Annotated in this window: 51 protein-coding genes and 1 tRNA gene (2 of these 52 cut by a window edge); 34 read left to right on the top strand and 18 right to left on the bottom strand. The window is 40.7% G+C overall.

Annotated elements, in window-relative coordinates:
* Window positions 1-297, top strand: partial view of an elongation factor P-like protein YeiP gene (gene yeiP / locus H5180_RS12940; RefSeq protein ID WP_145240366.1) — the 3' portion only. 276 nt of this gene lie to the left of the window's left edge; 297 of the gene's 573 nt are visible here — the last part of the coding sequence; the start codon falls outside the window, past its left edge; it ends in the stop codon at window positions 295-297.
* Window positions 298-650: 353 nt separating this feature from the next.
* Here the strand turns inward: yeiP and H5180_RS12935 are convergent, their stop codons facing one another.
* Both H5180_RS12935 and H5180_RS12930 read right to left on the bottom strand, forming a co-directional pair.
* A complete protein-coding gene (locus H5180_RS12935) occupies window positions 651-2,783 on the bottom strand; it encodes a bifunctional diguanylate cyclase/phosphodiesterase (protein ID WP_257326390.1) in 2,133 nt (710 codons plus the stop codon).
* Window positions 2,784-2,940: 157 nt separating this feature from the next.
* Window positions 2,941-5,661: an insulinase family protein gene (locus H5180_RS12930; RefSeq protein ID WP_182758346.1), complete on the bottom strand. Its 2,721-nt coding sequence runs from the start codon at window positions 5,659-5,661 to the stop codon at window positions 2,941-2,943.
* Between the two features lie 180 nt (window positions 5,662-5,841).
* Here H5180_RS12930 and sixA point away from each other — a divergent pair, with 180 nt between their 5' ends.
* The 4 genes from sixA to H5180_RS12910 all read left to right on the top strand — a co-directional run bounded on the left by sixA (window position 5,842) and on the right by H5180_RS12910 (window position 8,991).
* On the top strand, window positions 5,842-6,318 hold the full coding sequence (gene sixA, locus H5180_RS12925; RefSeq protein WP_182731360.1) for a phosphohistidine phosphatase SixA: 477 nt from the start codon (window positions 5,842-5,844) through the stop codon (window positions 6,316-6,318).
* 232 nt (window positions 6,319-6,550) lie between these two features.
* Complete coding sequence (locus H5180_RS12920; RefSeq protein WP_149983028.1) at window positions 6,551-6,901, top strand: RidA family protein; 351 nt, start codon at window positions 6,551-6,553, stop codon at window positions 6,899-6,901.
* 267 nt (window positions 6,902-7,168) lie between these two features.
* Window positions 7,169-7,747 (top strand): hypothetical protein, encoded by a 579-nt coding sequence (locus H5180_RS12915; RefSeq protein ID WP_145240375.1) that lies wholly within the window; start codon window positions 7,169-7,171, stop codon window positions 7,745-7,747.
* A gap of 506 nt (window positions 7,748-8,253) precedes the next feature.
* Entirely contained in the window at window positions 8,254-8,991 is a 738-nt protein-coding gene (locus H5180_RS12910; protein WP_182758345.1) for an SDR family oxidoreductase, read from the top strand.
* A gap of 3 nt (window positions 8,992-8,994) precedes the next feature.
* Here the strand turns inward: H5180_RS12910 and H5180_RS12905 are convergent, their stop codons facing one another.
* Together H5180_RS12905 and smrB are read right to left on the bottom strand one after the other, a co-directional pair.
* Entirely contained in the window at window positions 8,995-9,918 is a 924-nt protein-coding gene (locus H5180_RS12905) for an AEC family transporter (protein WP_145240379.1), read from the bottom strand.
* A 36-nt stretch (window positions 9,919-9,954) separates the two neighbouring features.
* A complete protein-coding gene (smrB, locus tag H5180_RS12900; protein ID WP_145240381.1) occupies window positions 9,955-10,512 on the bottom strand; it encodes an endonuclease SmrB in 558 nt (185 codons plus the stop codon).
* A gap of 147 nt (window positions 10,513-10,659) precedes the next feature.
* Here smrB and prmB point away from each other — a divergent pair, with 147 nt between their 5' ends.
* Together prmB and aroC are read left to right on the top strand one after the other, a co-directional pair.
* Window positions 10,660-11,595 carry a 50S ribosomal protein L3 N(5)-glutamine methyltransferase gene (gene prmB, locus H5180_RS12895; protein WP_182758344.1) on the top strand — a complete coding sequence of 312 codons (936 nt, stop codon included), beginning with the start codon at window positions 10,660-10,662 and terminating at the stop codon, window positions 11,593-11,595.
* Window positions 11,596-11,661: 66 nt separating this feature from the next.
* Entirely contained in the window at window positions 11,662-12,759 is a 1,098-nt protein-coding gene (aroC, locus tag H5180_RS12890; RefSeq protein WP_145240385.1) for a chorismate synthase, read from the top strand.
* A gap of 81 nt (window positions 12,760-12,840) precedes the next feature.
* On the opposite strand, the gene H5180_RS12885 is transcribed toward aroC, so the two are convergent.
* A complete protein-coding gene (locus H5180_RS12885) occupies window positions 12,841-14,850 on the bottom strand; it encodes a fused MFS/spermidine synthase (protein ID WP_182758343.1) in 2,010 nt (669 codons plus the stop codon).
* Between the two features lie 128 nt (window positions 14,851-14,978).
* Here H5180_RS12885 and H5180_RS12880 point away from each other — a divergent pair, with 128 nt between their 5' ends.
* Window positions 14,979-16,979: a winged helix-turn-helix domain-containing protein gene (locus tag H5180_RS12880; RefSeq protein ID WP_145240389.1), complete on the top strand. Its 2,001-nt coding sequence runs from the start codon at window positions 14,979-14,981 to the stop codon at window positions 16,977-16,979.
* Window positions 16,980-16,996: 17 nt separating this feature from the next.
* On the opposite strand, the gene H5180_RS12875 is transcribed toward H5180_RS12880, so the two are convergent.
* Window positions 16,997-17,842, bottom strand: a complete 846-nt coding sequence (locus H5180_RS12875; RefSeq protein WP_145240391.1) for a LysR family transcriptional regulator — start codon at window positions 17,840-17,842, stop codon at window positions 16,997-16,999.
* Between the two features lie 109 nt (window positions 17,843-17,951).
* On the opposite strand from H5180_RS12875, the gene H5180_RS12870 reads away from it, so the two are divergent.
* Both H5180_RS12870 and H5180_RS12865 read left to right on the top strand, forming a co-directional pair.
* Window positions 17,952-18,602 carry a glutathione S-transferase family protein gene (locus tag H5180_RS12870; protein ID WP_145240393.1) on the top strand — a complete coding sequence of 217 codons (651 nt, stop codon included), beginning with the start codon at window positions 17,952-17,954 and terminating at the stop codon, window positions 18,600-18,602.
* Between the two features lie 34 nt (window positions 18,603-18,636).
* Window positions 18,637-18,990 (top strand): DUF4112 domain-containing protein, encoded by a 354-nt coding sequence (locus tag H5180_RS12865; protein WP_145240395.1) that lies wholly within the window; start codon window positions 18,637-18,639, stop codon window positions 18,988-18,990.
* Window positions 18,991-19,003: 13 nt separating this feature from the next.
* Here H5180_RS12865 and H5180_RS12860 read toward each other — a convergent pair whose 3' ends face one another.
* The gene (locus H5180_RS12860; protein WP_261375610.1) at window positions 19,004-19,603 is read right to left on the bottom strand and encodes a 2'-5' RNA ligase family protein; all 600 of its coding nucleotides are present in this window, start codon (window positions 19,601-19,603) and stop codon (window positions 19,004-19,006) included.
* Between the two features lie 365 nt (window positions 19,604-19,968).
* On the opposite strand from H5180_RS12860, the gene H5180_RS12855 reads away from it, so the two are divergent.
* The 5 genes from H5180_RS12855 to H5180_RS12835 all read left to right on the top strand — a co-directional run bounded on the left by H5180_RS12855 (window position 19,969) and on the right by H5180_RS12835 (window position 25,128).
* Entirely contained in the window at window positions 19,969-20,523 is a 555-nt protein-coding gene (locus H5180_RS12855; protein WP_145240399.1) for an elongation factor P hydroxylase, read from the top strand.
* On the top strand, window positions 20,513-21,628 hold the full coding sequence (locus H5180_RS12850; protein WP_149983017.1) for an ATP-NAD kinase family protein: 1,116 nt from the start codon (window positions 20,513-20,515) through the stop codon (window positions 21,626-21,628). Before H5180_RS12855 ends, H5180_RS12850 begins: the two co-directional genes overlap by 11 nt.
* Window positions 21,629-21,664: 36 nt before the next feature.
* Window positions 21,665-21,940: a YfcL family protein gene (locus tag H5180_RS12845; RefSeq protein ID WP_145240403.1), complete on the top strand. Its 276-nt coding sequence runs from the start codon at window positions 21,665-21,667 to the stop codon at window positions 21,938-21,940.
* 161 nt (window positions 21,941-22,101) lie between these two features.
* Complete coding sequence (locus tag H5180_RS12840; protein WP_182758342.1) at window positions 22,102-23,661, top strand: AbgT family transporter; 1,560 nt, start codon at window positions 22,102-22,104, stop codon at window positions 23,659-23,661.
* 153 nt (window positions 23,662-23,814) lie between these two features.
* On the top strand, window positions 23,815-25,128 hold the full coding sequence (locus H5180_RS12835; RefSeq protein ID WP_182758341.1) for an AarF/ABC1/UbiB kinase family protein: 1,314 nt from the start codon (window positions 23,815-23,817) through the stop codon (window positions 25,126-25,128).
* Window positions 25,129-25,287: 159 nt separating this feature from the next.
* Here H5180_RS12835 and H5180_RS12830 read toward each other — a convergent pair whose 3' ends face one another.
* From H5180_RS12830 to H5180_RS12815, 4 genes are all read right to left on the bottom strand, one after another.
* Window positions 25,288-27,135 carry a DEAD/DEAH box helicase gene (locus H5180_RS12830; RefSeq protein ID WP_145240410.1) on the bottom strand — a complete coding sequence of 616 codons (1,848 nt, stop codon included), beginning with the start codon at window positions 27,133-27,135 and terminating at the stop codon, window positions 25,288-25,290.
* 160 nt (window positions 27,136-27,295) lie between these two features.
* Entirely contained in the window at window positions 27,296-27,559 is a 264-nt protein-coding gene (locus tag H5180_RS12825) for a GrxA family glutaredoxin (protein WP_145240412.1), read from the bottom strand.
* Window positions 27,560-27,698: 139 nt separating this feature from the next.
* On the bottom strand, window positions 27,699-29,777 hold the full coding sequence (locus H5180_RS12820; protein WP_145240414.1) for a TonB-dependent siderophore receptor: 2,079 nt from the start codon (window positions 29,775-29,777) through the stop codon (window positions 27,699-27,701).
* Between the two features lie 113 nt (window positions 29,778-29,890).
* Window positions 29,891-30,388, bottom strand: coding sequence for a TlpA disulfide reductase family protein (locus H5180_RS12815; RefSeq protein WP_145240416.1), 498 nt, complete (start codon window positions 30,386-30,388; stop codon window positions 29,891-29,893).
* Window positions 30,389-30,675: 287 nt separating this feature from the next.
* On the opposite strand from H5180_RS12815, the gene H5180_RS12810 reads away from it, so the two are divergent.
* Window positions 30,676-31,122: an Hsp20 family protein gene (locus H5180_RS12810; RefSeq protein WP_145240418.1), complete on the top strand. Its 447-nt coding sequence runs from the start codon at window positions 30,676-30,678 to the stop codon at window positions 31,120-31,122.
* Between the two features lie 140 nt (window positions 31,123-31,262).
* Here the strand turns inward: H5180_RS12810 and H5180_RS12805 are convergent, their stop codons facing one another.
* The 4 genes from H5180_RS12805 to H5180_RS12790 all read right to left on the bottom strand — a co-directional run bounded on the left by H5180_RS12805 (window position 31,263) and on the right by H5180_RS12790 (window position 35,674).
* Complete coding sequence (locus tag H5180_RS12805; protein ID WP_145240420.1) at window positions 31,263-31,805, bottom strand: hypothetical protein; 543 nt, start codon at window positions 31,803-31,805, stop codon at window positions 31,263-31,265.
* Window positions 31,802-32,935 (bottom strand): peptidyl-prolyl cis-trans isomerase, encoded by a 1,134-nt coding sequence (locus tag H5180_RS12800; protein WP_259399571.1) that lies wholly within the window; start codon window positions 32,933-32,935, stop codon window positions 31,802-31,804. Before H5180_RS12800 ends, H5180_RS12805 begins: the two co-directional genes overlap by 4 nt.
* Window positions 32,936-32,991: 56 nt before the next feature.
* Window positions 32,992-34,005 (bottom strand): phospholipase, encoded by a 1,014-nt coding sequence (locus H5180_RS12795; RefSeq protein ID WP_145240424.1) that lies wholly within the window; start codon window positions 34,003-34,005, stop codon window positions 32,992-32,994.
* Between the two features lie 115 nt (window positions 34,006-34,120).
* Window positions 34,121-35,674 (bottom strand): cryptochrome/photolyase family protein, encoded by a 1,554-nt coding sequence (locus H5180_RS12790; RefSeq protein WP_182758339.1) that lies wholly within the window; start codon window positions 35,672-35,674, stop codon window positions 34,121-34,123.
* 111 nt (window positions 35,675-35,785) lie between these two features.
* On the opposite strand from H5180_RS12790, the gene H5180_RS12785 reads away from it, so the two are divergent.
* Window positions 35,786-36,598 (top strand): hypothetical protein, encoded by an 813-nt coding sequence (locus H5180_RS12785; RefSeq protein WP_182758338.1) that lies wholly within the window; start codon window positions 35,786-35,788, stop codon window positions 36,596-36,598.
* A 17-nt stretch (window positions 36,599-36,615) separates the two neighbouring features.
* On the opposite strand, the gene H5180_RS12780 is transcribed toward H5180_RS12785, so the two are convergent.
* Complete coding sequence (locus H5180_RS12780; RefSeq protein WP_145240430.1) at window positions 36,616-37,080, bottom strand: globin; 465 nt, start codon at window positions 37,078-37,080, stop codon at window positions 36,616-36,618.
* A gap of 603 nt (window positions 37,081-37,683) precedes the next feature.
* Here H5180_RS12780 and H5180_RS12775 point away from each other — a divergent pair.
* The 17 genes from H5180_RS12775 to H5180_RS12695 all read left to right on the top strand — a co-directional run bounded on the left by H5180_RS12775 (window position 37,684) and on the right by H5180_RS12695 (window position 56,051).
* Window positions 37,684-37,760: transfer RNA gene (locus H5180_RS12775), tRNA-Met, on the top strand.
* 319 nt (window positions 37,761-38,079) lie between these two features.
* The gene (gene rimP, locus H5180_RS12770; RefSeq protein WP_145240432.1) at window positions 38,080-38,535 is read left to right on the top strand and encodes a ribosome maturation factor RimP; all 456 of its coding nucleotides are present in this window, start codon (window positions 38,080-38,082) and stop codon (window positions 38,533-38,535) included.
* 38 nt (window positions 38,536-38,573) lie between these two features.
* A complete protein-coding gene (gene nusA, locus H5180_RS12765; protein ID WP_145240434.1) occupies window positions 38,574-40,073 on the top strand; it encodes a transcription termination factor NusA in 1,500 nt (499 codons plus the stop codon).
* Window positions 40,074-40,098: 25 nt separating this feature from the next.
* Window positions 40,099-42,750, top strand: coding sequence for a translation initiation factor IF-2 (gene infB, locus H5180_RS12760; protein WP_182758337.1), 2,652 nt, complete (start codon window positions 40,099-40,101; stop codon window positions 42,748-42,750).
* 111 nt (window positions 42,751-42,861) lie between these two features.
* A complete protein-coding gene (gene rbfA / locus H5180_RS12755) occupies window positions 42,862-43,320 on the top strand; it encodes a 30S ribosome-binding factor RbfA (RefSeq protein ID WP_145240438.1) in 459 nt (152 codons plus the stop codon).
* On the top strand, window positions 43,304-44,254 hold the full coding sequence (truB, locus tag H5180_RS12750; protein ID WP_182758336.1) for a tRNA pseudouridine(55) synthase TruB: 951 nt from the start codon (window positions 43,304-43,306) through the stop codon (window positions 44,252-44,254). Before rbfA ends, truB begins: the two co-directional genes overlap by 17 nt.
* A gap of 108 nt (window positions 44,255-44,362) precedes the next feature.
* The gene (gene rpsO / locus H5180_RS12745; RefSeq protein WP_016707659.1) at window positions 44,363-44,632 is read left to right on the top strand and encodes a 30S ribosomal protein S15; all 270 of its coding nucleotides are present in this window, start codon (window positions 44,363-44,365) and stop codon (window positions 44,630-44,632) included.
* 353 nt (window positions 44,633-44,985) lie between these two features.
* Entirely contained in the window at window positions 44,986-47,112 is a 2,127-nt protein-coding gene (pnp, locus tag H5180_RS12740) for a polyribonucleotide nucleotidyltransferase (RefSeq protein WP_145240442.1), read from the top strand.
* A 138-nt stretch (window positions 47,113-47,250) separates the two neighbouring features.
* The gene (gene nlpI / locus H5180_RS12735; protein WP_182731379.1) at window positions 47,251-48,129 is read left to right on the top strand and encodes a lipoprotein NlpI; all 879 of its coding nucleotides are present in this window, start codon (window positions 47,251-47,253) and stop codon (window positions 48,127-48,129) included.
* Entirely contained in the window at window positions 48,113-49,324 is a 1,212-nt protein-coding gene (locus H5180_RS12730) for a hypothetical protein (protein ID WP_182758335.1), read from the top strand. Before nlpI ends, H5180_RS12730 begins: the two co-directional genes overlap by 17 nt.
* Before the next feature lie 213 nt (window positions 49,325-49,537).
* Window positions 49,538-52,330, top strand: coding sequence for a monovalent cation/H+ antiporter subunit A (locus H5180_RS12725; RefSeq protein ID WP_145240448.1), 2,793 nt, complete (start codon window positions 49,538-49,540; stop codon window positions 52,328-52,330).
* Window positions 52,330-52,677 carry a Na+/H+ antiporter subunit C gene (locus tag H5180_RS12720; protein WP_145240450.1) on the top strand — a complete coding sequence of 116 codons (348 nt, stop codon included), beginning with the start codon at window positions 52,330-52,332 and terminating at the stop codon, window positions 52,675-52,677. The genes H5180_RS12725 and H5180_RS12720 overlap by 1 nt, the downstream gene beginning before the upstream one ends.
* The gene (locus H5180_RS12715; protein WP_182758334.1) at window positions 52,674-54,191 is read left to right on the top strand and encodes a monovalent cation/H+ antiporter subunit D; all 1,518 of its coding nucleotides are present in this window, start codon (window positions 52,674-52,676) and stop codon (window positions 54,189-54,191) included. Before H5180_RS12720 ends, H5180_RS12715 begins: the two co-directional genes overlap by 4 nt.
* Complete coding sequence (locus tag H5180_RS12710; protein WP_145240454.1) at window positions 54,191-54,727, top strand: Na+/H+ antiporter subunit E; 537 nt, start codon at window positions 54,191-54,193, stop codon at window positions 54,725-54,727. The genes H5180_RS12715 and H5180_RS12710 overlap by 1 nt, the downstream gene beginning before the upstream one ends.
* On the top strand, window positions 54,721-54,990 hold the full coding sequence (locus H5180_RS12705) for a K+/H+ antiporter subunit F (protein WP_016707651.1): 270 nt from the start codon (window positions 54,721-54,723) through the stop codon (window positions 54,988-54,990). Before H5180_RS12710 ends, H5180_RS12705 begins: the two co-directional genes overlap by 7 nt.
* A gap of 11 nt (window positions 54,991-55,001) precedes the next feature.
* Window positions 55,002-55,334, top strand: coding sequence for a Na+/H+ antiporter subunit G (locus H5180_RS12700; protein WP_145240456.1), 333 nt, complete (start codon window positions 55,002-55,004; stop codon window positions 55,332-55,334).
* Between the two features lie 132 nt (window positions 55,335-55,466).
* On the top strand, window positions 55,467-56,051 hold the full coding sequence (locus H5180_RS12695) for a hypothetical protein (RefSeq protein ID WP_145240458.1): 585 nt from the start codon (window positions 55,467-55,469) through the stop codon (window positions 56,049-56,051).
* 62 nt (window positions 56,052-56,113) lie between these two features.
* On the opposite strand, the gene H5180_RS12690 is transcribed toward H5180_RS12695, so the two are convergent.
* The gene (locus tag H5180_RS12690; protein WP_257326219.1) at window positions 56,114-57,184 is read right to left on the bottom strand and encodes an efflux RND transporter periplasmic adaptor subunit; all 1,071 of its coding nucleotides are present in this window, start codon (window positions 57,182-57,184) and stop codon (window positions 56,114-56,116) included.
* A gap of 17 nt (window positions 57,185-57,201) precedes the next feature.
* Window positions 57,202-57,671, bottom strand: partial view of an efflux RND transporter permease subunit gene (locus H5180_RS12685; RefSeq protein WP_182758333.1) — the final stretch only. Its footprint extends 2,641 nt past the window's final position; the window shows 470 of its 3,111 coding nt (coding positions 2,642-3,111); its start codon lies off the right edge, out of view; the stop codon is at window positions 57,202-57,204.

Below are 57,671 nucleotides of genomic sequence, written 5' to 3'. Positions count from 1 at the left end.
TATAATCTTAATAAAGAAGCGATCAGCGAAGAAATTTTATTCGTCAACGAAGAAACCCAAGGCGTGCATGTCATTGTAATTGATGGCGCACCAGTGGGATTAGATTTACCATCAAGTGTTGAACTTGTGGTTGAAGAAACAGACCCTTCAATTAAAGGTGCTTCAGCGAGCGCTCGCTCTAAACCTGCACGATTATCAACTGGTTTGATCATTCAAGTGCCGGAGCATATTTCTACAGGTGACCGCATCCGTATTAATACCGCAGAGCATAAATTTATGGGCCGTGCTGAAAAATAAGTACGCTGCCTGTATTGATAAAAACCGACATCTTTGTCGGTTTTTTTATATCATTATAATTTATGCTCATTATTTGCCCGCAGTACTTTAAATCAGTGCATGCTTTGGTTACACTGCGCGCTCATTTTTTAAACTGAAAGAACGAGGCTGCTTTTGTATTTTCTGCTCAGCGTAGTATCTATTGTCGTTATGTATTCACAGGCAATTAAAAAAGGTATGCCAGTTAAACGCTGGTTGGTGCTAGCAGGGTTGTTAGGCCCCGTTGCATGGTGCTTGTTTAACTTACATTATCGTCGTGCACTAGTGCGCTGTGTTGGTATACAAGCGTGCACATGGCGACCATAGGCTGTCATTTATGCCTGTTGTACTAAACTAAGTGCCGCTTGGTTTTGTTGTTTCTTCAAAAATTCTGTAAATTCAGCTCGCGATAAAGGTTTTGAATAATAGTAGCCTTGCATCGTTTCGCAATTAAGCTCTTTTAAGATTGCAATTTGCTCTGCTTGCTCAACCCCTTCAGCCACCACATGTAAGTCTAAGTTATGTGCAATGGTAACTATTGAGTCAACCATATTACGGCCTCGCTCTGTTTGCATATCATCAATAAACGCTTTATCAACTTTTAGGGTATTAAGTGGAAACTGCTTTAAATATGCAAGTGATGAGTAGCCAGTGCCAAAGTCATCCATGGCTAAATGAATACCACGGGCACTGAGAGAGCGCATGATCGAAATAGCATCTTGTGGGTCGTCCATTACCGTACCTTCCGTAATTTCAAGTTCTAAAAAGTACGATGGCAAGGCGTGATTTTGTAAAATCACATCAATACGAGTAGTTAGATCCGGTAAGCTAAATTGTTTAGCAGACAAGTTTACCGCAACCCGGCCATTAAATAAGCCAGCATCCAGCCAGGCTTTAACATCACGGCATGCTTTATGAAGTACCACTTCACCAATTTCGATGATTTGCCCGGTTTCTTCTGCGATGGGAATGAACACGCCAGGACTAATAATGCCTTTTTTCGGAGTAATAAAACGCACTAAGGCTTCCATTCCAGTGAATTTACCGGTGCGGATATTCATTTTTGGTTGGTAGTAAACTTCAAAATGATCTTCTTTTAAACCAAATCGCATTAAGTTTTCAATTTGCAGGCGTTTTACTGCTTGGCGGTTCATGGTGTCGTTAAAGAATAAGTAGCTATTACCTTTCTTTTTCGCATGGTACATCGCAGTATCGGCATTTTTAAGCAGTAGTTCTGGGGTATTGCCATCTTCTGGGAATAACACAATGCCGACACTTGAAGTAATCACTAATTCGTGACCTGCCATTTTAAATGGCGTGGCAATGGCGGCTAAAAACTGTTTTGCCATTCTGGTAATGGTATGAATATCGTTAGTGCCAGACATAACTAAGGCAAATTCATCGCCACCTAAGCGGTAAAACACATCTTTTTCACGGGTGAGTTTACTCAACCGCATTGCTAGTTTTGCCAGTAAACTGTCGCCTAGTTGATGCCCTAATGAGTCATTAATTTTTTTAAAGTTATCTAAATCGAATACTAGTAATGCATGGTGGCTGTCTTGTTTTGCCAGTTTTTTAAGATCGGTAAAAAATAAATTTCGGTTAGGTAAGCCAGTTGTACGATCGCGATTTGATAAGTTATGTAGTTGTGATTCGGCTTTTTTACGCTCGGTTAAATCTGAATATACAATGACATAGTTACAAATTTGATTATGTTCATTCTTAATTTCATCGATTGAGATTTCAATCGGTAGTAGTTTTCGCTCACTGTTGCGCAGTTTTACTTCTTGTTGCCAATGGTCGGTAAGACGAACAGTATTTTTAATATCATCAATATAACTTTGCTCGTAACCTGGCAAGGTAAATGGCTTGTTTAAATAGTTATCTCGGTTCCCACCAAATTGCGATAAAAAGCTGGGATTAAGATCAACCAGGTTAAAGTTTTTATCGTAAATGGCTAATGCATCAGTGAGTGATTCAACACATTTAGCGAATAAGTTAAGGCGTGCCTCGGTTGATTTTAATTGCGTGATATCGCGTACCGTGCCAGTCATTCTTAGCGGGTTTAAATTGGTGTCTTTTTCAATGATTTTGCCTCTGTCGAGTACCCAATGCCAGCGATCAAAGCTATCTTTAATGCGATAGCTGGCTTCAAAGAAAGCGGTTTGCTCCGCAAAGTGTTGCTTTAACAGTAATTCAACTTGCGCTATATCATTAGGGTGAATAAGGGCTTTATTAGGTGGAACATCAATGATGGTATTTCTATCCATCATGTATTTATCGTTAATGCGCAGTACTTCACCAGTTTTGATATTCCAATCCCAAAGTGTGTCACCACTGCCTTCAACCGTGCTTTTTAAACGCCGTTCAGAAATACATAATTGGCGTCGTGAGCGGCGTAATTTGTAGATTGTGAATAATAAGTAAGGCAGCACTAACGTAACAAATGCACTCGGTAAATAAAGCATTAAAGTTTGCTGATCGACTAATTGCTCGCTATAGCCCAATGGGCTAAAGCAGAGTAATAATGAGGCGAATATGAATGTGTTGAATATTATTTTTATTATTATCATAGGGCACTTCTGTATTTTGCACTTGATAATCTAATTGAAGCACGGTGTTGTGTCAAAGAGAATGAGAAGAAATCAGCTTTTTTGTCGTTTTGTTTATTTTAGGTACGCTTAGTAGCTCATATCTTGGTCTATGTTCTGCAAATGTCTCGCGAATATAAGTAACTATCTGTGCAAGACTAAGGTTTTCCAATGCTTCTAACAATTTTTGTTGCATATGAAAGTGATGATCTTGATTACCAATGGCAAGCCACAAGCGTTGTGAACGCAGCCGGAGGTTTTTATCTTTTTCGGCGATGTGGGTGGTTAAGCCATGTTTTTGTTGCTGCCATTGCTCTTCATTTAATTGCTCTAATGAAGCAAGGAATTGCTCAAGAAACGCATTATGACGCTCAAAAATCGCGGTTGCACTGTAGTTAGGTGACTGCACGTAGAAGGCGATGCCCGCACGAGTATTAAAGGGCGCATAACCTGCGCCCACTAGGTAGCCTAACTGTTGTTTGGTACGAAGTTCATTAAAGTAATCTTGATTAATGAGATGGTTTAGCGCCATCATTTTTACTTTTTCAACAACGTCATCGGTTTGTGCTTGGTAATAAATAACCATCGCATGATCGCTACAATTTAGGGTCAGTTGCGAGCGGGTTATTTTGTCTATTTCAAATAACGGACGGGTTAGATCTTCAATCGTTGCTGATTTAGCTAAGTGGTGAGCAATCTTTTTTTGAAACTCAATTGCATCACTTTCTCGCCAATTACCGTGCAAAAATGACTCTACATGCAAGGCATTAAAAAACTCGCGGCGAAAACAATTAAACTGATGAAAGCTGGTATCTTTAAGTGCCACAGCAAGCTGCTCTGGTTCTGGATTCCACGGCATTATTTTTGCACCCAGCACGCTAAATAATTCACCAACGGGTTTATTTTGATTGCTGTTACGCCAATGACGGACTAACTGTTTTTTATACTCGGCAAAACGTTTAGCGCAAATATCGACGTTAAATAACGCTTGGAGTAATTCATCAACTAATTCTAATTGGCTCGATGAGAGTCCCGCAGTGTGCAGGGTTAAACCACCTTGATGTGAGGTTAAGTGATAACTTAAACCAGCTAACTCTGCCGGGTAAAATTGTTCTGCAACACTATCCATAAATAAGTCTGCAAATAGACGAGTAAGTGCCATGTGTTTGATATCTTTAACAGCAAAGTCAGAATCCATCGCCAAATAAAAGTGCCCCTTGGCAACTCGAAAAGTGTTGTCTTGTTTAAACCAAAAATCAAAGCCAGGTTCTTTTACTAATAGTTGTGGCTTTGACTGCGGTTGCTCAACATCGTACAGCGACACTTCCTTAGTCAAATAAGGGTTGGCAGTAGGCAGCAGCATTTCAGGTAATGGGGTATTAATCTCACATAATGCTTCAAGCCAGCAGCTCGAAATACTTTCGATCCGATAGGGTGTGTGATACCACTGAGTGGTATGCTCAGGTTCAACATCAGGATGGATCAACACCAAGCGCATATTATGCGGCGTTAACCATTGCATTGCAGTTTCATGAGCCGTTTGATTAAAACCATCCATGAGATAGTCACCTTGCACATAATTGGCTTCATCGTAGTGTTGCATGTTGATGCTTAAATTACTGACCCAATCGATTAAGCGGGCTTTTTCTTGGTTATCAAAGGCGATTTGTAATAGATTTTTTTTATCTTGATATAAGCGCGGTAATTTATCGATGTTTTGATTAATTAAACAAATATATTCAAACACCATTTCAACGATGTCTTCATAGTATTCAATTCCTTCATCGGTCAGTGCCATGCTGATATTAAAATCTTTAAAGTTGCTACCGTTAATGCCACCTCCAGCAGAGAGGGCATTGATCCAACCTTGCGCTTTTAAAATAGAGTAAAGCGACCCTTGCCCTTCATACCCTAATAAATGCGCAATAAAACTAACGGTTTTATGGCGATAAAAATCATCAATATTAGGCATCGCAAAACTTACTATGAGTTTTTGCATATGCTTATGCGGTTCTATATGCAGTACTTTGCAAAGATCTTGCGCGCGATAAAGTGATGCCTCAATGACTGGTTTTTGTTGCTGCTGACCTTTAATATCATTAAATAATGTAGTTACCCATTGCACCATAGTGTCAATTTCTGCATCAGAGCAGACCACTAAGCTCATCCACTGGGCTTGATAATGGGTGTTAAAAAAATCTCGCAATTCTTTGCTTACACAGCCATTACGATCCGCTAAGGTTTGCTGATTACCCACTGAAAATTTAGCAAATGGATGAGCAGGATTAACGGTTTCTTTGTGTGCTTGATAGATGCGTCGGCCATCGTCTTTTATTTTTAATTTAAATTCTGCATCAATGGCATTACGTTCTTTTTCAGTTTCGCCAGGGTTGAGAGAAGGTGCAATAAAAAACCGGCTAAATTGGCTCAGTGCTTGTGCAAACTCTTGATTGTTAATATCGAAGAAATAACAAGTGTGCTCGGTGCCGGTCCATGCGTTGGTGTTGCCACCGGATTGGGAAACAAAATTACCAAACCCGCCGGATTCCGGAAATTGGTCTGTGCCTAAAAAAAGCATATGCTCTAAAAAGTGCGCGAGCCCTTGTCTATCAACAGGATCGTCAAAGTGACCAGCATTCACGGCCATCGATGCAGCGGCTTTAGTTGAATCTTTATCTTGCACTAACAGGACTTTTAGACCATTGTCCAGTGTGAGGGCACGGTATGTTCTGTTATCATTGCGGCTGATATTCAAATGATGCTCCTGAAACGTTAAGTTTACTCGTTAACAACAATGATAACTTCAGGGCTGCGATTAAATTGCTTGGCGATTTTTACCTGAATATCATAAGCGAAATGTGTGACGTTGTTTTAATATAGCGGACAAACAGGCAAACTGGCTACTGTTTTATATTCTTTAATCGGTTGATTTTTTATGAAAACAATCTTAATAATGCGCCACGGCGAAGCAACACCGATGCAAGCTGACGATGCAAGTAGAAATTTGACCTCGGTTGGCCAACAACAGGCCGAAAAAATGGGTTTATGGTTGCAAGCAACGCATACCCCAACGGCATTGTTAGTAAGCCCTTACATTCGTGCTCAGCAAACAGCTGAAGGAGTAAAAAAGCATAATGCTTTTTTATTCGAAGAAACTTGCAGCGATATAATCCCTGAAGGCAATCCACAAATTGCCGCCGATTATCTAGAAACTCTCATCGCGATGCATCCACAATGCGATACCTGGTTGGTCGTAGCTCACATGCCAATAGTTAGTTATTTAGTTGACCAATTGAGTGCTGGGAATATGCCGATATTTAACACTGGAGCGGTTGCCGTATTGAGTTACGATGAAAGTCGCCATAAAAGCCAATATTTAAGTATTCACGCTCCCAGCAATGTCGAAATTTAACCTCATACCCAAACCACCTCAAGATACAGAATTCAGCGTTTCACAGGGGGTTAATATCAAGGCGTTACTTTGCAACAATGGCAGTCCCTTTCAAGAAGTAACAACGATGAGAGTAAGTGCCAGTGAAATGCCCAACTGAAACTCGAATCTTGAGGTGACTTGGGTATGTAACCTTGTGTTCAGAACCAAATTTGCTAAATTAGCGACACACTAATTTAGCAAAGACAATTTTATGACAATTGAACGTATTCAAACCGCAACTCGCATGAGTCGTATCGTTAAGCACAATGGTACGGTGTACTTATGTGGCCAAGTATGTGCTGACGCAGAGCAGGGCATCACCGAACAAACGCAAACCATGCTTGATAAAGTTGAGTTACTTTTAAATGAGGCGGGAAGTTCAAAAGAGCATATGCTCAGCGCCACTATTTATGTAAAAAGCATGGATTACTTTGCCGATATGAATGCGGTTTGGGATGCGTGGGTACCAGCAGGTCATGCGCCTGCACGTGCCTGCGTAGAAGCTAAAATGGCCCGCGATGCTTTGTTAGTTGAGATTTCAGTTGTTGCTGCAATCAAGTAACCCCCAAGCATTTAAGGACTTAATATATCCAAATTAATGCGATGAATTTGCAGCCTTTGTATTAAAAGAGGTAAAGCTACTACCTCTTTTTTATTTTGCTTTGAGCATCATAATGAAGCAATACTAAAAAATGGTGATATAGCTATCTTCACCAATTGGCAAGGTCCGTCAGTGCATGTATTGTAAAGACATTGCTGATACTTTTCGATTGCATAATGGGGATGAGTAATTTAACTTAAAATTTACGCTTGCTTTGGGGATTAATTCATGGGGTTGTTTCTTTTAAATCGAAAGTGCTTATTACTTATTGTTTTAACGTTTTCTTTAGTCGCTTGTAGTGATAATTATAATGAAGAGTTTATTACATCAGCTTCTACGCTGAATAAGTCCAAAGCTTTAGCTCAACAGTTAGAAAATTTAAACTTGGTAACCTTAAGTTATCTTAAAGAAGAAATTTTCATCGTTAATAATATTATAATAAATGATAAGAAGAAAACGTATGGTATAGCTCCTGAAGGCGGGTTTTATGAAAGTTACTATATACAATCTGAAAAAAATGCATACGAAAATTGGGACACCATTACGAACAATTTCATCCCTTCTACTATAGTGAAAAGAGAAGATGTACTCGAATTATTATCGGCAATGAAAGCAATCGGCATTACGGATATTTATCATAATAGAACTAATGAAATTTTCACTTTGCAATGGGGAAGTTCTGTGATGAACGGTTATCAAGGTTTAATTTTTGGAGATAAAAGTAGATTAGGTGATGAATACAAAGCTAGTCGGTTTGACGATTTTAAAGAAGTAAATAAAGATACATTTTACTTTGCTGTCAGGTGAGTATTTCCACAGTCCATTTGAACCTTTTTGTTGAGTTGAATTACACTGGCAGTGTCTAAATTACTCCTTTGAATACCTCACGCTTGTTGTCAGTAATGTACGCGCGATGTTTACCTCAACTTAATACCATTTTGATTTAATACATGATCTATTTAAGCTAGAAGAGTTTCTTTCATAAATAACTTGAAACGATTCTATCTCGTTCTTGGGTGAAGCTAAGTCTTTGTTTATAAGAAGGTATATTTGAACACTAATTAAATAGTATTGGTGTGATGGCTATAAAGAATTTGCTCAATATATTCCCTGAAGCGGGGATCGCAACATAAAATATCTTTAACAGCGAGGCTATTAAGGCCGGTTGCGAGTTTGCTACAATTTTATAAAATGCTGGTGCGCCGATGAAAAATTTAAACGATTGTTTTGAAATAAAGATGACGTTAACCCTTAGCGTCTAAATTCATCACTTAGTGGCCAGTTTTTTAAATAAGCAAAAACAAGGACAGACAATGAACTCTAACCCAGTAGTACTTATAACCGGAGCAAGCCGAGGAATTGGTGCTGCAACCGCAATTTATTTTGCTAGTCACGGTTATGATGTTTGTATTAATTATAAAACGAATCAACACAGCGCAGAAAAAATAGCAGAGCAAGCACGCGGCTTTGGTGTAAAAGCCGAAATAGTGCAAGCCGATGTGTCTGATGAAACGCAAGTGCTGACCCTGTTTACAAAAGTAGATGAGTTATTTGGCAAATTAGATGTGCTTATAAATAATGCAGGTATTTTGAAACCGCAAATGCCATTACTTGAGATGGGAGCCTCGCGTATAAATGAAGTGCTAACCACCAATGTAACAAGCGCTTTTTTATGTGCCCGTGAAGCGATTAAGCGAATGCCCAGTGGCGGCAGTATAGTTAATGTATCATCGGCAGCGGCTAAAACCGGTTCACCAAATGAATATATTGATTATGCCGCATCTAAAGGAGCAATGGACACGTTAACCATTGGTTTAGCCAAAGAAGTAGCCAAGTTAGGTATTCGTGTTAACTCAGTGCGCCCAGGATTAATTTACACCGATATGCACCGCGATGGTGGTGAAGTAAATCGGGTGGAGCGTCTTAAAGACAAGCTGCCATTGGGTCGAGGTGGACAACCTGAGGAAGTTGCCGCTGCAATTTACTTTTTAGCCTCTGAGCAGGCATCGTTTACCACAGGTAGCTTTGTTGATGTAGCTGGCGGTTTGTAAAGGTTAAAGCAATACCGATAACCAAAAACTAAAGCTAATCACACTTAAAACCGTTGACAGTACAACTGCACCGGCTAATGTCACCTGATGTTGACCTATTTGACTGGCAATAAGGTAAGCATTTACACCAACAGGAGAAGCGCTTAATAGCACTAACACGTTCAAAATCTCTCTATCTAATTCAAATGCGTATGCACCGATTAAAAATACCCCAGCAGGAAGTAAAAAAATCTTCATTAACGAGGCGATTAATGCGGGTTGCCAGTTAGCTGCAATTTTGTAAAACGCTAAGTTGGCGCCTAATACAAATAACGCGCAGGCAATGGCGGGGGTCGCTAAAAGCTCTAAACTCTTTGCTAGATTATCAAACAAAACAATGCCGCTGACATTTAATATTAGCCCGCAGCCGATGCTCAATACAATCGGATTCAGTACCATGCTCTTAGCAAAACTTGACCATGAAAATGCGTGTTCGCTGCCCTTTGCGCCGATTAAATAGGTAAGTGCAAACAGCAATGTGCTATGAAAGGTAATGATCATAAAAGCGATGGCGATCATTTCTTTGCCAAGGGATGCGATGATGATAGGAATGCCCACCAACACCATGTTTGAGTAACTCGACGCTAAGCCAAATACACTGTGTTGTTGATAATTTTTTTGCTTAGCTAAATAAAAGCGGTCAACCAAAATACCTAAGGCAAATACGCTCAGTACAGGAATATAAAAACTCAGAAAGGCCGATAAACTAATACTTTGCTGTAAATCGATTTGCGACATATTTAAAAATAAAAATGCCGGCAGGCTAATGTAAAAAGTAAACTTACTTAGCCCTGCAATGTGTTGCTGTTCAAAAAACTTTAATTTACAACAACTAAAACCAAGCGCAACAATGAAAATCAGCGGAAAGATGATAGAGAAAATATGCACTGCACTGTTGCCTTGAAATAGGGATAACGTTAACGCTTAGCGTCTAAATTCATCACTTTGTGGTAAGTTTATTAAAATAAGTACCGCACCTTTACCACCGTATTCAAGTGGCGCTTGGTGTATTGCTATGACATCTGGATGCTGTACTAAATATTGCGGCACTTTGTGTCTGAGTATATGTCCACCAATACCATGTACTACACACGCACAGTAGTAATGCTTCTTTTTGCACTCATGGATCAGTCCTGCGAGTTCATCTTTTGCCAACTCCTTATTTAAACCATGTAAATCAAGGGTTAAATCAGGTACAAAGTCACCTCGGCGTAACTGCTTTGCTAAAAAACGATCTTGACCGTCTTGCACATAATTAACCGTTCCGTTGGTATCAATATCTGGCACATATTCATCAGAAAAGAAAAATTCTGCCTGATGTTGCTTTTTTTGCTGGGCAAACAGCTTAGCTTGTGAGATTTTAGGTTTGTTAGCAAAGCGATGCGTGTCTTGTTTAAATACACGGGCACCATTAATACTTTGACGAAACATATCGATGTCGTCAGGGCTAATATCTGCGTTTGAGAGAGGATCTTTTTTCATAGCGGCAGTCTAAACAAAAAAACGCTAGAAATCGAGTGAAAACAGAGTAAAAACTGTGTAAAAAAGCGTTACAATAGGGCAATCATGGGGCCTTAATTGCGCCTCGATTGAATTGATATTTTCTAAAGCAGCAGGTAGATAACGAATATGAACGAATTATTAATAGAAGAAGCAACCTTAGATGAAGCTGTAGCAGAACTGTCAACGTTACACGATTGGCTACGGTGGACCACGAGTCAATTTGCCAGCAGTGGTATTTTCTTTGGTCATGGAACTGATAACGCATGGGATGAAGCAGTCAACTTGTTACTGCCCGCGTTAAGCTTACCCATTGATGCACCAAAAGAATTAATGCATGCCCGGTTAACTAGCACCGAAAAAAACCGCCTTGCGGGATTAATTGCAGAACGTATAAATGATTTCACGCCAGTACCTTATCTGACTAATATTGCATGGTTTGCTAATATGCCATTTTATGTCGATGAGCGCGTATTGATCCCACGTTCACCTTTTGCAGAGTTAATACATAATCGCTTTTCACCTTGGCTAGCTGAGCCTGAATCGGTAAATCGTATTTTAGATTTATGTACCGGTTCTGGTTGTATCGCGATTGCATTAGCACAAACTTTTGCAGAAGCGCAGGTTGATGCCGTTGATATTTCTTATGAAGCACTCGAAGTTGCTGATATCAATATCACTGATTATCAGTTAAGTGACCGTGTATTACCTATTCAATCCGACGTATTCAGCGGTGTACCAGGGCAGAAATATGACCTGATCGTGGCAAACCCTCCGTATGTAGACGCCGAAGATATGGCTGATTTACCGCGTGAGTTCCACCATGAGCCAGAGCTTGGTTTAGCATCAGGCCATGATGGTCTTGATGTAACCCGTACTATTTTGAGTGAAGCGGCCGATCATCTAACTGATAACGGTTTGTTATTTGTCGAAGTTGGTAATTCTATGGTACACATGGATGCCCTTTATCCAAATGCGCCTTTTGAATGGGTTGAGTTTGAGCAAGGTGGATTTGGCGTATTTGTGATCAGCAAAAAACAACTCGTTGCATATTTCGCAGACTGATCACCACAAAATCAAAGCCGAGCCTCAGGCTCGGTACTTAGTAGTCATTAGGAATGAGGAAAGTTAATGGCAGGTAATAGCATAGGGCAGTTATTTAAAGTGTCCACCTTTGGCGAAAGCCACGGCGTCGCCTTAGGCGGTGTTGTGGATGGCACGCCAGCAGGCCTTGAAATCACTGAGGCAGATTTACAAATCGATTTAGATCGTCGTAAGCCAGGGCAAAGCCGTTACACTACGCAGCGCCGTGAGAGCGATCAAATTAAAATTTTAGCGGGTGTTTTTGAAGGTAAAACCACCGGAACCAGTATTGGTTTATTAATTGAAAATACCGACCAACGCTCACAAGATTATGGCAAAATTAAAGACGTATTTCGCCCAGGTCATGGTGACTACACGTACTGGCATAAATACGGCCTACGCGATTATCGCGGTGGTGGCCGTTCATCTGCTCGCGAAACCGCTATTCGTGTTGCCGCAGGCGCTATTGCTAAAAAGTATCTAAAGCAATTTCATGGTATTGAAGTACGTGCGTGTTTGAGTCAACTTGGGCCAATTAAAGCTGAAAATTACGATTGGGATGAAGTTGAAAATAATCTTTTCTTTTTCCCAGATGCAAGCAAGTTAGACGCGCTTGACGACTATATGCGCGACCTTAAAAAACAAGGTGACTCAGTCGGCGCGAAGGTAAAAGTAGTGGCTAAGAATGTACCTGTTGGTTTAGGTGAGCCGGTATTTGACCGCCTTGATGCAGAACTTGCCCACTCACTGATGAGTATTAACGCAGTAAAAGGCGTTGAAATTGGCGACGGCTTTGATGTGGTTGAGCAAAAAGGCTCTGAGCATCGTGATGAGTTAACCCCTGATGGCTTTACCTCAAATCATGCCGGTGGGGTGCTTGCAGGTATCTCTACAGGGCAAGATATAATCGCGTCAATTGCACTCAAACCGACATCAAGTATTACGATCCCCGGTAATAGTATTAACACGAGTAATGAATCGGTTGAGATGATCACCAAAGGCCGTCACGACCCATGTGTTGGCATTCGTGCAATCCCGATTGCCGAGGCGATGATGGCCATTACTTTAATGGATCATTTACTACGTCAACGTGGTCAAAACCCGCATGTTCATCATGAGCATGGGCCAATAAATGGCTCTGTTTAGGGTTTAGTTAAAAGCATTTAGAATTATTTAAAAGCGCGATGTTAATCGCGCTTTTTTGTTGTGGTTATTTTAAGATAGACATCAAAGTTTCAGGAGCGGGATCAGGCTGTGTTTTTGATCTGTCCATTGCGCCAAATGTACTGTTGAATAAGGTGTTATCGGTGATAAGTCTGTCATGGCTATCGAATTTAAAAATGCTTGGTTATTCGTCATTACGACCCATTGTGAGCCTAACTGCGTACCGCTATAGTTAAATTTGATCAGAGATTTATCGAAGCGCTTACTGTGAGCTTGGAGCACTGGCATCAAATCAATATGATTATTGGATATATGGATAATTAATAAGCCGCCTTTTGTTAGTCGCTGCCAATATAACTGAAAAGCTTCCTCAGTCAGTAAATGGGTAGGAATAACATCACTTGAAAAAGCATCAATAATTAACGCATTCATTAACGGTGCATTATTTTTTTGCTCTTCAGTTAAGGTGATTCTGCCATCGCCAATAGCCACATCAATGCGTGCAGGGCTATCTGTTAAATATGAAAAATAATTCATGGCCATGTTATAAACCGCAGGGTTAAGTTCATAAAAGCGGATTTTATCGAACTTATCGCCAAACTTTGCTAAAACTCCAGCACCTAAACCAATAATACCTATATTTAAATCTTGTTGCTTTTTTAATGCTGACAATGATTTAGCGATACCAGTATGGTGATGGTAATAGCTGTTTGTGAGTTCAGTTTGTTTATTAAGTGGCTGTGAGCCATGAATCGTTGTGCCATCGATTAGGCGTCGTTCAGCAAGATCAGACGTTGTAATGTCTTTGACAGTGACATAACCGTAAAAATTTCTCTCAGACGCTAAGTTGTATTGATTAAAATTAACAAAAAGATAGCTATATCCTGTGCCCCAAATAACCAGCGTAGCCAGTAAAGCTATTTTATAGCAAGAGGACGTTTTCGTCGTCTGGGTGAGTAGCGTGTATATAAATAATGAAAGCGCTACAGCTAACGCCACAATGAATTCTGTTATTTGTTCAAACAGTAGCGGTGCGACTAAGGCACTGAGTAAACTGCCGATCACTCCTCCTAAAGCGATATATAAATAAAATACAGTAAGCAGTGAGCCATCTGGCGCGAGTTTTCGAAGTTCACCATGACAGATCATACAAACAATGAATAAAATAAAGCTGTAGATCACCAGTTGAGCTAAAGCATTAAATTGGCTGCCAAGGAAAAACATCATCAGCCCTGCGAATGCGCTAAATATTAATAAGTACGTCCAATGGGCGCGATTATAGCTTTTTGCGGATGCAAACGCATAACTGAAGGTCAGCAAATATATTACCAATGGTAAAGCCCATATCAGAGGCATAGGCGGGATGTTGATGCTGATCATCTGAGTTGTCGCGATCAACATCATTGAACTGGTTGCTGAGAACGCAATCCACAGCCAATTAGGTTTGACGAGCAAAGTCGTTTTTGACTTAGTAATAGCTTTATCAGCGATACTGCCATTACTAAATAATACATAAATTAGGCACAATAACAGTATGCAGTATGCAAATAACCCCACTGTCCAATAGCTCTTTTGCTCATCGATTGAAAATAAAACTTCAAAAATAAATGGGTAACTCAGCAAAGCAAGTAGTGAACCCAGATTCGAAAGCGAATACCATTGATAAGGTACAGTCATAGCGGTCGATTCAATATACCAGCGCTGCAATAGTACGCTGGTGGCACTTAGTAACATAAAGACTAAGCCAACCTGTAAAAACAATTTAGCAATCACTGACCACGCTGGTGTTAGTGATAAAAATAGACTGACTTCAATTGTGTTAAAAGTAATGATGCTCGATAAAGCCACTAACAATGTGTGTATAAATAATTGTCGTTTGAGCTGATAACGGCTTAACAAATGAGCATATAAATAGCCGAGTAACAGCATGCTTTGATAAAAAAATAGGCTGGTTGACCAAACCGAAGCGCCACCGCCAAACTCGGGTAGTAGCTCTTTAGATAAGATAGGTTGAATTTGAAAGAGTAGAAACGCGCTCACAAAAATAATGAATGTCGATAATATCCGTTGCATCTTTTTTATTACTTAGTAAATGGTGCCTAACCATTAACTGAACTAATTAATGCGGCAATGTAATAACCCTTGAGTTTATCTTAAGAAAATCTTAATCTATGATTTGTATGAATTTATTGGAGTTGTAAGTGGGTAGGTTTCGAATCGGGAATTTTGACGTCGATGTTAGCCGTGGTAAAATTTCCTCAGCTGAAGGCGTACAAATTGTCGAACCTAAGGTTATGGATGTGCTCCAATTTTTGTACTCTCATAGGGGCAATGTGGTTAGCCAGGAAGAAATTTTTGCAGCTGTGTGGCCTAATTCAGTGTTTAGCCCAAGTAATGTGCAACGCAATATTGCACTGCTGAGGAAAGCATTAAATGAAGATTCTAAAAATCCACAATTCATCATTACCCACCCGAAACGGGGTTATTGCCTTGAGCTTAACGAACAAACACGTTCTCACTGTGTAAAGTGGCCGTTGTTGGCTTTTATCGCCGTGACAATTGTATGTTTGGTTGGTGGTTGGTTCGCATTTGCAACGCAGGTTGTTAAAACTGATTTCTCTGCGTTGGTGCCTGTAACATCAAATGAAGCCAATGAATCCTCTCAATCGCAATCTAATAACGGCAATTATTTAGCATTTGTTCGCGGTGACAATGATAATCAGCATATCTGGCTAAAAGAATTAATGACAGGTAAAGAGGTACAATTATCCCAGCACCCATCGACCTACTATAGTCTAGGCTGGAGTCCGGATAATCGCGCATTGGCTTTTATAGAAAAACAAAATGATGTTAGCCAATTAGCGTATTTTAATTTAGACATGGTAACTCTAACGAGTTTAAATTACGCCAACGTACTGGAATTTAAAGAATATTTAGTTACCAGCCAGCAATTACAATGGACTAATAACAATCAGGTTTATTTTATTGAGCGACGAAAACATAAAAATGATACGCAGCTTTCGACCGTCAATATAGAAACTAAACAAAAACAGGTAATCAAAGCCTCAATGGGTCAAGACTGGTTAAAGTTACATGCGTTGTCGCCAGATCAAACGCAACTAGCGCTTGGTTATGAAGCAGGACAAAATAACTACCGTATTGAAATACTGAATTTAACGGATAATAGTAGTAAAACAATTGCCGTTATTGAAGATGGTATTCAGGGGCTTAGTTGGCACCCAAGTGGTGAATACTTGCTGATAAGCAACACAAATAATCTATTACTTATTGATCGTCAGGGCAACTCAACTGATATCGAATTTAATAATTATCAAGTTATTCGAGATGCTGCATTCACGCCATCTGGTGAGGAGATATTGATGGAGCTTGTAAATATTGATGTTGATATTTTGCGTGCAACTAGTGCAACACCTCAGCAGTATGAAAAGCTCGTCGATACCTCGTCGGTTGATTTTTTGCCGGTATTCTCACCTGATTCAACTAAGTTTGTCTTTGAATCCCATCGTTTTGGTTTAAAACAGCTATTTTTATATGAGCAAGGTAAACAAACGCTGATTTTTGCAAACCCTAATAATGAAGAACTGTTTGGGGTTGTTTGGTCAAAAAATGGCGAAGAAGTGATCACCGCAAGCAAAGATAAACTGTTTCGAATTGATTTAAAAAGTGGCGATTATCAAGAAATAGCCCACCATCATCATTCGTTTTATCTCAGAGAGAAGTTTTATAATGAAGATGCGATCTTGGTTTCATATCGCGCTGACGATGGCGTTACATTTCACCCAGCAAAATTAGACATGCAAACATTAAGTTTATCGCCATTCACTGGCCAAGGAGAGCGGCTGGCTTGTTATGCAATGGCTTTAGACAAACACGATCAGATTTATTTTTCAAATAACAAACAGGTATTTCGACTCGATCAAGATGGCAATTTTGCTCAAGTATGGCACGCAGATGATAGTGATATTATTGGTCTGGCGGTCGATGAGCAAACGTTGAGTATTACCTTAGAGCAAGAAGATGGTTATGAGCTTAATATGCTTGATTTACAAAGCGCTCACTCAGAAATACGCCATATCGCGAACGAGAAAGGTAATATGTTAATTAATGCTTCACACGATAATACGCAACTTTTATATCTTACTGAGCCAAAGCGAAAACGCACCTTAGTAAGGCTGCGATAGTCTTTAAAACCCAAGATTCACAAGGTAAGTGCATAATCTGCTGCTATTAGCTTTACTAACTCTCGTTTTATCGGGTTATGAGCGTGGTTTGCGTGTAATAGTACGATATCAATAACGGGCAAGGGCGGCAGAGTTGAGTCAGTAACCGTCACCAGCTCCTGAGTGTTACTTACCTCAGCCATCACACCAACGGCTAGATTGGCTTTTACTAATGCTGTGAGCGCACTGAGCGAGCCGCAGCAAGCAACAATGTTAAATGGGCGTTCAGCCTTTAGTAACCCTTCAATAGCCGCTTGATGAAATTTACAATCTCGTTGAAATATTGCAACTGGCAGGGTCATAGCGGATTGATAGTTAAATTCGGCACTTTTAACCCACACACCTTTGCTTGATTCTAAAAAATAACCTTCTTCAGAGCTGGGCGAGCGCGTCGCAATCACCATGTCTAGCAAGCCTTGATCTAGCTGTGTTTTAAGCTGGTTGGTCGGCGCGCAACTGATTTGTAAATCAAGTTGCGGTATATGTTTATGTAATAAAGCCACAACTTTAGGTAATACTGTGCCTGCATAATCGTCAGGACATGCTAAGCGCACGCGAGTTTGCCCACCACCGGTTTTAAGTTGTTTATAGGCTTCATCATGCAGTGCTAATAATTGTTTTGCGTAGCTGGCTAAGTGAACGCCACTTGACGATAGTACAAGCTGCCTGCCTTGTTTGATAAATAATGGATTACCCAGCTCTTGTTCGAGCTTTTTCATTTGCATGCTCACTGCCGATTGGGTGCGGCATACTTGTTGAGCAGCGCGAGTAAAGCTGCCCGTTTCAACAAAAGCGCAAAAAGTACGTAGGGCGTCTAAATCCATATTTAACTCATCTATCAATTTTACTTATGTATTGTATAAAAACTATTGGTAAGTAATTAATTTACTACTGCTCTATATTAGGGATATTAAACACTACTAAGGAACGCAAATGCAATTATTTATCGGTAATAAAAACTATTCGACATGGTCGCTTAGAGCATGGTATTTAATGAGTAAATTCAATGTTATTTTTACTGAGAAACAACTCGTATTAGACACCCCTGAGTTTTATGAAACGCTTAAAAACAGTTTTGCAGTACAGAAAGTACCCGCCTTAGTCGATGGCGACTTGCAGGTATGGGATTCATTGGCAATTTGTGAATACATCAATGATGCTTATTTATCTAATACAGCTTGGCCTATTGATACTGCGCAGCGAGCGACAGCCCGCAGTTTAAGCGCTGAAATGCATACCGGCTTTATGGCGCTGCGTAATGAAATGCCAATGAATATTCGTGCAACTCGCCTAATTGAGTTATCTGCGGCGGCTAAAAAAGACATTAGCCGCATTGATGAAATATTCAGCCAGCAACAACGTAGTTACCCAAATGCGTGGTTGTTTGGTGAGTTTAGTATCGCAGATGCTATGTATGCGCCTGTAGTACTTAGGTTAAAAACCTACCAAATTTCACTTTCAGCTTTGGCGGAGCATTATTGTCAGCATGTTTTAAGTTGCCCTACATTACAACAGTGGATCACCGAAGCGCTAAAAGAAACAGATATTGTTGCTTGCGATGAAGCAGGGGTTGATGTTACTTAAAGTAACTTGCCAAGCGCTAAGGTTATGAGGATGTATGGAACAGATTAAGCTATCACACCAAGATACATTAAAGCGGCTAGAAAGGTTTAGTCGCTTTACCGACAGCAGTATTGGCATTCCTTTTACTCGGTTTAAGTTTGGCGTAGAGGCACTGATCGGTATTCTGCCTGGTATTGGAGATCTAGCTGGGCTAATTTTATCTAGCTATATTCTATTTGAAGCCCAGCGTCTAGGAGTTAGTAAGCGTATAAAATTACGTATCGTAATAAATATGTTGATTGATTTTTTTGGTGGCCTAATTCCGCTTGTCGGTGATATTTTTGACGCTTACTTTAAAGCAAATACCCGCAATACCCGTCTCCTGAAACGCTACTTAGTAAAACAATAACGATAAAAATAAGTTAGTTTTTATCGTTATTAAAAAAGTATTCAGCAATCACTTGTTTTTGTTGACCAAACGGGTCTGAAATGCCAATCCCAATGCCGATTATTTTACCCTGCGCTTTAGGCGGGTGGGCTTGCATTTGTTTATTTAAAATACCGAGTTTAGGGCTTTTTTCGTTCGCAAGTAATGTTAAATGTGGCTGAAAGTTTTGAAATACATTGGGGCTACCATAGCGCTCAAAGGCCGTTAATTTGTTGGGGTAACTTTTAACCCAGCTAGGTATGACTGCGTTTGTGTCACGTAATGGCTCAAGAGCCAGTGTTACTTCGTCCGATAGCCTTTGCAGCTTAGGCGAATACTGTAAGTTAATAAATGCCCAATTACTTTGCGTAACACTAAAACCTTGCGCTGTTATAGCAAACTCTTGATGTTGCTCGATGATACTTTTTACAGCACGTTTAATGTCTTCTTCTGAGCCTTCAACAAAGTCAGTTAAATACAAAGTAGCGTGCACTGGCTTACCTTTTTCATAAAAACTCATGATCCCTTCTTTTTTTAATGCATCACTAGTTTGCTCAACTAAGTTAATGATTGACTTGGAAGGGATTGCAAACACATTGATGCTGACACTTTTTGCAAATGAGGGCAGGGGGATAATTATCAGTGTAATTAAAGTAACAACTAAAAGCTTCGGTCGTTTTATAAAAAGTAATTTGAACATGGGTTTATAATTTTATTCTTAAATTCGGATAGTAAGTGTAAAGAGGATAAGGGTTATTACTTGAACAGTAAATAAAAGGAGCTAGATTGCAGCGAATACATATTTTTGGCTTAGCTAAATTTGCAAAGTAAAGGCAAGACAATAACGCATGGCTGCTTAGTCGTTATCAACTTTTACATTCTTGCTAAAAGCCCGTACAATTCGCCTCGATTTTAATGTGCATTTGTTGCATTTTACCGAGGCGAATTAATCAGACTTTTATGCATCAAATAGCCGATTTAACATCTATTTTTGAACGCACTTTTTACCACAGCCATAATACACGCTTGGTCAAAGGTGAGCATGAGCCTATTTATATTCCCGCTGATGTTAAAACGCCGTATCATCAAATTGTGTTTGCCCATGGTTTTTATGCCAGTGCACTGCACGAAATAGCCCATTGGCTGGTGGCGGGTGATAAACGTCGTTTACTCGAAGACTACGGTTATTGGTATTGCCCCGATGGCCGTGATAAAGCCCAGCAAGCAGAATTTGAAGCCGTTGAAGTAAAACCGCAAGCAATCGAGTGGGCGTTGAGTGTTGCTACAGGTTTTGAGTTTAATGTTTCGGTTGATAATTTAAATGGTGAGCAAACCTGTCGGTTTGATTTTCAGGCGCGAGTACACAAGCAACTTTTACAGTTACTAAAAATAGGCTTTAATCCTCGGACTACTGCACTTTTAAAAGCATTAAGCGAATTTTACAATACGCCATGGCCATTGAATGCCGGGCTGTTTGTATGGCAACATCCTCAGGAGTTAAGTAATGCAGTTTAAGTTAGGACTAATTGTAAACCCAGTTGCTGGTTTAGGTGGCAGTGTGGCGCTCAAAGGTAGTGATGGTGTTGCGGCAAAAGCTCTGGCGCTTGGCGCTGAGCCAAAAGCTAATTTACGCACTAAAGCAGCGCTTGAGGTGTTATTGCCTTATCAAGATAAAATAACAATTTATACTGTTAATCACTCAATGGGTGAAAGCACCGCTACAGATCTTGGTTTTAATACCGAAGTTGTGTATCAAAGCGAGCACCCCAGTAGTGCAGATGATACTGAGCGTGCAGCCAAGGTATTGCAACAGCTAGGTGTTGATTTAATTTTATTTGCTGGTGGCGATGGCACTGCGCGCAATATTTGTCATGCGGTTGAAGATAGCGTACCGGCACTTGGCATTCCTGCCGGCTGTAAAATTCATTCAGGGGTTTATGCAATCACGCCAAAGGCCGCAGGGCGGGTAGTCGAAATGCTGGTCAAAGGTGAACTAGTTACCTTAGGCGATGCCGATGTGATGGATATTGACGAAGATGCGTTTCGTCAAGGCACAGTTAAAGCAAAACGTTATGGTGAAATGCAAGTACCCAGTGAAGTACGTTATGTACAAGCCGTAAAAAATGGCGGTAAAGAAACCGACGAGCTGGTACTTGCTGATATCGCCGCCTATGTCGTCAGTGAAATGGATGAAGATACGTTATATGTAATGGGCAGTGGCTCAACAGTTGCAGCTATTATGCAAGAAATGGGACTTGAAAATACCTTATTAGGTGTTGATTTAGTTGCAGATCAAAGCTTAATTGCGCAAGATCTTACAGCTGAACAATTATTAGCGATGACCCATCAGCGCGACACTAAATTAGTGATCACGCTAATTGGTGGCCAAGGCCATATTTTTGGCCGTGGCAATCAACAGTTAAGCCCAGCACTTATTCGCGCGATAGGGCTGGATAATATTATTGTGGTGGCTACCAAAACTAAATTACAGGCTTTAAACGGCCGCCCGCTCATTTGCGATACAGGCGATAGTGAGCTGGATGATGAATTAAGCGGTTATATTCGTGTAACCTGCGGATTTAACGACCATATTATGTATGCAGTAGGCCATCAAGATTGATTGGTAGAAGACCCTGCAAAATCAGGAGAAGTAGAAGTGAGTTTAGTAAATTATATTGACGCAGCCCAACAGTATTTTGATGACTTAGTGATCAAAGCCACTGATGATGAGTTATTTGCCGGTGGTTATTTACGAGGCCATTTTGATTTAGCAGTAGGCTATGCGCAAGTTGAAGAGCTTAATCTTGAAATAGATGAGCTCAATGAAACCGTTGAAAAAAGTTTAGTGAAAGCGTATCGCAATGGTGAGCTTAACGAAGAAGATAAAGCCCTAGTAGTAAGATTATGGGAAGAAGTAAAAGCACTCGCTTAAAAGACTAAATAAAAAGTTATTTAAAAAAACGGCAACAATGCCGTTTTTTTGTGCATTGAGACTATTTAGTTCCTAAAAATGTATTTTCTGTTCACTTAAAATTTACCTCATTCCCTAGATACGCTAAAGTACCACTGATTAAATTCTAGGGAACAAGTGAAATGAATAATAATAATGATGCGGCAATGCCCTCGGGCATAGTTGCGCGATTTTTAAATTTTGTTGAGCGGGTAGGAAATAAACTGCCTGATCCGGCAATCATCTTTTTGTTTGCCATGTTACTAATTTGGCTACTGTCGTGGTGGTTCTCAGGTGTTACTTTTGACGCTATCGACCCTCGTACCGGTGAAGCTATTATTATTAATAATATGCTGGCGAGTGATTCGTTAGCGACCTTTTTATCATCAATGGTAAAAACTTTTACCGGTTTTGCACCGTTAGGTGTGGTGTTAGTGGCCATGCTGGGTGTAGGGGTTGCTGAACATTCTGGCTTTATTAATACTGGCCTTAAGTTAATGTTAAAGGTGACACCTAAAAAACTTTTAACACCGTCAATTATTTTAGTCGCCATCGTCAGCCATACAGCAACCGATGCAGGTTATGTGTTAGTCATTCCGTTAGCTGGTGTTATATTTTATGCAGCAGGGCGCCATCCATTGGCGGGTATTGCGGCGGCATTTGCGGGAGTCAGTGGTGGCTTTGGTGCAAACTTTATTCCGTCGGGGATTGATCCACTACTGCAAAGCTTTACCCAAAGTGCGGCGCAAATTATTAACCCCGCGATGTCGATTAACCCATTAAATAACTGGGCGTTTACCTCGGCTTCAAGTTTATTCATTATTTTATTAGGCTGGTACATCACCGATAAAATTATTGAACCACGTTTAAAAAATACCGAATTAGATGGTAATAAAGAAGACTTACCTGCATTTGAAGATGCCCGTAGCGACGAAAAACGCGCGTTTTTTATTGCAAGTACAGTGATGATTGCAGGTCTTGCTTTATTAGCCTATGTGTCAGCCCCTGCGGACTCTGCAATGCGAAGCGAAGATGGCTCTTTAACTAATTTTCGCTCGCCTTTAATGCAATCTATCGTACCGCTAATTTTCCTACTGTTTTGGATACCTGGTGCAGTGTATGGTTTTACCGTTGGCACCTTTAAAAGCTCTAAAGATATGATAGATGCCATGAGTAAAGCAATGGGCGGCATGGCGTATTATATTGTAATGGCGTTCTTTTGTGCCTTGTTTATTGCTGCATTTAGTAAATCAAACTTGGGAGCTCTGCTGGCAATTGAAGGCGCGCAGCTGTTAAAAGCCATGGAGTTACCAAGTGCGGTGACTGTTGTCGGTATCATCTTTTTAACTGGTTTTGTAAACTTGTTTGTTGGCTCAAGTTCAGCAAAGTGGGCGCTACTGGGCCCGGTGTTTGTGCCTATGTTAATGCAGTTAGGTATCTCGCCAGATTTAACTCAAGCGGCTTATCGCGTGGGCGATTCTAGTTCAAACATCATCACTCCTTTAATGCCGTATTTCCCATTAGTTGTGGTGTACTGCCAAAAATACGTCAAAGGCACGGGCATTGGCACGCTTATCGCGATGATGCTGCCATATTCAATCGCTTTTATGATTGGCTGGAGCTTATTTTTACTCGGTTACTGGGCACTGGGTATCCCGCTTGGATTAGACGCAAGTTACGTGTACCCAGCAGGCGCGCCTTAATAAAACACGGCTAAATATTTATGTGTAAAAACCTCGTCATTATAATGGCGAGGTTTTTTTGTGGTTAGTTTTATCCAGCCAGTTGTCAATTCGATCGTATACCCAGCTTGGTACGTATAAACCGGTAAATATATTCGTTAACTAGGTTTTAGTATGGCCAATGAACGCGCTGTTCCTACATCTCGATTTTCACGCTTTGCAAAGTTAGGCTCATTAGCAACCAGTGTCGCGAGTAATATGTTATTTGAGGGAGCCAAAAGTACTCTTTCAGGAAAGGGTTGGGATAATAAAAGCTTATTACTGCAGCCTAAAAACATAAAAAACCTAGCGACAGAACTATCACACTTACGCGGTGCGGCAATGAAATTAGGACAGCTACTGTCAATGGATGCTGGGGATCTACTCAGTCCAGAGCTTGCTGAATTACTTGCATTACTTCGATCAGACGCTAACCCCATGCCACACAAACAACTCATTACTGTATTAAAAGAGCAGTGGGGAGATGACTGGTTATCGCGCTTTTCACATATTGAGCTTAGGCCATTTGCTGCCGCTTCTATTGGTCAAGTGCATTTGGCCTACCATGAAAACGGCGAGCAATTAGCTGTAAAAATTCAATACCCGGGGATCGCAAAAAGTGTGGTCAGTGATGTTGATAATGTTATATCGCTGCTTACATTGTCTCGTTTATTACCTAAAGATCTTGATATTAAGCCACTCGTCGCAGAGGCTAAAATACAATTATTAGCGGAAGCTGATTATCATCGTGAAGCGCAGTATTTATTACGTTATAAAAATGCATTGGCAAATAACCGACACTTTATTGTTCCTAACGTCTATAAAGAGCACAGTACTAAACAAATATTAACGATGCAGTATATTGAGGCTCAGCCTATAGAGGGAATTACCGATCTACCCAAAGCAGAGCAAAGCTTTGTGGCACAGCAACTTATTGCGTTATTTTTTAAAGAAATGTTTGAATTTAGACTGATACAAACAGATCCAAACTTTGCTAATTTTCATTATCAACCAGCCACACAAAAAATCGTTTTATTTGATTTTGGGGCAACCCGCGAGATTTCGCCTCAGTTGAGCCAAGCTTATCTAGCTTTATTTAAAGCAGGCAGTGAGAATAATCGTGATGGGGTATTAAATGCGGCCACTCAGATTGGTTATTTTAAAGATACATTGCGTGACAGTTATAAAGATAATGTCATAGAGCTATTTTTAATGGCGTGTGAGCCACTGCGTCACGATGGTGATTTTGATTTTAAAAATAGCCAACTGGCATCAAATATTAAAGATGCTGGGTTGCAACTTAGTGCACAAGCACAGCAATGGCATACACCACCAGTGGATGCATTATTTATTCACCGTAAACTTGCTGGTTTATATTTGATTGCGGCTCGCTTAGAAGCAAAAATAGATGTTAGAGCGTTATTTATGCCAATTTTATTAAAAACATGATTATTTTAGCGAATTCAAATACTCATTCATTCAATGCAATTGCTATCAACGACTATTGTGACTTCACAAAATCTTCCCCTCACGAAGATTTACTTTATTCCAAACACAAAAAAACCTTGTCACTTTCGTGGCAAGGTTTTTTTATTAAAGAGTCGTTGCTTATTTAGCTGTGAAGCTTACTGGGCGACGTTCTTTACGAGGACCGCTACGCTTATCACCGCGTGCACTGTCATCTTTGTTAAAGCTGCGTTTTTTGTCACCTGATGGACGCTCAGAGCGTTCAGCACGTGGTTCAGCAGGACCTTGATCTTGTGTTAATGTTAAGCCCATTGGACGTTTACAAATAAACACTTTTTGGAAATGATCAAGTACATCTTTAGGCATGTTTTGCGGTAATTGAACCGTACTGTGATTGTCGTGTAAACGAATATCACCAATAAACTTGCTTGAGATGTCAGCTTCGTTAGCGATAGCGCCAACAATGTTCTTAACTTGAACACCATGTTCACGACCTACTTCGATACGGTAAGTATCCATAGGGCCTGCATCACGGCTATTACGTTCACGTGGTTTAGCATCACGGTCACGTGCAGGGCGTTCGCTGCGTTCGTTACGACGACCACGGTCACCACGATCATTACGCTCACGTGGGTTACGGTCATTACGTTCGCTACGCTCACGTTGTTGGATCTTAACTTCTTCAACCTTAATTGGTGATTGTTGCTGTGCTAAACACAGTAACGCACCTGCTAGGTCTTCAGGAGCAAGTTCAAGCTTTTGCGCCATATTAGCTGCTACTTCATTAAAGAAAGTAATATCTTTATTTTCAAGCGCAATAGCTAATTTAGCTTGTAACGCTTCGATACGTTTTTCTTCAACAACTTTTGCAGTTGGTAGTTCAACTTGCACAATATCTGAATTCGTATGACGAATGATATTTTTAAGTAAATAACGTTCGTTATGTTTTACGAAAAGAATCGCTTTACCAGTACGACCAGCACGACCTGTACGGCCAATACGGTGAACATAAGCTTCAGAATCTTGTGGGATATCGTAGTTGATAACAAGGCTTAAACGGTCAACATCTAGACCACGTGCTGCAACGTCTGTTGCGATAACAACGTTTAGCATGCCACTTTTTAAGCGTTCTACTGTGCGTTCACGTGCTTGCTGGTTCATGTCACCGTTAAGTGGAGCTGCAGAGAAACCTTCGCGCTCTAATAACTCAGCAAGTTGTACTGTATCGTTACGTGTACGTACGAAAACAATCGCGCCTTCATATTGTTCAGCTTCTAAAAAGCGAACAATCGCTTTATTCTTGTGTACGCTGGCATTCCAAAACACTTGCTCAACAGATGATACCGTTGAGTTACGCGCAGATATATGAACCTGTTCAGGGTTATTCATATATTTGCTGCTGATGTTTTGAATTTGCTTAGGCATGGTCGCAGAGAAAAGACATGTTTGCTTTTCGCGCGGCGTTTTTTCCATGATGTTTTCAACATCATCGATAAAGCCCATACGTAACATTTCATCGGCTTCATCAAGTACAAGAGCTTGTAAGCTGTCAAACTTGATAGTGCCACGGTTAATATGATCGATTAAGCGACCTGGAGTAGCGACAATAACTTGCGCGCCACGACGAAGTGCACTTAATTGGATACTGTAGCTCTGGCCACCATAAAGTGCCAATACTTCAATACCACGAACATGTTTAGCATATTGTTCGAATGCCTCAGCTACTTGGATCGCAAGCTCACGGGTTGGTGTGAGTACAAGGATCTGCGGCTGCTTCACAGACGGGTCAATATTATTAAGTAATGGCAGTGCAAATGCTGCGGTTTTACCTGTACCCGTTTGAGCTAGTCCCAGTACGTCCTTTCTTTCTAGCAATAACGGTATACATTGAGCTTGGATTTCAGATGGTGTCTTGTAACCCAACTCTTCAACTGCCTTCAAAATTGCAGGAGAAAGATTTAGAGATTCAAACGTGACTGGTTCTGACATTAATACGCCTCAACGAATTTAAAGAGGCGCGCATTGTATAGGATTTACGAGGCAAATGCTTGTATAAATTGAAACTAATTTGTATGTAGTTGATGTTGGTCATAATTTAATCAATTTGATTGTGGGTAAATCAAATTGATTAACAAATTTTATACAGAACTTATTGATAAAGTCCAAGATTTTCTTTAGCGTAAGCTTCAAACTCAGTGAAACCACCGATGTGTGCTTGGTCAATAAAGATTTGTGGCACGGTTGGGCAAGGCTTACCTGCTGATTGTTCTAAATCGGCTTTACTCACGCCTTCTTTAATAATATCAACATAACGGTATTTAAAATCATCACGTTCATTTGCTAGTTTTGCAGCAACATCTTTAGCACGCACACAATAAGGGCAGCCTTCACGGCCAAAAATTACAGTTAACATATCGCTCTCCTCGATTTTATTTACATTCATCTTAACTAATTGAGAAAAAATAAACAGCGTAAAAAAACGATTGATGAATTCTATTTTAATGATTACATACACCTTTAATCAGTATTAAAGGTGTATGTGGGGTGGCTAATTAAAACTTAACACTAAAGCCAATTGAAGGGCGCATTTCAAAATCATCCTCGTTTTCTTTGATAATTAAATCATTAGTCGAGGTTACTTTCTGATAATCTAAATCAATGCTACTGGTGTTTGCTTGGCCGTAGGCGTTCATTAATTCTAAAATTAACACCCCGTCTAAGCCCCAAAAGTCGGTTTGACGTTCAAAACGAAGATCAAGCCGATGATAAACATCGAAACGCTCAGAAAATGGATCACCATATTGTGGTAAAAAACGTCCTTCGAATTCGGAATTTTCTGTGACGCCAACAATCGGGGTGTAAGCTTGGCCGCTGCGGGCAGTAAAGTTAAAGCCGCCTTGCCATTTTTCACTGATTTGGTAATTAAACACCATGTTGACAACTAAAGGGGTATCAGCGTAATAATCCCGAGTGATATTTTGGCGTTGGTCAGTACGTTCACTTTTGGCATAACTAACTGCAAGCCAGCCATACCATTTATCAGTTTTATTTTTGTTTATTAATAGATCAACACCGTAAGCTCGCCCAGTTACATCATTACTGTAACGAATTGCTGCATCGGAATAATTGTTTAATGCCAACGGTAAATCGTCCATGGTTTTGTAATACCCTTCAATAGACCATGTCCATTCATCGGCAAGTTCTTGTGCAAAACCTAAACTGCTGTGTTTTGAGGTTTGCGAACGTAAATTCGGGTTGCCGTGTTCAGGCAATAGAGTGTCAATATCTTGCATGCGATTATAATGCCCGTATTTAGCATTGATGCTATTGTGATCATTAATAAAATAGCTAAGCGCAAGACGCGGCATCACAAAATCTTCATCAGTGTAATCATTGCTTTGATATTGCACGCCGACTTCGCTTTGCCATTGTTCGTTAATAACCCAAACATGGCTCACACCAACAAAGTACTTATCAAGGGCTAGCTTGTCTTTGCCCGTTATTCGCTCACCTTTGTTTAGATCGCAATCAGGATCGAGCTCGGTACAAAGATATTGAAAACTATCGTAACTGTAAGTACTGTCGTTATCAAAATAGGCGGCATCAAACACCAGTTGCTGGGCTTTAGTAACACGCCAATTTAATCGTCCTTTATAAGTGATTTGCTTTTGTTGTTCTTCATCAAAATAGCCATCACTTAGCGTGGCACGTTTAGCGTATTCCAATCGGCCAGAATGTTCGAGCGAACCAACGCCTAAGCGTAAATGAAAGTCTTTATTAAAGTGATCCCATAAAATACTTTGGCTGGTAAATTCACGAATAAAATCAGCATCGCCTTGATACTCAGGATTTTTTAGTGAAAGTTCAGCGCGTTGATTAAAGCCTGCTGCAACCGAGTCTTTTGCGCCTGTAAATGACACTGTTAGGGCGTTTTGATTGTTTATATCCCAGATCCATTTGCCTTGGTAATCATGATCATCTGGGGGGTCATTGATGGTGATACCACTGAGTTCACCATCGTCGTTTTCAAGCTCTTCACCTTTAGAGAAGAACAGTGGTAATGTACTTTTACGTGCTGATAAATAAAACGCGGTGTTCTGCGTGAGTTGCCCTTCAACAAAGACACCGGCATTAAACATTGTAAGATCAAGCGTGGTAGTAATCGGTTGATATTTAGGGTTACGCAGTGTTACGTCAAATACGGCACCGGTGGCGTTGCTGTAACTGGTGCCATAGCCGGCTGAGTAAAGTTGAAAATCTTGAATAATGTACTTGTTGAAAATAGAACTGCCGAAATCATGAAAAATATAGCCTGCAGGCATAAAATCCACTTCAAACAAATTATCATCGGGCGATGAGCCACGTACCGCCGGTTCACTCATTGAGCCGCCAGCGGCGACAACGCCTGGCAATGCAAATACTGCCCGCAATGGATCGCCCATAGCACCGGGCATAGTGATCAGTTTTTCAGTATTTTCGGTTATTTCACTGGTAATGCTACTGCGTTTATAAACGGTTTCAAGACGCTCTATTATTTCTTCATTAGCATCAACGTTGGCGTGCGTTAAAAATGGCAAACACAACGCCAGTGGCGTTAAACGGTAAAGTGATGGCAAGCAGGTGGCTAACATGATTCTTCCATGGTTATGAGTAAGTGTGACTGCGACCTATAGTAATGAGAAAATATATAAAAATACGTAGTAAACTGTACGAAAATGTAGGGAGGTGTTACAAGCTGTTACATTTAGTTTTGAGCTCTGATAGTAATACCTAATTGGCTTGAATAGCCCATTGAGCGTGCGGTTATTCGCAGTTGTTGATCAATTACATAGTAAGTAGGAAAGGCGCTGATTTTATAATTACTCTGGGTATTTTTATCGCCTAGTAAAATGGGCATTGTGAGTTTAAGTTCACTAACAAACTGCGCAACTGCTTGTTCATTTTTATAATCAAGTGCAATGCCAATGGCGTTGATATTAGAATCAACCAATGCCGCTTCTAGGTTTGGCATACTGTAACGACAGATTGTGCACCATGGCGCAAAAAAATAAACCACGGTGGTGTTACCTTTAAGCATCGCAATATCAATACGTTGTTCGCTGTCATTGAGCACAGGTAAATTAAAATATGGAGCAGGGCTGCTATCTGAGCTGAGTAAATTGCGTTGCTGATATGTAGTCACTACAAAAAACACCACAACTAACATAATTATATTGAGCAGCAAACTCGTTACTTTTTTCATATTGACCTCTAAAGCTAATTCCCCTTATTACTATTTAAAGACTTGAAAAGCAAACTTTGAGTCCTCACTTTATTGAGTAGGCAAAAAGAGATTTTGAAAAAAAATAAAACTTTTTTCAAAAATAATCTTGAAAACAATTTCGCCGTCCATATATAGTTTAATGAGGACGCCTGATGGGTCCTAACTAAACAGAAGTAATTGAAATTTATATTATTAATTAAACTTTGCTTGCGCTTGTTCAACCGAAAAGCACATGCAAAATATCGCTTAAATATGAGGATATTATTATGCGTACAGTAGATTTATCACCACTTTATCGTTCATTCATTGGCTTCGATCATTTAGCATCTTTAATGGATGCGGCCGCTCGCACTGACAAGCAGCCAAGTTTTCCTCCGTATAACATCGAAGCACTCGATAAAGACAAATATCGCATTACTATGGCTGTTGCCGGTTTTAGTGATAATGAGCTGACGATAGAGTCAGAAAATAACACCTTAAAAGTTGCTGGCATTAAAGCCAATAAAGATGACAGCGCAGAGCGCAAATTTATTCATCAAGGCATTGCTGAGCGCAACTTTGAACGCAAATTCCAGCTAGGTGACCACGTTAAAGTACTCGGCGCTGATTTAGCCAATGGGCTACTTAGTATCGACTTGCAACGCGAGATCCCTGAAGCACTTAAACCACGTAAAATTGAAATTGGCAGTGGTAACTTGCTAGAAGGTAAATAACCATCCCTTTGACAGTGTTTTTCCCCTAATTTACTTGTTATTTTTAGTAGCCGCCTCAGTTGAGGCGGCTTTTTTAGCTTTGCTCAAACATCGGTTCCGCTTAGCGCACCATTAATCGCAGATGATTAATGATGCTGTGTTCAGTTAGTATCTTTACTTTTTAATTTGGCTTGCATGTCTTTTAAGGCAGCAATTTTATCAATAGCAACTTGCAGCTGCCGTTGAGGGAGGCCTTTTTGACGGCCTTTTTCGAGCAAGCTTTCAAGGTTAGTTATTTTTTGTTGAGCAGCTATTACAAAGCGTTGCTCAAGCTGAGTTTGCTGCTGTTTATGAAAATCGAGGTAAGCTTGATGATCGGTTAAGTCGCCTTGAAACTGACTCGCACTGATTGGATTTTTTGCGATGACAGGCAAGTAACTCGGTGTAGTAATGGGCGGCAGTTGTTGACTGGCATCAGTATTTTTTAATGAGGTGTGACTATCAATCGCCGCTTCAGCAGTCATATCTGGATTAATAGCTGTCGGTGCCGACGCATTATTTATTTGTGGCGCGGGCGTTACTGGCGTTAAATCATCAGCAGCGCGGATGGGAGCTATTTCGCGTTTTCGCTCTGTTGTTAAATTTATTACTAAAAAACCTAAACAAGCGACGCCTGTAATTATGTAGATAGCTTTTTTATTCATAGTTTTACTGCATTTTGTTGTTGCCAAGCCAGCCAATTTTGCTGATAGCGTTGCTGCGCTTTTTGTATTGCGATGGCTTTTTTAGCTTGATAGCGAACAGTTTCGTCAGTAGCGCTAAAGTAGTTATACTGATGGTTATCACTAATTATGACGACCCATAGACCTTCAGGTGAGCGCATCACCGCAGATAATTCTTCTGCTTTTAGCGTATAAGCCAGTTGCACAGCCCAATTACTTTTATTTTTGCGAGTTAGTTTATTGTGATACTTAGCATAAATGTCGTTTTGCTGTGATATATATAATGCATCTGTAAAAGAGCTTGCTTGTACTGTACTTCTAAAGCGAACCGCTTGGTCTCGCTCAGTAAACGCAGCGCCGTAAGCTGTCACTTCACTAAGGTATTTAAAGCGCGCTTTATTTGCCTGATAATAATATTTTATTTCTTTATCGGATATTTGTTGTTCAAGACTGTCTAGTATTGGGCTTTGAACGTGCATCATGTCTTTAATACCTAGCCAACTTTGAATCGAAGGCCTTAAAATATCGCCTTTTGCTAGTTCTTCTAGGTGCGCGATACTGATCCCTTGCTTTAAAAGTAATGGCGTTGCTTTTAAAAGCAACGCCTCAAATAGTTGCTTTTTTATTACTTCAGTTTTGAATAAGTCACTTTCACCTTGGTGCAGTCGAAAGCGTACTTGCATAGATAAAGGGGCTATAAACTCATAAAGATTGACGGCGGTTGTAAAGAGCCCTCTGAGCTCGGTGCGCTGCATTTTATTGATTTGTTCAGCGTTGTATTGGCCATCAGCAGGGTAGCTAGGCAATACTTTGAGCAGCCACTGGGCATTATATTGTGTGAGATTACCTCCTTTAACATAGGATGTTGATAAATTTAGTTGCGTGTCAAATATGTTCATCAAATAGCGCTCAACATGGTACTGCGTGCTAAAGCCTACCGCAGATTGACGTTCAAGCAGCTCAGGCATATGTTGTTCTGCTTGATATAATAAAAATTGATTTTCAAACATATGTTTACGAACGTCTTTGCGACTAATGTTGGCATTGTGTTGTTGATAAACTTGCTGCATTAAACGCACTTCAGCATCGTTATATTGGTTAAATGATGCCATTGTTAGGCTGCTATAAAGCAGTCCTAATAATAACAAAATACAACTGCTCAGCGCTTTCATTGGCGCACGACCATGGCATGATTAAGTAGGTGCACAACCATGGCAATCGCATGTGGGATCACTTGTTTTGCCGTATTTAAGCGGTCGTAATGGTCTTGTGAATTAAGCACAATACCGCCTTGAGCATAAGAAAAAGCGCCACCTTGTGTCAGTAAAGGGCGTACGTCTTGACTGTTTATATCCAGTGCTGAAAATGTTTGCATGGCTTGTGTAATAAGGGCAGAGTCATTGAGTTGTTCCTGATCATAGTAGTCTTTTACCCAGCTTTCCCAGCTTGAATGATTGAGATCAGATGTGGTCCAAGTATGGTGTGGTTGTAGTAAATCAGTTGTATGGAAAACAAAACCTAACACTTGTGGGTTGCCACTTTGCAAATAGCTTTGATACCAGTATTGACCTAAATTATCAATTGGCTGAAAAGGCATTTCTTCAAAGTCATCGTACATGTTGTAATTTGATTGGCTGTCAATTCGGTAATTAGCTTCAGTAATACCATAGCTGTTGTACTTTGATGAATCGGCATTAAACCAGCCTGTTTCACCGCCTTGACCGTCATCAAGGTAGTCACCTTTTAACCAACTTGAAGCCAAGTTATCAACGGTGCCCCATACCGTCAGTTTTTGGTAATTGTAGCCACCAAAGTCGTTACCGTGTTGATCAGCCCCTTGGGTATGGTTTTGGAAATGCCAATAGCTGGTATATTTAACAATACTCTCTGCTGCTCCCCATATTGGTGCTTGAACACATGACCCCGTTACAGCACCACAAAAGAAGGTGTCTTCAAAGTCATCCACATCATAGGCTGCTTGGCCTAGTACTTCGGCTAACTGGGTTACCGTCATATTATTTTGTTGAGCGTATTGGCTTAATGCCGAAAACTGTGTGCTGCTTGGGTGCTGCTGCATGTAGTTCACTGCATCGATGACGATACGTTTATGTGTTTCTTGGCTAAATGCCTGTGCTTGGCTTGTACTGATCAGTAATAATGCCGTTAAAAACTGTTTTTTCATCGTGTTCTCATAGTGTTGTGGAGTAATTTCTAATATTAGAAAGTAGGGTGATAACACTATAATTACAAATTAATTAAACATTTAATTAACAATATTACCTAATATGATACTTCTGTTAGAGTTTTTCTATATTATTTAGGCACCATTGCGCTCGCTCTAAAATAGCGTGCTGTTGTGATGTATCTTGTTTTTGCCAATTTTTATAGACCATGCCAATACGTGGGTTACGAGCTAAGCGGGCTTCATGGGTGTGCATAAATTGCCAATATAAACTATTAAAAGGGCAAGCCGTGTCGTCACTTTTTTGTTTTACGTTATAGTGGCAGCTGGTGCAGTAATCACTCATTTTGTTTATGTAGTTACCGCTTGCGGCATACGGTTTTGTAGCGATTAGGCCGCCATCTGCAAATTGACTCATACCACGGGTGTTAGGCATTTCTACCCATTCAATGGCATCGATGTAAATGCCCAAATACCAGCTATCAACTTCATTTGGATCAATACCGGTTAATAAGCAAAAGTTTCCGGTGATCATTAAGCGTTGAATATGATGCGCGTAGGCGGTCTCTAAGCTCTGCGTGATTGCCTGTTTCATACAGTTCATTTTTGTTTTGCCACTCCAAAAATAATCTGGTAACAGACGAGCAGCCTCAAGTTCATTTTTACTCGCGTAATCAGGCATATTTTGCCAATAAATACCTCTTACATATTCTCGCCAACCTAAAATTTGCCTAATAAACCCCTCAACTTGGGCAAGCGTGATCTGTTCTTGGCGTGCCGCAAACTCAGCCAGTACTTGCTTAATAACTTGCATTGGGTGCAGCATTTTTGTATTAAGTGCAAACGCGATACGACTATGATACAAGCTCCATTTGTATGAGCTCTGACAGGTCATCGCGTCTTGAAATTTTCCGAAACAGGGGAGTAGATGAGTGCAAAAGTAATCGAGTAATTGTTTTGCTTGAGCACGACTGGTTGGCCATAATAAAGTTGCTGAACAATGGCCAAGGGTATTTACCTGGTGTTTTTTTATGCGCTGTAAAATAGCTTCAATATTATTGGTAAATATTTTTGGTTCAGGGATAGCAGCTAAATCAGTTTTTTTTAATTTGTTACGATTGTCTTGGTCAAAGTTCCATTGCCCGCCTAGTGGAGCATTATCTTGCATCAATATGTCAAAGCGCTTGCGCATCATGCGATAAAAAAATTCCATTTTCACATGCTTATCTTTTTTAAAATGGTCGCTGATATCAGCAAAAGGTAATAAAAAATGTTCGCTGTCTGTGGCACTAACATTAAAGTCACTGCTGTTTGCAAACTCTTGCAGTTGAGTTTTTAATCTATACTCATCAGGATACTGATATTGGATTTGTTGACACTGATATTGCTTCGCCAAGCGTGTTAGTAATGAGGTAATGCATGCGTCATCGTGGGTATCATCGAGTGTTAAATGAAGCACATTTAATTGTGCTTGTTTGAGCGCAGTCGCAAAGTTCTCCATTGCCGCAAAAAACGCCGCTACCTTTTGTATATGGTGTTTTACATAATCTGTTTCTTGTTTTAATTCAGCAATGACATAAAGGTATTGTGTTTGATCCTCTTCTTTATACCAACTGTGATTGGCATTAAGTTGGTCGCCAAAAATAAATCTCAGAGTTTTATAGATCATTAATTTTGCTCAAAATTGTTTTATACGAATTAAATTGTCGATTAGATCGCATTTATTAATACTGATAGTCGTGGTATAGGTATTAATACGTAAACAAAGGAGTGTCGCCTTATGAATCAATATCAGTATGCTTTTTGCAAATTTAAAATTGTTTTACCTTGTCTCATTGCACTTTGCCATGTTAGTTCTTTGCATGCCACAGTCTATCAGTGTGAAAAAAAAGGCGTCGTGGAATTTAGTCAATTTCCATGTGGTGATGATGCGAAACTAATCTCTGTAAAAGAGCAAAACCCAAGCTTATCTAGTCAGATTGTTGCTAATGAAAATATTGATACCTCGGGCGTTGATAGTTATATTCGGACTCGGCAAATTGATGCTGATATTCAACAGCATCAAGATAAAATTGATAGCTTAAGCGAGAAAATGAATCAGCAAATTGCCGCCTTAGGTGAGCAATCAGATGCGCAGTTAAATAATTTATCTGGTGCAAAAAAAGAAACTGCAATAGCTAATCAAATGACCAGTATTTCAGAGCGCTATAACGTTTTAATTGCACGTGAACAGCGGGATATTGATCGACTCTTAAAAGAAAAACACGCTTTGCCTGCGTCGAAAAACACGTCTGAAATTGACCAACAATCAACCCAGAGCAAAGGTATTGATTCGTTCATTCGGTCACAAGAAATCAAACGAGATGTTGAACAGCGACAATCAAAAATAGATACTTACCAAGCTCAAATGGATCGCCAAATAGCAGCCCTCGAAGCTCAGGCTAAAGAGCAACTAAATAACGTAACTGATGCGACTTTTGATAACTCCTTATCTAGAAAAATGAGTGCGTTAACATCAAAATATGCAACTTTAATCGATGTTGAACAGCACCAAATAGATCGTCTTCTACAAGAGTTAGCTAGTATAGAATAATGCATGTAGGTTATTTGCTATGAATTCACTTGCTGCTGCACGGACTTGTTAATTGCAACAATATTACTGGTATTAAATAAATAGCTTTTCACTATGCTGTTAAACATCCTGAGTGCATAACGCCACGCTTGTTCTAGGTTTAGCGTAAATTCTCGGCCCAAATGAATTTTTAGCGCAGCTATAAAAGCATCACATAATAAATCAACATCCAGACAAGTGAGGCCAGATTTACTTAGGTTGTTGGCATGATAATGAATAAAAGGTAATACAGACAATAAGCGATCTAAGTGGGTAATAGTGCGTTCCAATGAGCAATACAACAAATAACTTTTTTCACTTATTTCATCACTGCTAGGCCATTGCATTGTCAATGCATGACGTTTTAATTGCATATGAAAGGTAACAGTAAAACAGTGAAAGTTGGGTTTTATTATTGCGATACTTCGTAATAACATTTTTTGATGATGAGCAGAAATACTCATAATAAGCCCTCTCTAAATAGCCTTAAATATGCAGATTGCCATTAAAAACTTAGTATAGACGCTGTGTAGGAAAGAGTGAGTAAATCGATGGAAATTGCGCAATAGCGTGCATTATTAATGCCAATAAGGCTAGGGCGTGTTGACCTTTGTGGATTGAAATTTGTTCAATCTAGGGGCGATTTAATCGCGGCGCGAGGTTTGTAACCTAGTGGAGCTAAGTAAAAATCGAGCAACAAAGAGTTAATCGCCCCTAGGAAGAACCCTTTGGGCAGCGCATGTTCGGAATTTATACTGCGTTATCGTCTATTTATGGGGAACAACCACACTACATAGACTCTGCCTTGCCTAAATACCAAACATACTGCTGCAAAATTAATCACAAAAGGTCAACACGCCCTAGGGCTTTTATGTTGGTTTTTTAACAGGGTACTTTTGGTACGGTTATAGCGAATTGTTCTGACCTATAATTTTGTACTTTATAGTCTAGTCATTCTTTACCAGTTTTTGGTTGCTAATTACGCCAAGCCTCTTTATAATAGCCGCCATTGTCTAGCTCACTTAATTAGCTGCTAGGCAGGTATCAGGTATTTTGATACCAGTTGGCGCGGGATGGAGCAGCCTGGTAGCTCGTCGGGCTCATAACCCGAAGGTCGTCGGTTCAAATCCGGCTCCCGCAACCAAGTTTTTAGATAAATTATTAGTTTAATTAATATTTCTAAATTCTTGAAGCCAAACTTTTGAGTAGCGATTTTAGTTACTGATTTGAAGTCGCGCATTCTATGTAATGCGCGTTTTGCGTTTAAGCCTTTGGGTTTAATTTAGATGGTGTTAGCTATCCGCAACCAAGCTTGGCCCATGGCCACACAGTTTTATGCTTTAGGTGTGACGCCCCGCTTGGTTCGGGGCGTTGTTGTATCTGCACCACTTGATTTTAAATCAAGGTATAAGCTAAGTATTTTAGGGCTATAAGCCCTTTTTTTGTTTGTATGGAGAATTTTCGTGACAAAACTTGAGCAAGATTTATTAACCATGCTTTCACCGTCAGTTGAAATGTTAGGCTTTGAATTACATGGTCTAGAGTTTGTGCAAGCGGGTCGCCATTCTACGCTTAGGGTCTATATCGATCACGAAGCGGGGATCTCGGTTGATAACTGTGCTGATGCAAGTCGTCAAATAAGCGCAATTTTAGATGTCGAAGACCCGATTACAAATGAATATGATTTGGAAGTATCGTCTCCTGGTGTTGATCGTCTATTATTCAAACAAGATCACTACGAGAAGGCACAAGGAGAGGAAGTACGCGTGCGTACTAAGCTTCCACAAGATGGTCGTCGTAATTTTAAAGGCGATCTAATAGCAGTTAGCAGTGATATGATCACACTTTCATATGACGGTACTGAGCAGTTAATTATGCTCAGTAACATTGAACGTGCGAACATCATCGCAAAGTTTTAATCCGAGTGCGAAGGAATAGGGCAAGCGAGGCATAACCCATGGCAAAAGAGATATTATTGGTTGCTGAAGCCGTTTCCAATGAGAAAGCGGTTCCAAAAGAAAAGATTTTCGAAGCGTTAGAGTTCGCATTAGCGACTGCGACTAAGAAAAAACATACTGGTGAAATTGAAGTACGCGTTGCAATTGACCGTAAAACAGGCGATTACGACACTTATCGTCGTTGGCAAATTGCTGCAGTACTTGAAGATGGTTCACTGGAAAACCCTTACAGCGAAATCACGTTGGAAGCGGCTCAGGTTGATGACCCAGATCTTAAGATTGGTGATTTCATCGAAGAGCAAATCGAGTCAATTAAATTTGACCGTATTACTACACAAATGGCGAAACAAGTAATCGTACAAAAAGTACGTGAAGCTGAGCGCGCACTTGTTGTAGAAGCTTATAAAGATCAACAAGGCGAGTTAGTAACAGGTGTTGTGAAAAAAGCAACGCGTGACGCAATCGTATTAGATTTAGGTAACAATGCTGAAGCGGTTATTTACCGTGATGACATGTTACCACGTGAAAATTTCCGTCCTGGCGATCGTATCCGTGGTTTACTTTATGAAGTAAAACCTGATGCTCGTGGTGCACAGTTATTTGTAACACGCTCTAAGCCAGAAATGCTGATGGAATTATTCCGCATTGAGGTGCCAGAAATTGGCGAAGAGATGATTGAATTACGTGCAGCGGCACGTGATCCAGGCTCACGTGCTAAAATCGCCGTTAAATCTAACGATAAACGTATCGATCCGATTGGTGCGTGTGTTGGTATGCGTGGCGCACGTGTACAAGCAGTGTCGACTGAACTTGGTGGCGAGCGTGTTGATATCGTACTTTACGATGACAACCCAGCCCAGTTCGTTATTAATGCAATGTCACCTGCTGAAGTTGCTTCAATTGTAATGGATGAAGACACCCATTCAATGGATATCGCTGTTGAAGCTGATAACCTAGCACAAGCAATTGGTCGTAACGGTCAAAACGTACGTCTTGCTAGCCAGTTAACTGGTTGGGAACTAAACGTAATGACAGTTGAAGAAATGCGCGCTAAGAACGAAGCGGAATCTGATAAGTTAATCAACTTATTCACTGAAAACTTAGACATCGATGAAGACTTTGCAACATTACTTATCAACGAAGGTTTCTCAACCCTTGAAGAAGTTGCCTATGTACCTGCGTCTGAGTTTTTAGAAATTGATGGCTTAGATGAAGATACTGTTGATTTGTTACGCTCACGTGCAAAAGATGCATTAACGACTAAAGCACTTAAAACAGAAGAAAGCCTTGATGGTGCAGAGCCTGCTGAAGACTTATTAGCACTAGAAGGGTTAGAGCGTCACCTTGCGTTTGTTATGGCAAGCAAAGGGGTTGTTACGCTAGAAGACTTAGCAGAGCAAGGTATTGATGAATTAGTCGATATTACAGAGCTTTCTCCAGAGAAAGCGGGTGAGCTAATTATGGCTGCGCGCAACATTTGTTGGTTCGCAGACGAGTAAGTTATTAACGGAGGTATTAGAGACTATGGCAGAAGTAAATGTTGAAAAACTAGCCGGGGATATTGGTACAACTGTTGATAAATTGCTTCAACAATTATCGCAAGCCGGTATCACTAAGCAAGCGGGTGATAATGTAACTGAAGCTGAAAAAGCAAAGTTACTTGATCATTTAAGCAAGCAGCACGGCGGCACAGGCTCAGATGGCCCAGCACGTATGACATTGCAACGTAAGAGCAAAAGCACATTAAGTGTGACGGGTTCTACAGGTCAAGCAAAGTCAGTTCAAGTTGAAGTACGTAAAACACGTACTTACGTGAAGAAAAGCGCGGTTGAGCAAGAGCAAGCGCGTATAGCAGCAGAAGAAGCCGCTCGTCGTGAACTTGAGCAACAAGCTGCAAAAGAAGCAGCTGAGCTTAAAGCAAAACAAGACGCAGAGCGTAAAGCCAAAGAAGAGGCTGACCGTAAAGTGAAAGAAGAAGCTAAACGTAAAGCAGATGCTGAACGTGTAGCAAAACAGAAGCAGATGACCCCAGAACAAACCGCGAAGTCTGAAAAAGATCGCGTTGAAGCTGAGCGTCTGCAAAAAGAAGCAGAAGAGGCCGCATTGAAGAAAGCTGAAGAAGAAGCGAAACGTCAAGCAGAAGAGGCAAGAAAGCTAGCAGAAGAAAATTCAGCTCGCTGGAAGAAAGAAGAAGAAGAACGTAAGAAGCGCGAAGAAACCGCTGATCACCACCTTACGACTTCTACTTACGCACGTGAAGCAGAAGATGTTGCTGATGCGCGTGATGAGCAAGGCACACGCCGTGCGAAGAAAAAGAAAAAAGCCCCAGCGAAGGAGAAATTTGTTCCTTCGAGAGGCAAGAAAAGCAAGCTAAAAGCACCAGCTTCATTACAACATGGCTTCCAAAAGCCAACGGTTGACGTGAAAAACGAAGTGCGTATTAGCGAAACAATTACAGTTGCTGAGCTTGCATCACGCATGGCCGTTAAGGGCGCTGAAGTTGTAAAAACAATGATGAAAATGGGTGACATGGTTACCATTAACCAAGTGATCGACCAAGAAGCTGCACAGTTAGTTGCAGAAGAAATGGGCCACAAAGTTATCATTGTTAAAGAAAACGAATTAGAGCAAACAGTACTAAATGACCGTCATGAAGATGGTAAATCTGAGCCACGTGCACCAGTAGTAACTGTAATGGGTCACGTTGACCATGGTAAAACGTCAACGCTTGATTATATTCGTTCAGCAAAAGTGGCCTCTGGCGAAGCCGGTGGTATCACACAGCATATCGGTGCTTATCATGTTGACGTAAATGGTAACATGATCACTTTCTTGGATACTCCTGGTCACGCGGCGTTTACGTCAATGCGTGCTCGTGGTGCTAAAGCAACAGATATCGTAATCCTAGTGGTTGCAGCAGATGATGGTGTAATGCCACAAACTAAAGAAGCGGTTCAGCATGCGCGTGCAGCTGGCGTTCCTTTAATTATCGCTGTTAACAAAATGGATAAAGAAGGCGTAGACCCAGATCGCGTTAAGAATGAGCTTGCTCAACTAGACGTTATTCCTGAAGAGTGGGGCGGTGATACACAGTATGTGCATATTTCTGCTAAAACTGGTTTAGGTATTGATGACCTTCTTGAAGCGGTATTAAACCAATCTGAGTTGTTAGAACTTACTGCTCCAACTGTGGGTATGGCTGCTGGTGTTGTTATTGAATCTCGTCTTGATAAAGGCCGTGGTCCAGTTGCTTCTATCCTTGTACAATCTGGTACGCTTAACCAAGGTGACATTGTATTATGTGGTCTTGAGTATGGTCGTGTTCGTGCAATGCGCGATGAAAACGGTAAAGACATCAAGTCTGCAGGTCCTTCAATCCCAGTTGAGATTTTAGGTCTATCTGGTATTCCAGCAGCGGGCGACGAAGCAACTGTAGTTAAAGACGAGCGTAAAGCCCGTGAAGTTGCACTTTACCGTCAAGGTAAATTCCGTGATGTTAAACTAGCACGTCAGCAAAAAGCGAAGCTTGAAAACATGTTTACTAACATGACTGAAGGCAATGTATCTGAAGTTAATGTGGTACTTAAAGCAGACGTTCAAGGTTCAATCGAAGCAATCTCTGATTCATTGACTAAACTGTCAACAGATGAAGTTAAAGTGAAGATTGTAGGCTCAGGCGTAGGTGGTATCACTGAAACTGACGCAACCCTTGCTGCAGCATCTAATGCAATCGTGGTTGGCTTTAACGTTCGTGCTGATGCATCGGCACGTAAAGTAATTGAGTCTGAGAACTTAGACTTACGTTACTACAGCGTTATCTATAGCTTGATTGACGAAGTGAAGCAAGCTATGTCTGGTATGTTAGCACCAGAGTTCAAGCAAGAGATCATTGGTCTAGCTGAAGTTCGTGACGTATTCAAGTCACCTAAAATTGGCGCTATCGCTGGTTGTATGGTTACTGAAGGTGTTATTAAACGTAGCGCACCAATTCGTGTACTTCGTGATAACGTGGTTATCTACGAGGGTGAGCTTGAGTCACTTCGTCGCTTTAAAGACGATGTTGCTGATGTTCGTAACGGCATGGAATGTGGTATCGGCGTTAAGAACTATAACGACGTTCGCGTTGGTGACCAAATCGAAGTATTCGAAACAGTTGAAGTACAACGTACACTTTAATTGTTCGTAAGCTAAGATAATAAATGGGGGCTCAGCCCCCATTTGTGTATCCATTATTTAAATAACTTATTTATATTTCTCAATGAGTTATAATTTTTAGAGTAGAGTCTAATGAGAGAGTTTTCTCGTACTGATCGTGTTGCTCAGCAAATTCAAAAAGAAATTGCTGTTATTTTGCAACGTGAAATTAAAGATCCACGTTTAGGTATGGTTACAGTATCTGCTGTAGAAGTATCACGTGATTTATCTTATGCAAAAATCTTTATTACTGTGTTTAACACCCAAGATGAAGATGCTGCAAAGCAAAGTGCTAAAGTATTAAATGAAGCGACCGGTTATATTCGCTCACTACTTGGCAAACGCATTCGTGCCCGTATTATGCCAGAGCTTAAGTTTGTGGTTGATAATTCACTGATGGAAGGCATGCGTATTTCAAACCTTGTTGATTCTATTATTCGTGAAGATAAAGCAAAGCATGTAGATGACGAAGTTGATAGCGTAGATGATGCAGAGCATATCGACGAAACAGACAGCGAAGAAGGCACTAATACAGATGGCAAAGCGCAGTAAAGGCCGTCCAGTTGACGGTATTTTGTTGTTAAACAAACCAATAGGCATTTCATCAAATAAAGCGCTACAGCAAGCTAAAAGTGTGTATTTTGCACAAAAAGCGGGGCACACCGGTGCCCTTGATCCGCTTGCAACGGGTATGCTGCCTATCTGTTTTGGTGAAGCGACTAAATTTACTCAGTTTTTACTCGATACTGACAAAACCTATGTAGTTCGCGCTAAATTAGGTGAACGTACGACAACATCAGATTCTGATGGTGAAATTGTCAGTACTAAAGATGTCAATGTGACGGCTGAGCAACTTAGCGAAGAAATTGCTAAGTTTTTAGGTGAATCAGATCAATACCCGTCAATGTATTCAGCGTTAAAATATGAAGGCCGACCTTTATATAAATATGCGCGTGAAGGCATTGAAGTACCTCGCAAGTGCAGAAAAATCAACGTATTTAGTTTAACACTAGATGAGTTCGATGAAGCTAATAACGAAGTGCAAATGACCGCCCATGTTTCAAAAGGTACTTATATTCGCACTATCGTCGATGACTTAGGCGAAAACCTGGGTTGTGGCGCGCATGTGATCATGTTGCATCGCAGTGCGGTAGGGCATTACCCTGCTGACAAAATGGTGTCACTTGAGCAGTTAGAAGCGTTATTAGTAAAAGCGAAACAAGAAGAGCTTACGCCTTCTACTTATCTTGATGAACTATTACTGCCAATGGACACCGCATTATTTGGTCTACCTGTGGTTGAGCTCAGTAAAGAGCAAGGTAGTTCTTTTAGCCATGGTCAGGCGGTTGTACTTGATATTGAACTGCCAGAAGGGGCAATTAAAGTGCTCGCTGATGGTGTGTTTATTGGCACTGGTGAACGTAATCCTGATGGCCATTTAAAGTCAAAACGTGGCTTATCAAATCAGCAAGAAACAACAGCGTAAAGTTTAGCTTGTAGTTATTGCCGTAGCTGGTAGAATACGCCCGCTAATCGTTTTGGCTGAATTAGTGATCGGCTAAGACACCTTTTAAATTTTATTTTTGGAGTTACTATGTCACTAAGCAATCAAGAAAAGATCGATATCATCGCAAAATTCGCACGTGCAGAAGGCGACACTGGTTCACCTGAAGTACAAGTTGCACTTCTTACTTTTGATATCAACAAGCTTCAAGGTCACTTTGCTGATCACAAGCATGACTTCCACTCACGTCGTGGTCTGCTTCGTAAAGTAAGCACTCGCCGTAAACTGCTTGATTACCTTAAAGGTAAAGACATTGCACGTTATACTGCGTTAATCCAAGAACTTGGCCTACGTCGCTAAGAACTAGATTACATAGAAAGGAGCTTTATAGCTCCTTTTTTTGTGCCTGAAATTTCTCACTCTCTCTGTCCACAACAATTAATTCTCTTGAAATATCAAATAAAAGCCACATAGTTAGTGACAGCAAAGCACACTTTTTAGCGCGCCTATTATCACCACTTTTATCTAGGGACTAAGCTCGCAATTTTGCATTACTTTGTTATATACTATGCGCGTAGATAAAAAGGTTTATCTACGCTTATTCACATCATTGCCAATTGTAGTACTTAATTGATTTCCAACTGAATACAATTATGTACTGTAATTGGTACTTTGATGGCAACTTATTAGAACACATTTAAGGAACATTTTAAGTGCAAGCAATTATTAAAGAATTTCAACTAGGTCAACATACAGTTACCCTAGAAACCGGTGCAATCGCTCGTCAAGCAGACGGCGCAGTACTAGCAAGTATTGGCGACACATCAGTATTAGTTACTGTTGTTGGTAAGCGTGAAGCACAACCTGGCCAAGATTTTTTCCCACTAACAGTTAACTACCAAGAGCGTATGTACGCTGCAGGTCGTATCCCTGGTGGTTTCTTAAAGCGTGAAGGTCGTCCTAACGACGGTGAAACACTTATTGCACGTCTTATTGACCGTCCAATTCGTCCACTTTTCCCAAATGGTTTTGTAAACGAAGTACAAGTTATTGCTACTGTTGTTTCTGTTAACCCTGAAATTCAACCTGATATGGTTGCGATGATCGGTACTTCAGCAGCACTTGCTATCTCTGGTATCCCATTCAGTGGTCCAATTGGTGCAGCGCGCGTTGGTTACATCAACGGCGAATACGTACTTAACCCAACACTGAAAGAGCTTGAAGAAAGCCAACTTGATTTAGTTGTTGCTGGTACTGATAACGCAGTACTTATGGTTGAATCAGAAGCTGACGTACTTGCAGAAGACGTTATGCTAGGTGCGGTTGTATATGGTCATGAGCAATCTCAAGCTATCATCAACGCAATCAACGAATTCAAAGCAGAAGCTGGCAAGCCTACATGGGATTGGGCAGCACCTGAAAAGAACGTTGCTTTAGAAGATAAAGTAGCAGCAATCGCAGCTGATAAAGTAGGCGAAGCTTACCGCATCACTGATAAAGTGGCTCGTAAAGAAGCACTTGGCGTAGCTAAAGACGAAGTTGTTGCTGTATTAACAGCTGAGCTTGCTGAAGGCGAGTCACTAGACAAGCAAGAAGTTGGCAAAGTATTTGGTTCTCTTGAGAAGAAAATCGTACGTGGGCGCATCACTGCTGGCGAAAAACGTATCGATGGTCGTGAACCAGATATGATCCGTGCACTTGACGTAATGACTGGCGTATTGCCACGTACTCACGGTTCTGCAATCTTTACGCGTGGTGAAACACAAGCACTGGTAACAGCTACACTTGGTACAGAACGTGATTCACAGTTAATCGATGATTTAACTGGCACGCACAAAAACCACTTTATGCTTAACTATAACTTCCCTCCGTTCTGCGTAGGTGAAACAGGTTTTGTAGGTTCTCCTAAGCGTCGTGAAATCGGCCACGGTAACCTAGCTAAGCGCGGTATCCAAGCTGTAATGCCTACATTGACTGAGTTCCCTTACTCAATCCGTGTTGTATCTGAGATCACTGAATCAAATGGTTCATCTTCAATGGCATCAGTATGTGGTACTTCACTTGCACTTATGAATGCGGGTGTGCCAATTAAAGCGTCTGTTGCGGGTATCGCGATGGGTCTAGTTAAAGAAGACGAAAAATTCGTAGTTCTTTCTGACATCTTAGGTGATGAAGATCACTTAGGTGACATGGACTTTAAAGTAGCTGGTACTGCTGCAGGTATCACTGCACTACAGATGGATATCAAGATTGAAGGTATCACTCAAGAAATCATGCAAATTGCGCTTAAACAAGCAAAAGCTGCACGTTTACACATCTTAGGTGTGATGGACGAAGCGATTTCTGCACCATCTGAAGAGCTTTCAATGTTTGCTCCACGTATCTACACTATGAAGATACCACAGAAGAAAATCGCAGAAGTTATCGGTAAAGGCGGCGCAACTATTCGTCAACTTACTGAAGAAACAGGTACTACGATTGAAATCGGTGATGACGGTACAATCAAAATTGCAGCAACAGACGGTGAAAGCGCAGCAAATGCAATTAGCCGCATTGAGCAATTAACAGCTGAACTAGAAGTAGGTACTATCTACGAAGGTAAAGTTGTACGTATCGTTGATTTCGGTGCGTTTGTAAACATTCTTCCTGGTAAAGATGGCCTAGTGCATATCTCTCAGATCAGTACTGAGCGCGTAAATAACGTGACAGATCACCTATCTGAAGGTCAAGAAGTTAAAGTTAAAGTACTAGAAGTAGACCGTCAAGGTCGTGTACGTTTAAGTATCAAAGAAGCAATGGAATCAGCAGCTGCCGCAGCTGATGCACCAACTGACGCTTAATTGTTGATATTTAATCCAGATATTCTCTGGATAATATAAAAAGGGGCTGTATAGCCTCTTTTTTTATGCTTTAATGAAACCTCTTTGGATAGCACTTGTCCTATCAGTTTGCTACTTATCTTGGTATAAAGGATTTTAATGATACTTAAACACATAGCCTTGGCATCGTTTGCTATTCTGTCTTTAAGCGCCTGTCAATCTACTTCGCAAGCACAACCGACTGCGATTGTGAATGTGCCTTTCACTGCGCCTTTAGCGTCTGATTTTCGTAGTGAAATAGCGATAGCTCGTTATTCTGAATTATTAAATCGTGCTGATCTAGCGCCAGATCAACAAGCAAAATTATTTTATGACCGTGGCGTATTATTTGATAGTTTAGGTATGTCTACCTTGGCGCGGATTGATTTTAATCGTGCTGTGCAATTGAAGCCCGATTTAGCCGAAGTGTATAACTTTTTAGGTATTCACCATACCTTGATGCAACAATTTGAAAAAGCCTATGAATTTTTTGATTCAGCGTTAGAACTCAATGAGCAACACGAATATGCCTACTTAAATCGTGGTATTGCTCTTTACTATGGCGATAGAGCAAATCTTGCAGCGGCTGATCTTAAAGAGTTTTTATCACGTTCGCCAAGTGATCCTTACCGGGTATTATGGCTTTATCTAGCGCAAGCAAGCGCTGATCCTGTGCAAGCTATAGCAAACTTAAAAGCCAACGCACAAGGGCTGGATGATAGTCAATGGGCGTATAGTTTAATATCACTTTATTTGGGTGATATGAGCGAGCAGAGCTTTTTAACAAGTCTTGCCGATGGTGTTAAAACTGAACAAGAATATGCGCAGCGGCTATGCGAAGCTTACTTTTATTTAGCTAAAATATATCAAGCTAAAGGGCTTGATTATCAAGCCGCAGATTTCTTTCGTTTAGCACTTGCCACCAATGTGCATGAGTTTGTGGAATATAAATATGCCCGTTTAGAGCTTGAGTTAATGGCTGGTGAAAACGACAGTTAAATTATTTATTAGCGTTGTTGTTATGCTGAGTTTGGGATATTTACCAAGCTCAGTTAATCAGCATCGCGATATTGCCTTTTGGCATGTAAAACATACCCCAGATTCTATCCTTATTAGTTATTATCGTTTTATTGACGATTTTAATGCTCAGCTTAATTCATTGACTGATACCACCTTATACTTATTAGCTATAAATGCTGTTACGGATGCACAATTTGCTTGGGCACTGCGGTTACTAACAAATGATCAAGCACAATCTGCTTTACCTTTTTGGCGTGTTAGCGTGGCTCAGCAAAGTGTTGATAAGCGCCGCAGACTCAGTGCATTGTTACTGCAATCAGAACGTTGGGATGATTTAACATCACTGGCAGAGCAACACCTGTTGCCTGCAAGTCATGCGGCAGAACAATTAAAATTACACCATGGCGCCACACCGGCAAGTATTGACCAAAGCTTTGCCAGTCATGAGGGATTTTTATTATCCTTTTCACAGCTGCAAGCGCAACCGCAGTGTCAGTTTAATGTGTTGATGATGACAGATCATCGCCAAGGTTTAGCAAAACTTAATGCATTTAAAATTCGTTATCAACAACACCCCCAACCGAGCTCAGGCAGTTTTTGTTTTAGTAAGCCGATTTATTTAGGGGACTCCATAAACTGCCAACAACAGCCGCAACATGCCGCTAAATGTGATTGGCAGCCTTTAGCTCACAATAAAGCTTGGCCAACGGGCTTTGATTTTATAGTGATGATGACCGCAACTGGCTCAGGCAATGTGCAAGGTGGCATAATGCACTTAAACTCGGCGAGTTATTACGGTTTATTTTTACATGAGCTGATGCACTTTAACGGCTTTGAAGATGAGTATCCATTACCCGCAGAGAAGCAGGCGTGGTTATGTAATCAAAAAGGCTTGGTGGCGCCGAACCTTTTTATTGCCAATGATCTTACACCACCGGCTGGCTGGCAGCTAAGTGATAGCTGTCAAACACCAATTAAAGCATATAAACCAAGTCATAACTGGTCAATAATGCAATATCAACAAATCCCTTTGTCAGTGCATTATCAACAATTATGGTTGCAACAAATTACTGATCCGAGCTATCAACCACTACGATTTAGCGACTATTTTCAGCAATTTAAAGCACCTATGAACTTTATAAACAAAATGACAAAAAAAAATATTGAGGGATAAAGTTGTAAATAATATGCTGTCAGCACTAAAATAGTACAAAATAACAGCAGGTAGAAGGGCTTACTATAGACAAAATCGTCGCTGATCAGTATAACTATATACCTATAAAGCGTTTATTGAAGCTAAAATTAAAACCATCCGAAATGACCAGTACTAAACTAAAACTAACTAGCAGTGTATTGATACTCTTATGACTTCAAAAGGTTTCTCTCTATGACTTTGCTCTGGATACCCCTGTTATCCTTAATTGGCAGTGTTATTTCTTCCTGCACCGGCAAATTGACTCGTAATCAATCTACGAGCTTAACTATGCTAGCGCCTTTATGCGCCTTAGCAATTGCGATTTATCACACGCCAGCGGTTTTAGCGGGTGAGACAATTCGCTTTACCACTCAATGGATACCAGCGCTGGGTATGGAGCTGGCTTTTCGCCTAGATGGCTTAAGCTTATTGTTTATCTTTATGATCTTAGGGATCGGGTTGCTGGTTATTTTTTATACTCGTTATTACCTAAGTAATAATGACTCGATGCCAAAATTATACTGTTACTTAATGCTGTTTATGACTGCAATGCTCGGTATTGTGATGTCGAATAACGTGATTCAACTATGGCTGTTTTGGGAATTAACCAGTATTAGCTCATTTTTGTTAATCAGTTTTTGGTGGCATAAATCAGAGGCCCGCAAAGGGGCACGTATGGCATTAGCAGTCACTGGAGCCGGTGGATTAGCTCTACTAGGCGGCTTACTACTGCTTGGTGATATTGTTGGTAGCTATGATCTAGACGTTATTTTAGCTAGCAAAACATTGATCCAGTCACATGACTTATACGAAGTTGCATTAGTGTTGGTATTGCTAGGTGCATTTACTAAATCAGCTCAATTCCCATTTCATTTTTGGTTACCGCACGCAATGGCAGCCCCAACGCCAGTGAGTGCCTATTTGCATTCAGCGACTATGGTAAAAGCCGGTATCTTCCTGCTTGCACGTTTTTATCCAGCGTTAGCTGGAACAGATATCTGGTTTATTTTGGTTGCCATGACCGGCTTAACAACGTTATTGGTCGGCGCCTACATCGCTTTATTTAAGCATGATTTAAAAGGGCTGCTGGCGTATTCAACCATTAGCCATTTAGGTTTGATCACTTTATTACTTGGGTTAGATACTGAACTTGCCACAGTAGCGGCAATATTTCATATTATTAACCATGCAACGTTTAAAGCATCATTATTTATGGCCACCGGTATTATTGACCATGAAACTGGTACGCGAGATATGCGTAAGCTCAATGGTATGTGGCGATTTATGCCTTATACAGCGACACTGGCAATGGTTGCTGCAGCGGCAATGGCTGGGGTGCCGCTATTAAATGGTTTCTTGTCAAAAGAAATGTTTTTTGCAGAAACCTTACATCAACAAATACTAGGTTCTATGTCGTGGCTTATTCCTGTATTAGCAACTCTAGCGGCTGCTTTTTCTGTGGCATATTCGGCACGCTTTATTCACGATGTATTCTTTAATGGCGACCCAATCAATTTACCAAAAACACCGCATGAGCCTCCTCGCTATATGCGTGTGCCAATCGAAATACTAGTTGTGTTGTGTTTACTAGTCGGTATGTTTCCAAACTTTGTGGTTGATGGTATTTTGTCAGCGGCGTCGCTAGCAGTTCTTGGGGAAGCGACACCACAGTTTAAACTGTCAATTTGGCATGGTTTTAATTTACCATTGCTTATGAGTGCGATGGCTGTCGTGGGCGGTGTATTTATATATATTCAGCGCAAGCACTTATTTAAGTTTCAAGCATCACTACCTCCATTAAATGCTAAAAAAACCTTTGAGCGGTTTGTCTATACGATCATTAAGTGGAGTCAAGAAAAAATCAGCAGCACCGAAAATGGTTCTCTGCAACGTTACATTGTTGTGATGTTGGGGGTCGTATTGTTGTGTGCTGGTTGGCCATTGTTTGAAATGAACGCTTTGGCGGGTACTGCGCCACGTACGCCGATCGATTTTCATAATGCCATTGGTGCAGGTTTAATGATCATCGGTGCCATTAGCACTGTGATTTGGCATCGCTCACGGATGGTATCGTTATTGATGATATCAATCGTAGGGTTAATGGTTTCAGTGGCATTTACTCGCTTCTCAGCGCCCGATTTAGCGCTTACACAGTTAACCGTAGAGGTAGTGACAGTCATTTTATTAATGCTGGCATTATTCTTCTTACCGCAACGCACCCCTAAAGAGTCGAGTTCATTACGTATTTTACGTGATTTAGGGATTGCCTCAGCAGTGGGGGTGGTTATTGCCAGTATTTGTTATGCATTATTAACGCGTCCGCTTGAGTCAATTTCAGATTTCTTTATCGCCAATGCAAAAACTGGCGGAGGCGGTACCAATGTCGTAAACGTTATTTTGGTTGATTTCAGGGGCTTTGATACCCTAGGGGAAATCACGGTACTGGGGATTGCAGCGTTAGGTATTTATAAAGTATTAACTAATTTACCATTGTTTATGCCAGCCAGCGACAGTGAAGGTCGCCCTTGGGCGCGAGAACGTCATCCACTGTTATTAGCCAGTATTTCACAAAGTTTATTGCCATTGGCGTTATTAGTCTCTGCGTATATCTTTTTGCGCGGTCATAACTTACCTGGTGGGGGCTTTATTGCCGGGTTAGTCACTGCAATTGCCTTTATTTTGCAGTATATGGCTCATGGTTCAATTTGGATCTCTGAGCGCTTTGATGTGAACTATCGAAAGATCATTGCCTCGGGTATCGCCATTGCAATGTTAACAGGGCTAGGAAGTTGGGCATTTGGACGACCGTTTTTAACCACTTGGTTTGAATATTTTGATGTGCCATTTATCGGCAAAGTAGAACTGGCCAGTGCCATCGTATTTGATTTAGGTGTTTACATGACCGTAGTCGGCGCGACCTTAATGATACTCGCAAGCCTAGGTAAGTTAACCGCAGATACACCTAAGAAAGAGGTAAATATTTAATGGAACTGTTATACGCATCATGCGTTGGTGTACTGGTGACTTGTGGGGTGTACTTGATCCTAAGAGCACGGACTTTTCCGGTAGTATTAGGGTTAACGATGCTGTCATACGCAGTGAACTTATTTTTATTCTCTGCGGGGCGCTTAACTATTAATAAAGCCGTCGTGCTTGGTACAGGCACTGACTATGCCGATCCGCTGCCGCAAGCGTTGGTACTGACAGCTATTGTAATTGGTTTTGCAATGACCGCCTTTGTCGTGATTTTGGCAATTCGTGGTCGTGCTGATTTAGGCAATGATCATGTAGATGGTCACTTAGGTAAAATTGAACACAAGGAGCACAAATGATCCAGCATTTAGCTTCTTGGCCAATTTTATTACCTATGCTTGCCGGCATTATTTTACTGTTACCTCCCTGTGGGAAAAGTATTCCTATTCGTCGTGTTGCCTCTGTAGTCATGGCATTATTAAACACTTTCGTCAGTGCGCTATTATTATGGCAAGTTTTCCAGTCAGGCATTATTGTGTATGCCATCGGCGGCTGGCAAGCCCCATTTGGGATCGTGCTGGTTGCTGATTTAGTGTCAGTCCTACTGGTGTTACTAACGTCATTTCTAGGTTTGGCTGTTACTGTTTACAGCTGTATGGGAGATGATGAAAAAGGGGGCTTTTTTCATCCTTTAGTACACTTTTTGGTACTGGGTGTTAACGGTGCGTTTTTAACAGGGGATTTATTCAACCTGTTTGTATTTTTTGAAGTGCTGTTAATTGCTTCCTACTCATTACTAATGCATGACGGTGATAAACACAAAACGCGATCAGCCATTCAATACGTGAGTTTAAACCTGATTGGATCGAGTGTGTTTTTGATTGCACTGGGTATTTTATATGGTGTATTAGGCACCTTGAATATTGCCGATATGGCACAAAAAGTGTCGCAGTTACAGGGCGATGACGTCTACCTTGCAAAAATTGGTGGGTTATTACTGCTGGTTGTTTTTGCGCTAAAAGGCGCATTGTTACCACTGCACTTATGGTTACCCAATACTTACGCTAGTGCAATGCCTGTGGTGGCAGCGTTATTCGCAATTATGACTAAAGTGGGTGTATACGCAATGCTGCGTGTCTATACCGTTATCTTTGGTGATGAAGCAGGGCAACTTGCACACATGGCACAACCATGGTTGTGGGGCTTGGCCGTTGCAACTATTATAGTTGGCTCCATTGGTGTTGTTGCCGCGCAAGATTTACGTAAGCTCACTGCTAATTTAGTGATTGTATCGGTGGGGACGTTAGTCGCCTTAGTCGCATTACAAAACATTAATGCCACAGCGGCGCTGTTGTATTACTTAGTGCATTCAACCTTAGTGTGCGCGGCCTTATTTTTAGTGGCCGACCTGATCGCTCATCAGCGTGGTAAAGTTGCGGATCGTTTTGCGCCAGGACGCGGCGTAGCGCAACCATACTTATTAGGCACGTGCTTTATTATTGCTGCTTTAGCTGTAGTCGGCATGCCACCACTGTCAGGGTTTATTGGTAAAGTGTGGATTTTAAAAACCACCTTAGATAGCGAAAAAGCATTGCTATTTTGGCCTGTTTACTTGCTTGCCAGCTTTGCATTATTGGTCGCATTATCTCGAGCGGGTACTACCTTGTTTTGGGAACGCAAACACCAAGACTGTGAACCGACTGAAGGAGTAAAAGCGCATCCATTGCAGATCACGGCAATAATTGCTTTATTAATTTGTTCGCCTTTGTTAGTGATCTTTGGCGGCGCAGTAAGTGAATATATGATTGCTGCTGCTACGCAATTGCATGATATTACCGGTGGTATCAATACGGTACTTGGAGGGGGCTTATAATGCGTTTAGAATCACGTTTTCGTTGGTTACCAACACCTTTTCGCAGTGCATTATTGTTTGTCGTATGGCTGCTACTTAATAACAGCGTATCGGCAGGTCATATAGTGTTGGCTGTGATATTCGCTATTTTAATTCCTTTAGTCAGTTTTCCATTTCGCGAACCGCAACCGCTTATTATTAAGCCCGGTTTAGCGCTAAAGCAGTTAATTATCGTGATGTACGACATTATTACCGCCAATATGCAAGTCGCATTGCTTATTCTTGGGCCAGTTAAAAAACTGCGTCCCGCGTTTGTAAAAGTACCAATAGAGCTCAGCCATGCTATGCCTATAACTATTTTGGCAAGCACAGTATCGCTCACACCGGGCACCGTAAGTGCAGAGGTATATCCGATACCTGAATCTCTCGCTGAGGGTGAGCAACCAACGCAGCGTTATTTGCTTATTCATGTATTAGATTTAGATGACGAACAAGCATTGATCGACACCATTAAACAACGTTACGAAGCACCTCTTAAGGAGATATTTCAATGTTAGAAACGGTCTTTTTAATTGTTTTTGCAATGATTGGTTTATCGTTACTGCTTAACTTATGGCGTTTGGTGGTAGGCCCTTCGGTACCTGACCGCATTTTAGCGCTAGATACTATGTATATTAATACCATAGCGTTAATTATTTTATACGGTATGAGTATGGGCACAGGGTTGTATTTTGAAGCTGCACTGTTAATCGCGATGCTTGGCTTTGTAAGTACAGTAGCTGTATGTAAGTACTTGTTACGTGGCGACATCATCGAATAAAGGGTAATAACATGATCAGTGAATGGATAGTTTCTATATTATTATTAATCGGTGGTGCATTTATATTAATAGGCTCGATAGGCCTTATCAAAATGCCGGACTTTTTTATGCGTCTGCATGGTCCTACAAAAGCAACAACCCTTGGCATGGCTGGAATGCTAATCGCCGCGATGGTATTTTTTAGTAACACGCAAGATGGCGTTAGTGTCAAAGAATTATTGATCTCAATTTTCTTATTGATCACCGCACCGATCAGCGGTTACATGCTAATAAAATCAGCAATACACCATAAACTAAAAGCTAAGGATGGCACCAAAGGTTTGGATAACATCGAAGACGATTAATTTTTTGAAGATTGAAGATTGAAGATTGAAGATTGAAGATTAATATCAGCCCGTTAAGTTACTTTAACGGGCTTTTTATTCACGGTTTTTATTTGTACACTCAAACCTATCATCAACTGCCATCACTTATAAATGCTAAAACATAAAAAACTTATTATCGCGTGCTTGCTGATATTATTGCCGTTGCTAGATAGTTTATTTATACCAACGGCTTTTGGGCTGCAATGGCATAATGCAAAAAGCATGTATTTACTCAGTGCTTATATGATGCCGATTAAATTAATATTGGTGACTATCGGTGGCTTTTTGTTAGCAAGCCACGGTCATCCCCATCATGACGAGCCCCGAGTTTGGTATGCTAAATTATTTGATATCAGCTTTTTTATATTGGCAGGGATCCAATTTATTGTCCTAGCAATCATTAGTGCATTGTATCTAGTGGTTGGCACTCAAGCCGACGACTACCGGCAACAGGGGAATATTAGTGTGTATACCTCGGATGTTGGCGCGTTTGGCAAAGCAACGCATTATTTTTCTTATCAATGCACTGATAAAAATGGCTTTTATACTTTAACACCGATAGCCACCCTCGATTGGTTAGGGTCGTTCACATTTAGTGAAAAAGCGAATACCTTAATCATCAAGCATGACGATCACAGTGGTAAAGGCGAACAAATTAAACCAATAGATATCAGTGGATTTGGCTGTAAATACTGAGTTGTACCCAGCAACTTTGGGAAAAGTTGCTGGATGAAACGGCCTACTAGTTAGAGTTCTGATTATTTTATCTGTATCTCGACATCTTGCCCTGTTTGTAAACGTTCAGCACCACGCACAGCCACGTTATCTCCTGCATTTAAACCGTTATCTGCAATTGGCGAGACTTCGACAAGTGGCCCTTTTCCACTGCCAACGGTTACAGGAATTTTTATCGCTTGACTTTTCGCATCAATTTTAACCACATGTATGCCTTGCTTACGGATGATTAACGCATCTCGATTTACCAATAATACGGGATTTTTGCTGGTCAATGGCACGGTTACATCAACAAGTTGGCCAATTGCCCAAGCGTGTTGTGCATCTGCTTGTAAATTGGCGCGTATTTCAACTGTCTGAGAGCGTGGATCTGTAGATGGAATTACCGCAGTTATTATTGCTGCAGCTGTTTCTGGTTGCGATAAGTCACCCGCTTTAATGGGAAGTTCGATGCCTGTTCGTAAATATTTTAAGTATCTAACGGGTACATATATACGTACTTCTAAATGATGAATATCAAGTAGCGTAAGTAACTCATCAGCACGGTTTATTTCACGACCTGCGCGCTTAAAGCGCTCGCTTACAACGCCAGCAAATGGCGCACGAATAGTTGCTCTTGTTAGTTTGTCATCGATTACTTTAAGTTCGATCTTCGCAAGTGCTATGTCAGAGCGAGCCAGATCGTGCTTATTTTGCACTTCGTCTACTTGGCTTAGTGCGGCGCTGCTAGATTTTTCTAACTCTTTTAAGCGTTTTAGGTCTTGTTGATATAAACGTAAATTAATATTAGCGCGATTGAGCATTTCTTCTTGGCGTGCTTTATCTAATTCTAAAGGTAAGGTATCCATACGAACTAAAATATCATTTTTCTTAATCACGCTGCCAGGCTCGGCAACATAGATAAGACGGCCACTAATGCCTGCTGTTAAAGTAACATCGTCTTTGCCAAACAGCGTACCATTAACTTCTATTTCACTGGTTAACGGCGCTTTAGTGACCTGTGCAACAGTCACAGGAATAACGGCAAAAACAGGTGCTATAAATAAACAGTTACATAGGATGAAAGACTGCATGGCTAGTTTAATTCTATTCATGATTAGATTCTCTATATTCATTGGCTTGTAGCTAAACTTTTTGCTGTATTGTTTACTGATTGATTATTTGACGCAGGCGGTGTGCTTCGGCCTAGTTGTAACAAACTAGGCATTAAAATGAGAGTGAACAACGCACTGATCGCCATACCACCGACTATAACGGTTGCAAGCCCTCTGTAAATTTCAGAGCCTACACCGGGCATTAGCATCAATGGCAGCATGCCAAATAAGCTCGTAAGTGTACTTAAGTAAACAGGCCTTGCCCTTAGTAATATCGCTTGTTTGACCGCCGCCTCACGACTTAAACCTGATGTCATCGCTACCTTAGTTTGATCCACTAATAATATGGCATTGTTAACTACTAACCCTAACAAAATGATAAACCCTATCATGGTGAGCAAATCAAGCGATTGAAAAGTAAATAGGTTTAAAATAAACAGCGCTAATACGCCACCAGCAATGGCTAGAGGCATAACCAGTAAAACCA

Origin of the sequence: Pseudoalteromonas sp. SR41-4, from assembly GCF_014163985.1 — a bacterium.
In the GTDB taxonomy this organism is placed as follows: Bacteria; Pseudomonadota; Gammaproteobacteria; order Enterobacterales; family Alteromonadaceae; genus Pseudoalteromonas; species Pseudoalteromonas rhizosphaerae.
The sequence above is the reverse complement of the archived record's forward strand: the minus strand, read 5'-3'. Positions and strand labels throughout refer to the sequence as shown.

Bases quoted from the DNA above. Each gene is read 5' to 3' on its own strand.
- prmB (WP_182758344.1), top strand. From the start codon at position 10,660: ATGAACGAATTATTAATAGAAGAAGCAACCTTAGATGAAGCTGTAGCA.
- smrB (WP_145240381.1), bottom strand. From the start codon at position 10,512: ATGAAAAAAGATCCTCTCTCAAACGCAGATATTAGCCCTGACGACATC.
- H5180_RS12700 (WP_145240456.1), top strand. From the start codon at position 55,002: ATGATCAGTGAATGGATAGTTTCTATATTATTATTAATCGGTGGTGCA.
- H5180_RS12875 (WP_145240391.1), bottom strand. From the start codon at position 17,842: ATGGATTTAGACGCCCTACGTACTTTTTGCGCTTTTGTTGAAACGGGC.
- rpsO (WP_016707659.1), top strand. From the start codon at position 44,363: ATGTCACTAAGCAATCAAGAAAAGATCGATATCATCGCAAAATTCGCA.
- H5180_RS12785 (WP_182758338.1), top strand. From the start codon at position 35,786: ATGAATCAATATCAGTATGCTTTTTGCAAATTTAAAATTGTTTTACCT.
- H5180_RS12835 (WP_182758341.1), top strand. From the start codon at position 23,815: ATGGCCAATGAACGCGCTGTTCCTACATCTCGATTTTCACGCTTTGCA.
- H5180_RS12850 (WP_149983017.1), top strand. From the start codon at position 20,513: ATGCAGTTTAAGTTAGGACTAATTGTAAACCCAGTTGCTGGTTTAGGT.
- rbfA (WP_145240438.1), top strand. From the start codon at position 42,862: ATGAGAGAGTTTTCTCGTACTGATCGTGTTGCTCAGCAAATTCAAAAA.
- H5180_RS12705 (WP_016707651.1), top strand. From the start codon at position 54,721: ATGTTAGAAACGGTCTTTTTAATTGTTTTTGCAATGATTGGTTTATCG.
- nlpI (WP_182731379.1), top strand. From the start codon at position 47,251: ATGATACTTAAACACATAGCCTTGGCATCGTTTGCTATTCTGTCTTTA.
- H5180_RS12815 (WP_145240416.1), bottom strand. From the start codon at position 30,388: ATGAAAAAAGTAACGAGTTTGCTGCTCAATATAATTATGTTAGTTGTG.
- H5180_RS12870 (WP_145240393.1), top strand. From the start codon at position 17,952: ATGCAATTATTTATCGGTAATAAAAACTATTCGACATGGTCGCTTAGA.
- truB (WP_182758336.1), top strand. From the start codon at position 43,304: ATGGCAAAGCGCAGTAAAGGCCGTCCAGTTGACGGTATTTTGTTGTTA.
- H5180_RS12920 (WP_149983028.1), top strand. From the start codon at position 6,551: ATGACAATTGAACGTATTCAAACCGCAACTCGCATGAGTCGTATCGTT.
- H5180_RS12865 (WP_145240395.1), top strand. From the start codon at position 18,637: ATGGAACAGATTAAGCTATCACACCAAGATACATTAAAGCGGCTAGAA.
- H5180_RS12915 (WP_145240375.1), top strand. From the start codon at position 7,169: ATGGGGTTGTTTCTTTTAAATCGAAAGTGCTTATTACTTATTGTTTTA.
- nusA (WP_145240434.1), top strand. From the start codon at position 38,574: ATGGCAAAAGAGATATTATTGGTTGCTGAAGCCGTTTCCAATGAGAAA.
- H5180_RS12825 (WP_145240412.1), bottom strand. From the start codon at position 27,559: ATGTTAACTGTAATTTTTGGCCGTGAAGGCTGCCCTTATTGTGTGCGT.
- H5180_RS12910 (WP_182758345.1), top strand. From the start codon at position 8,254: ATGAACTCTAACCCAGTAGTACTTATAACCGGAGCAAGCCGAGGAATT.
- infB (WP_182758337.1), top strand. From the start codon at position 40,099: ATGGCAGAAGTAAATGTTGAAAAACTAGCCGGGGATATTGGTACAACT.
- H5180_RS12725 (WP_145240448.1), top strand. From the start codon at position 49,538: ATGACTTTGCTCTGGATACCCCTGTTATCCTTAATTGGCAGTGTTATT.
- H5180_RS12790 (WP_182758339.1), bottom strand. From the start codon at position 35,674: ATGATCTATAAAACTCTGAGATTTATTTTTGGCGACCAACTTAATGCC.
- H5180_RS12830 (WP_145240410.1), bottom strand. From the start codon at position 27,135: ATGTCAGAACCAGTCACGTTTGAATCTCTAAATCTTTCTCCTGCAATT.
- H5180_RS12810 (WP_145240418.1), top strand. From the start codon at position 30,676: ATGCGTACAGTAGATTTATCACCACTTTATCGTTCATTCATTGGCTTC.
- H5180_RS12715 (WP_182758334.1), top strand. From the start codon at position 52,674: ATGATCCAGCATTTAGCTTCTTGGCCAATTTTATTACCTATGCTTGCC.
- H5180_RS12840 (WP_182758342.1), top strand. From the start codon at position 22,102: ATGAATAATAATAATGATGCGGCAATGCCCTCGGGCATAGTTGCGCGA.
- H5180_RS12820 (WP_145240414.1), bottom strand. From the start codon at position 29,777: ATGTTAGCCACCTGCTTGCCATCACTTTACCGTTTAACGCCACTGGCG.
- H5180_RS12935 (WP_257326390.1), bottom strand. From the start codon at position 2,783: ATGCTTTATTTACCGAGTGCATTTGTTACGTTAGTGCTGCCTTACTTA.
- H5180_RS12695 (WP_145240458.1), top strand. From the start codon at position 55,467: ATGCTAAAACATAAAAAACTTATTATCGCGTGCTTGCTGATATTATTG.
- aroC (WP_145240385.1), top strand. From the start codon at position 11,662: ATGGCAGGTAATAGCATAGGGCAGTTATTTAAAGTGTCCACCTTTGGC.
- H5180_RS12710 (WP_145240454.1), top strand. From the start codon at position 54,191: ATGCGTTTAGAATCACGTTTTCGTTGGTTACCAACACCTTTTCGCAGT.
- H5180_RS12795 (WP_145240424.1), bottom strand. From the start codon at position 34,005: ATGAAAAAACAGTTTTTAACGGCATTATTACTGATCAGTACAAGCCAA.
- H5180_RS12720 (WP_145240450.1), top strand. From the start codon at position 52,330: ATGGAACTGTTATACGCATCATGCGTTGGTGTACTGGTGACTTGTGGG.
- H5180_RS12780 (WP_145240430.1), bottom strand. From the start codon at position 37,080: ATGAGTATTTCTGCTCATCATCAAAAAATGTTATTACGAAGTATCGCA.
- H5180_RS12690 (WP_257326219.1), bottom strand. From the start codon at position 57,184: ATGAATAGAATTAAACTAGCCATGCAGTCTTTCATCCTATGTAACTGT.
- H5180_RS12855 (WP_145240399.1), top strand. From the start codon at position 19,969: ATGCATCAAATAGCCGATTTAACATCTATTTTTGAACGCACTTTTTAC.
- H5180_RS12800 (WP_259399571.1), bottom strand. From the start codon at position 32,935: ATGGCATCATTTAACCAATATAACGATGCTGAAGTGCGTTTAATGCAG.
- sixA (WP_182731360.1), top strand. From the start codon at position 5,842: ATGAAAACAATCTTAATAATGCGCCACGGCGAAGCAACACCGATGCAA.
- H5180_RS12885 (WP_182758343.1), bottom strand. From the start codon at position 14,850: ATGCAACGGATATTATCGACATTCATTATTTTTGTGAGCGCGTTTCTA.
- H5180_RS12805 (WP_145240420.1), bottom strand. From the start codon at position 31,805: ATGAATAAAAAAGCTATCTACATAATTACAGGCGTCGCTTGTTTAGGT.